Below are 57,671 nucleotides of genomic sequence, written 5' to 3' on the forward strand. Positions count from 1 at the left end.
GCCTCGCGCGGTGCCACGGTCGAGTCGATCACGGTGACCCTGCAGGACCGCAAGGAGTATACCGCCAAGCTCGTCGGCCGTGATCCGACCAGCGACCTCGCGGTGCTCAAGATCACCTCGCCCACCCCGCTGCCGTTCGTCCGTCTCGGTGACTCGAGCCGCGCGCGCGTCGGCGACTGGGTGGTCGCGATCGGCCAGCCGTTCGGCCTCGGCGGCACCGTGACCGCGGGGATCGTCTCGGCGGTGCACCGCGCCACCGGCGGCGGCCCGTTCGACACGTTCATCCAGACCGACGCCGCGATCAACCAGGGCAACTCGGGCGGTCCAATGTTCAACCTCAACGGCGAGGTGATCGGCATCAACAGCCAGATCTACTCGCAGTCGGGTGGCAATATCGGCATCGGCTTCGCCATCCCGACGACCGAGGCCAAGCCGATCATCGACACGCTGGTGAAGGGCCAGGCGATCAAGCGCGGCTATCTCGGCGTCAGCATCCAGGCGGTCAACGCCGACATGGCCTCGGCGCTGGGTCTGCCGAAGGACTCGGGCGAGATCGTCGGGCGGGTCGAGCCGGGCGGCCCCGGCGCGAAGGCGGGTCTGCGCGCGGGTGACGTCGTCACCGCGATCAACGGCCAGGCGGTGACGCCGGAGAAGACGCTCTCCTACCTCGTCGCCAACGCCGCGCCGGGTTCGACGATCAAGCTCGACGTGATCCGCGACGGCAAGCGCCAGTCGCTCAACGCCACCGTGGGCACGCGCCCGTCCGAGGACCAGATGGCCGCGCTGACCGGGGGCGGCGGCGACGACGACGACAGCTTCGGCGGCGGCGACGACGACGGCCAGCAGGCCGCGCCCGCGTCGAGCTCGCTCGGCATCACGGTGCAGCCGCTGACGCCGCAGATCGCGCGCTCGATCGGCGTCGACTCGACCGTCCAGGGCGTGGTGGTCGCGGCGACCGACCCGTCGAGCGACGCGGCGCAGAAGCTGCGCCGCGGCGACGTGATCTCCTCGGTCAACTCGCAGCCGGTGCGCAGCGCCGCGGACGTGGCGCGTGTCGTCGCGGCGGCGAAGGCGGCGGGGCGGCCGCAGGTGCTGCTCAACGTCACCCGCGGTCGCCAGGTCGGTGGCTTCGTGGCGGTGAAGATCAAGTAAGGCCGCGACAGCCTGGTCGGTCCGGAAGGGTCGCCGCCGCCGAGGGGTGCGGCGGCCCTTCTCGTGTCGGCGGTCGAGGATGGCTGAGTGGCATGACCGCGCTCGTGCCGCCGCCCTGTGTCGGACACGGACGCGAGGCTCGCCGCAGCCATCCATCGCGCGCATCTTCATCGCACCGCCTCCTCCCCGCCGTCATTCCCGCGAAGGCGGGGATCCAGACGCGCTGACCTCTCGGCGCCATCGCGGACGTCAGTGTTTCCGGATCCTCGCCGCCGCGGCGATGACGAAGTAGGAGGCGTGCCGAACACGATGTGGCGACGGGCGCTCGCGTGCGATCGCGACAATCCAATCAGGTCGGCACGGTCGCTCGAGGCGGGGCAGCGCGGCAACGCGCCCCGTGACGCCGCCCCCGCCGCATCCTATGACATCGGTGAGCAGACCAGCGGCAGGAGCGACGACCTTGGCGGACGGCATCTTCATCGGCGCGAACGCGGGCGGCGCGCACCCGCAGTGGCTCCAGCTCGCGCGTGCCAACCGCCACGGGCTGATCGCGGGCGCGACCGGCACCGGCAAGACCGTCACGCTCCAGGGGATCGTCGAGGGCTTCTCGCGCGCCGGGGTCGCCTGCTTCGTCGCCGACGTGAAGGGCGATCTCTCCGGGCTCGCCATGCCCGGCGCCGCGACCGCGAAGACCCACGCCGCCTTCGCCGCGCGCGCCGCCGAGATCGGGCTGACCGACTGGTCCTATGCCGCCTGTCCGGTGCAGTTCTGGGACCTGTTCGGCGAGCAGGGCCATCCCGTGCGCACCACGGTGAGCGAGATGGGGCCGCTGCTGCTCGCGCGGCTGATGGGGCTCAACGAGGTACAGGAGGGCGTGCTGACGATCGCCTTCCAGCTCGCCGACGAGGAGCATCTGCTGCTGCTCGACCTCGACGACCTTCAGGCGGTCCTGGCGCACTGCGCCGAGCGCGCGCAGGAACTCACCGCGCGCTGGGGCAATGTCTCCAAACAGTCGGTCGGCGCGATCCAGCGCTCGCTGCTCCAGCTGCGCAGCCAGGGCGCGACGCACTTCTTCGGCGAGCCCGCGCTCGACCTGGGCGACCTGCTCGGCCACGACGACCAGGGCCACGGCCTCGTCAACGTGCTCGCCGCCGACAAGCTGATGGCGGCGCCGCGGCTCTACTCCACCTTCCTGCTGTGGTTGCTGAGCGAGTTGTTCGAGCAGCTGCCCGAAGTGGGCGATCTCGACAAACCCATATTGTGCTTCTTCTTCGACGAGGCGCATCTGCTGTTCGACGACGCGCCCGACGCGCTGCTCGACAAGATCGAGCAGGTGGTGCGGCTGATCCGGTCCAAGGGCGTGGGCGTCTATTTCATCACGCAGAACCCGATCGACATCCCCGACAAGGTCGCGGGCCAGCTCGGCAATCGCGTGCAGCACAAGCTCAACGCCTTCACCCCGCGCGACCAGAAAGCGGTACAGGCGGCGGCGCAGACCTTCCGCGCCAATCAGGGGGTCGACGTCGCGGCGGCGATCACCGAGCTCAAGACCGGTGAGGCGCTGGTGTCGCTGCTCCAGGCCGACGGCTCGCCCAGCCCGGTCGAGCGAACGCTGGTGCGGCCGCCGGCGAGCCGCGTCGGGCCGGTGACGCCCGAGGAGCGCAAGGTGCTGCTCGCCACCGACGCGGTCGGCGACCGCTACGACACGCTGGTGAACCGCGAGTCGGCCGAGGAGCTGCTCGCCGCCAAGACGCAGGAGGCCGCCGCCGCGCGCGCCGCCGCTACCGCGCAGGACGAGGCGAGCAAGGCCGCCGCGCTGCAGGCCAAGGAGGAGGCGCGGCAGGCGCGCGAGCGGGTCGCGGCGCAGCGCGAGGCCGAGCGCGCCCAGCGCGCCGAAGAGCGCGAGCGCGCCAACGATCCGTGGAGCCGCGCGATGACCTCGGCGACTCGTTCTGCCTCCTCGGCGCTGGGGCGGACGGTCGCGAACGAGGTGACGAAGGCGGTGCTGGGCGGCGGGCGACGCGGCGGCGATGCGTCGGGCGGGCTGCTCGGCTCGGTGGTGCGCGGGGTCCTGGGGGGATTGCTGCGGCGGTGACCGGGGGGTGATCTGGTGTCGCTCCGCCGCGCCTCACCAGACAGCCGCGCCCCCGGCGGACGCCGGGGTCCAGTTGGGACCCCTCAGTGGCTCGCGCGAGAGCCTTCCCGACTGGGCCCCGGCGTCCGCCGTGGGGTGCAAGAGGTGAGGGCGTCGCGCCAGCCCCCTCGCCCGCGCGCGCCATCGGCGCTACACGCCCGCGATGACGACCTACACCGCCATCACCCACGCCGACCTCGTCGCCGCCGTCCGCGCGCTGGCCGACTCGCTCGCCGCCGCCGACTGGGCGCCGGCGCATCTCATCGGCATCGGACGCGGCGGGCTGATCCCTGCGGTTTACCTTAGCCACGCCACCGGGCTGCCGATGCTGGCGGTCGATTATTCCTCCCAGTCGGAGGCGCTCGCCGTCGACGCGATCGAGCGGCTGGCGGCGCGAACCCGCGCGGGCGAGCCGCTGCTGTTCGTCGACGACATCAACGACTCGGGCCGCACCATCGGCCACCTGCGCGCCATGCTCGCGCGGGCCGGCGCGGCGGAGGGCAGCGTCCGCTTCGCCACGCTCATCGACAATATCGGCTCGGCGCAGCGGGTCGACTATGCCCCGCGCGTGATCGATCGCGCCGTGACCAAGGACTGGTTCGTCTTTCCCTGGGAGGCGATGGCCCCCGACAGCGCGATCGCCGCGGACGCCGCGGAGCGGCCCGAGCGGATCGCCTGAGAAGCGGGAGAAGGTCGACCTCCTCGCCGGGAGGGGACCAGCCACAGTCTGGTGGAGGGGCTCGCAACCGGCGCTGCGTTCGCGGGAAGCCCCCTCCACGACTCGCTTCGCGAGCGGTACCCCCCTCCCCCCCGCGCGGAGAGGATCGGGAACCCTACTTCTTGATCAACCCGATCTCGACCAGCCGCTCGTGCAGATAACCGTTGGCAGTGATCGGCGTCGGGTAGCGGTCGGGGTTCGCCGCACTGATCGTCTGCGGCAGCGTCTCGATTAGGAAGTCGGGCGCGGGGTGCAGGAAGAAGGGCATCGAGTAGCGCGAGTGGCCACGCCGCTCGGGCGGCGGGTTGACGACGCGGTGCGTGGTCGAGGGCAGCACGTGGTTGGTCAGCCGCTGCAGCATGTCACCGACGTTGACCACCATCGCCCCCGCCGGCGGCTTGATCGCGAGCCACCGCCCGCTGTCGCGCTCGAGCAGCTCCAGCCCCGCCTCCTCGGCGCCGAGCAGGAGCGTGATCAGGTTGATGTCCTCGTGCGCGCCCGCGCGCACGCCCTCGGCGTCGGCCGGGATCGGCGGGTAGTGGAGCAGGCGCAGCACCGAGTTGCCGTCCCGCACCGCCGGGTCGAACCAGTTCGGTGCGAGCCCGAGATGGCGCGCGATCGCCGACAGCAGCCGGTCGCCGGCGCGATCGAACGCCTCGAACAGCGCGAGGAACGTCTCCTTGAACCCCTCGGGGCGCGCCGGCCAGACGTTGGCGGGCATGTCCGCGGCGTAGCGATGCCCCGCCGGCAGCTCGCGCCCGACGTGCCAGAATTCCTTGAGGTCGACGTGGCGGGCGTCCTTGGCGATCTCGGTCTTGAACGGCGTGTAGCCGCGCGCGCCGCCCGCGCCGGGGACGTGATAGCCGCGCTTCTCCTCCTCCGGCAGCGCGAACAGCGCCGCGGTCTCGGCCCAGGCGCGCTCGATCAGATCCTGCGGTACGCCGTGGTCGGCGACGATGGCGAAGCCGAACCGCTCGAACGAGCCGCCCAGCGCGGCGGCGAAGCCGTCTGGGTCGCGGTCCTGGTCGGCGAGGCTGAGCGTGGGCACCGCGGCGGCGGGGGTATCGAGCATGACGTCGGTCCAATCGGTTGATCGCCGGGCAATAAACCTTCCTGATCCGGCTTGCTACCCGCGCGCGGCGAGGTGACAGGGCGACGACCGCCACCTAAGCCCCGCGCCATGCCGACGCCCCCCGCCCCGCCCCCCGCGTCTCCCGTCGCCGCGCCGCCGATCCCGCTGCCCGAGTTCGTCGCGCTGATCGCGGCGCTGATGGCGCTGACCGCACTGGGGATCGACTCGATGCTGCCCGCGCTGCCGACGATCGGCGCGGCGCTCGGCGCGCCCGGTGCGAACGAGCGGCAATATGTCATCGGCGCCTTCCTGATCGCGTTCGGCGCGGGGCAGCTGCTCCACGGCCCGCTCGCCGATCGCTTCGGCCGGCGGCGCTCGCTGCTCGCCGCGCTGGCGGTCTATGCGGTGGCGAACGCGCTGTGCGCGCTGGCGGGCAGCTTCGCGCTGCTGCTCGCCGCGCGCGTGGTCGCCGGGCTGGCGATCGCGGCCGCGCGGGTGACGACGGTGGCGATCGTGCGCGACTGTTTCGAAGGGCGCGCGATGGCGCGGGTGATGTCGATGACCTTCATCGTCTTCATGATCGTCCCCGTGCTGGCGCCCGGCTTCGGCACGATCGTGCTGCTGTTCGGCGGCTGGCGCGACATCTTCTGGGCGGTGGGCGGCGCCACCCTGCTGGTGCTCGCCTGGTTCGCGCTCCGCATGCCCGAGACGCTCCACGCCGAGGACCGCCACCCCTTCTCGCTGGCACGGCTCGCGGCGGGGTGGAAGCTGACGCTCAGCGACCGCTGGTCGCTCGGCTACACGCTCGCCGCGACCGCGCTGATGGGGGCGTTATACGGCTACATCAACTCGATCCAGCAGGTGATGGCGGACGTGTTCGGGCGGCCACGGCTGCTGCTGCTGATCTTCGCCACCACCGCGGGGACGATGGCGGTGGCCAATCTCGCCAACGCGCGGCTGGTGATGCGAGTCGGCACGCGCCGGCTCGGCCACGCCGCGGTGGTGACGCTGATCCTGGTCGCCGGGCTGCACCTGCTGCTGGCGCTGAGCGGGCACGAGACGCTGGTCGGCTTCGCGGTGTTGCAGGCGGTGGCGATGGGCTGTTTCGGCCTCTCGAGCTCGAATTTCTCGGCGATGGCGATGGAGAAGATGGGGCATATCGCCGGCACGGCCTCGAGCGTGCAGGGCTTCACCAGCGTGACGGTGGGCGCCGCGATCGGCGCCATGATCGGCCAGCATTTCGACGGCACGACGGTGCCGCTCAACGCCGGCTTCCTGTGCGCCGGCGTCGCCGCGCTGGCGATCGTGCTGGTGACCGAGCGCGGGCGCCTCTTCGCGGCGCGCTGACGGAACCGCGCGCCCTCGCCTGCCGTTCGTTCGGGCAACGTAGATGAGGAGATCGGCATGGGCGGGCAGCATATCCACGGTCAGGGTCCCGGCGACGACGGCTATGACGAGGACGGCTACGACGAGAGCCAGCGCGCCGAGATCCTCGAGGCGACGCGCGACGGCCCGAGCGACGGCACGATCATCACCGATCTCGACCCGGACGTCGGCGAGGACGACGAGAGCGAGAACGAGGACGAGCTCGAGATGGTCGACGGCGAGGTCGCCGAACAGGACGGCGACGCCGAGCAGGACGAGGCCGATGTCGACGAGGACGAGGTGCAGGACGAGTTCGACGACGGCAGCGTCGACGATGACGAGCTCGACGACCGCGACGACATCGCGCTGAACCCGTGATCGCGCGGCGCGGCGCGCGTGCCGGCGCGCGTTACGCCAGCCTGATCGCCGCGCCATTGCTCGGCACCGCGTGCGGTTCACCGCAGCAGCATGCCGGCGACGCCACGATCGTGCGCGCGGCGGCGCAGGCACAGGCGAGCGTAGCCGCCTATGAGCGGACCAGCGCCATCCGCCGCGGCGCCGTCTCCCCTGGCGGGGCGTGCGGCGCGGGGCTGCGGAAGGTGTCGCTGCCCGGACGCCGTCTTGAGGGGCGTGCGCTCTTCGAGGCCCCTGCCGACGAGGGTCGCTGCGCCGCGTACCGCTGAGAGTGGCGGCTTGACCGGGGCCGGTGTGGCGCCCAGGCTCGACGGCGATGCTACCGCTCCTCCTCGCGCTCCAGTCCGCCGTGCCCGTCGCGACGCCGCCCGAGCGGATCTCGATCCTCGTCCCGGTCGCGGACCAACGCTGCAGCCGCGGGCGGGGCGAGGGCGAGGTGGTGGTCTGCGCCGAGGCGCCCCAGGATCCATCGCTGCCGCTGCCTGCCGCGGCGCCACCGGCCGGCCCCACCGCGGTCAACCCCGACCGCTCGGGACTCGGCGCGCTGCGCGCAGAGGCCACCCCGTGCGGCGCGACGCAACGGGGCTGCACCACGGGGGTCAATCTGTTCGGGCTCGGCACCGCCCTGGTGCGCGGCGTGCAGAAGCTGGTCGCGCCGGGCAGCTGCTGCGAGGAAGCGGGCGAGGCGACGGATCCGGGCCGGCTGGTGCGCGACGTCGCCGGCGCCTTCCGCGGCAAGCCGCCGAAGCGCGAGGCCGTCGCGATCGACCTCGACGAACCCGATATGGCGGGGCGCGTGCGACCCTAGCGTCCGATCCCCGGGCGCTCTCCGGAGAACGCCGGAGCCCAGAGCCACACGGGTGACGTACGCGGCTCTAGGCCCCCGCACGCGCAGGAGCACGCCGGTGCGAGGGAGGCCACCCGCTGGTGGGCGCGCCGCGCCGCTCAGTCGAGCAGGTGCATCCACATCGGCTCGCCGTGGAGGCTCTGCGAGCCGCGCAACCGCTCGAGCGCCGCGGCGACGCAGCGCTCGGGCCCCTCGTGCGTGACGATCGCGACCAGCACGCTGCCGTCGGCCAGCGCGCCGCGCTGGATGAGGCTCTCGATCGACACGCCGGCGTCGCGCATCGCCGCGGCGATCTCGGCGAGCACGCCGACGCGGTCCGCCACCGCGAAGCGGAGATAGGCGCGGCCGCGGCGCTCGCCGCTGGGCGCGGCCGCCGCCTCGGTCAGCGCCGCGGCCGGCATGGCGAACGGTGGGCCGAACTCGCCGCGCGCGATGTCGATCAGGTCGGCCACCACCGCGCTGGCGGTCGGCCCCTCGCCCGCGCCGGCGCCCTGGAACAGCAGCCGACCGACGAAATTGCCTTCCGCCACCACCGCGTTGGTGGCGCCGGTGACATGCGCGAGCGGGTGATCGAAGCGCACCAGATGCGCGTGGACGCGCTGGAACAGTCCCGCGCCGTCGGCCTCGGCGACACCGACGAGCCGGACGCGATAGCCCAGCGCGGCGGCCTCGGCGATATCGGCGGCGAGCAGGTGGCGGATCCCGCTCGCGGCGACCTGCGCGAAGGCCGGCGCGGTGCCGAAGGCGAGGCTGGCGAGGATCGAGAGCTTGTGCGCGGCGTCGACGCCGTCAATGTCGAACGACGGGTCGGCCTCGGCATAGCCCAGCGCCTGCGCCTCGGCGAGCACGTCGGCGAAGTCGCGCCCCTCGGCCTCCATCTTGGAGAGGATGAAATTGCACGTGCCGTTGAGGATGCCGTAGACGCGCGCGATCGCGTTGGCGGCGGCGCCCTCGCGCAGTCCCTTGATCACCGGGATGCCGCCGGCGACCGCGGCCTCGAACTTGAGCGCGGCACCGCTTGCCTCGGCGGCCCCGGCCAGCTCGAGCCCGTGGTGCGCGAGCATCGCCTTGTTGGCGGTGACGACGTGGCGACCCGCCGACAGCGCGCGGCGCGCGAGCGTCAGCGCCGGGCCGTCGGCACCGCCGATCAGCTCGACGACGACGTCGGCCTCCGCCTCGGCGAGCGCCGCGGTGTCGTCGACCCAGGCGAAGCGCGAGAGATCGACGCCGCGGTCCTTGCTGCGGTCGCGCGCGGAGACCGCGACCACCTCGATCGGCCGGCCGGCGCGGCGCTCGATCAGCTCGCGGTTGGCGTCGAGCACGCGGATCACTCCGCCGCCGACCGTCCCCAGCCCCGCCAATGTCACTCGCAGCGCCTGCGCCATCCGTCGTGCCTCCTGTTCGTCGCCGCGTGCTAAGCGGTCGGATGACGGCTGTCGAGCAGCGCCGATCGCCGCGGACGATTGCAGTTAACGCAACTCAGATTGGAAATATTGCACTTGCGTCATGTCGTGGTGCGATGCACAAAAGCCGTGCCTTTCAGGCATCCTCTCCTAAAAACTTTCCGGCCGGGCTCTGCCCGGCCTTTTTTTTGGCCGTCGTCGCGGCTAGGGTCCGAGTCGCCGCACTTCTTCGACAAACATAAAACGCGCGGGCAGGATGGATAGGATGCAGCCGGTCGGACCGGCATGCGAGCGGAGGGAGCGGCGCAGGGCCGCTCCCTCCCCAGATGGGCGATCTTCGGACGGCGCCCTCCGTCTCCGCGGTACCAGCAGGCAAGCTCACGGCCTCTGTCATCGCCCGCCACGCTGTGCCACGGTCGCGGGATGAACCAACCTCCCGCTGATCTCGGTCGTGCCGCTCCCGCCACTACCGAACTGACCCTGCGCGGCATCCTGCTCGGCGGCGTCATCACGCTGCTGTTCACCGCGGCCAACGTGTACCTGGGGCTCAAGATCGGGCTGACCTTCGCCACCTCGATCCCCGCCGCGGTGATATCGATGGCGGTGCTGCGGGCCTTCCGCGGGGCCTCGATCCTCGAGAACAACATCGTCCAGACGGTCGCGTCCGCCGCGGGGACGCTGGCGGCGATCATCTTCGTGCTGCCCGGGCTGGTGATGATCGGCTATTGGCAGGGCTTCCCCTTCCTCACCACCGCGGCGATCACCGCCACCGGCGGCATCCTCGGCGTGATGTTCTCGGTGCCGCTGCGCCGCGCCCTCGTGGTCGACACGCCGCTGCCCTATCCCGAGGGACGCGCCGCCGCGGAGGTGCTCAAGGTCGGCGAGGAGAGCCGCAGCGGCAGCAGCGAGAGCGCGCGCGGGCTCACCGCCATCCTCGGCAGCACGCTCGCCTCCGCCGCGTTCGCGATCCTCACGCAGACGCGGCTGATCGCGGCCGAGGCGGCGACCTTCTTCCGCGTCGGCCCGGGCGCGACCGGGGTCACCGGCGGCCTGTCCTTCGCGCTGCTCGGCGCGGGGCATCTGATCGGCCTGTCGGCGGGCATGGCGATCCTGCTCGGAGTCGCGGTCGGCTGGTGGCTGGTGCTGCCGATCCTCACCGCGATGGCGCCGCAGGCGGGCGACGTCGCCGCCTGGGCCAACGGCGTGTTCCGCACCGACGTGCGCTTCTTCGGTGCGGGGGTGATCGGCGTGGCTGCGATCTGGACGCTCATCCGGATCGCCGCGCCCGTCGCGGCGGGGCTGCGCGCCTCGCTCGGCGCCTCGCGCGGTTCGGGCATGGCGGTGGAGGAGCAGGATCTGCCGTTCTGGGTCGTCGCCGCGGGGACGCTGGCGACCCTGGTGCCGATCGCGCTGCTGCTCCACTCGGTGATCGGCGGAGGGCCGCTGGCGGGCAGCGAGTGGCTGCTGATCGTCGGCAGCCTGCTGTTCGTGCTGGTGGTCGGGCTCGTGATCGCGGCGGTGTGCGGCTATATGGCGGGGCTGATCGGCGCGTCGAACTCGCCCGTCTCCGGGATCGGCATCCTCTCGGTGCTGGCCGCGGCGGCGATGCTGGCGGGCTGGTTCGGGCGCGGCGGCGCGCCGGACGAGACCGCGGCGCTGGTCGCCTACGCGCTGATCGTCACCGGCATCGTCTTCGGCATCGCCACCATCTCGAACGACAATCTGCAGGACCTCAAGACCGGCCAGCTGGTCGGCGCGACGCCGTGGAAGCAGCAGGTCGCGCTGGTGATCGGCGTGTGCTTCGGCTCGCTCGTGGTGCCGCCAGTGATGCAGCTGCTCTACACCTCGTTCGGCTTCGCCGGCATGCCGGGCGCTGGGCCCAACGCGCTGGCGGCGCCGCAGGCGGCGCTGATCTCCGCGCTGGCGCAGGGGGTGCTGGGCGGCGACCTCAACTGGACGATGATCGGCTGGGGTGCGGCGGCGGGCGGCGTGTTCGTGCTGCTCGACGAGGCGCTGGGGCGCATGGGCCGGCTGCGGCTGCCGCCGCTCGGGGTCGGGCTGGGCATCTACCTGCCGATGTCGGCGACGCTGACCGTGGTGATCGGCGCGCTGATCGGTCACTTCTACGACAGATGGGCGGAGCGCACCGCCGATGCCGAGGCGTCCAAGCGGCTCGGCGTGCTCACCGCGACCGGGATGATCGTGGGCGAGAGCCTGTGGAACGTGGTCTTCGCCGGGATCGTCTACGAGAGCGGCACCGACTCGCCGCTCGCACTGGTGAGCGGGCACGAGCAGACCGCGCTGATCGCTGGGACGCTGCTGTTCGCGGCGGTGATTTGGGGCCTGTACCGGCGGACGCGGCGGTTGGCGCTGGCGTAGTGGCTTCCCCGTCACCCCGGCCTCGAGCCGGGGTCCATCGCGCCGCTGACTACGGGCGTCGCTCGCGTGGCGGCATGGTTCCCGGCTTGCGGCCGGGACGACGGAGGGGAGCGGGAGGCGTGTTCCGCCCCGCCCCGCCCCTCACATCTTGTCGAGCAGCTCGCTGATCGAGACGAAGGCGAAGCCGACCGAACTGTCGGCGATGCCGTAGGGCATGAACAATTTGTCGCCGTGCTTCATCGCGCCGCAGGTGTAGACCACGTTGGGCACATAGCCCTCGCGGTCCTGGTCCGCCGCGGCGAGGATCGGCGAGCGCGTGCGGCCGATCACGCGCGCGGGATTGTCCTTGTCCAGCAGCGCCGCCCCGATCGAGTATTTGCGCATTGCGCCGACGCCGTGGGTCAGCAGCAGCCAGCCCTCGTCGATCTCGATCGGCGGCCCGCAATTGCCGATCTGGACGAACTCCCAGGGGAAGACCGGCTTCAGGATCAGCTCGCCCTCGTCCCAGTGGGTGAGGTCGTCGGTCTTGAGCAGATAGAGGTTCTCGCCGTCCTGCCGCCCGATCGAGAGATATTGGCCGCCGACCTTGCGCGGGAACAGCGCGATGCCCTTGTTGCGCGCCGCGCTGCCCGTCATCGGCACGAGGTCGAAGGCGCGGAAGTCGCGCGTGCGCAGCAGCTCGGACTGGATCGTCGCGCCATTGTAGGCGGTGTAGGTGCCGAGCCACTCGACGCTGCCGTCATCGTGCTCGAAATGCACGAGGCGGAGATCCTCCAGTCCCTTCGACTGCGCGTCGGTGATCGGGAAGATCACCGTGCCCGAGAGCGTGCTGTCGCGGTGCCGATGGACGGTCACCGGTCCGGTCGGCGGCGCCTCCTCGTCGGTGCCGATCGCGTCGGTTGCGGTGGCGAAGGGCGGCTCGGGGGCGAGCTTGAGCTCGTTGTCCGAGGTAATGATGCCCTCGCGAAAGGCGACCGAGGAGATATGGCCCTCGCCGACCGCGCGCAGGCTCATCAGGATACGCTGCGCGCCGTCCTCCATCCCGCTCTGGTCGGGATGCGGCACCGCGCTGGGATTCATCAGCGCGGCGGCGGCGTAGCTGTACTCGTGGCAGAAATAGGCGCCGATCAGCTGGCGCTTCTCGTCGCTGATGCGGCTGCCGTCGAGCCCGTGCGCCGCCGCGATCTCGTCGTAGCGGGTCATGAACACGCGGCGCGTCTGCCAGTGGCGTGCCTCGAAGTCCTTCAGCACGAGATCGAGCTGGTCGCGCGCCTCTTGCGGCGACATGTCGAGCACTTCGCTGATCAGCCGCTGCGAGCGGCTGACGCCGTTGGCGTTGGCGATCCAGCCGATGTGGAAGGGCCGCACCACGACGCGCGACGGGTCGGCATGCAGACGCAGCCGGTGGTTGAACAGCTCCAAGGACCAGCCTCGTCTTAGTGAACGACGGTACGCGCGCGACGCCGCTCAGGCGACGTCGCGCTGCGTCCCTGCCACTTTTCCGGCGCGGATTGAAAGCCCCGAAATCGCGCACGAGGCCATTTGCAGCGCCAGGATCGACTCGGCGCCCTGGTTACGATTGAGCCCGGTCGGCATCAGCCCGTCGAAACAGCCGCCGTCGCGGTGCGTCGCCAATGGCAGATCGAGGTCGTTGACGCCGAGATACCAGTCGTACGCGCGCTTCGCCTCGTCGTACCAGCGCGAATCCCCCGTGGCATCGAACGCCGCGGCGCAGGCGTCGATCGTTGCCTGCGCCTCGAGCGGCTGCTGGTCGAACGGCAGCGGGTCGGCGTAGACGCGACCGAAACTCTCCGAACCGACCGCGCGGAAATGCCCTTCCGGCGCGGTCTGCTTAGCGACGATCCACTCGAGCGTGTCGATGCCGCAGGCGACGAGATCGGGGCGCTGGAGCGCGATCCCGGCGCGGAGCATCGCCTCCGGCAGGCGAGCGTTGTCATAGGCGAGCACGATCTCGAACCAGCCCCACTCAGGCCGGCGCGCCGCGTCGAGCAGCTTGAGGTGCTCGTCGGGGAAGCGGCGCAGGATCTGCGTCGCCAGATCGTGGCGCGGCGACGCCTCCAGCATCGCCGCCGCCCCGAGCATCGCGAACGCCTGGGCGCGCGGGCTCTCCAGCTCGAGCGCGAGCGTCGCCGTGGAGTCGAACATCGCGCGGGCCCAGTCGCGATGCTTGGCCTCGTGCGCGTCGCGCGCGGTGACGCCGAGCGCCCAGAGCGTCCGGCCGTTCGAGTCCTCGGAGCCGACGTCCTCGCACCAGGTGCGGTCGAAGTTCATGAAGTTGCGGAAGCGGCGCGCCTCGGGATTCCAGGCATATTGCACGAACGAGGCGTAGACGGTCATCCACTTGTCGCGCGTCGCCGCGTCGAGGTCGGGGACGGCGCTCATCAGCATCAGTGCGCGCGCGTTGTCGTCGATGCAATAGCCGTGACGGCGGTCGGGCACCGAGTAGATCGAGTGCTGCAACATGCCGGTCGAGTCACTCATCCGCTCGACGGCGGCGATCTCGGGAGGCAACACCTTTGTGTCGGTGTCGCCACCGCCGCGGAGGCGGCGCGGCTGGGCCGCGATACTGGTCGCGATCTCGTCCATTGCTTGCTCCACTACACGAGGCCAGATCATCGTTCGGCCACGCGCATAGGCACGCGAGGACAGACGTCCGAGGTTGCGGGCGCTGCCCAGGAGATTGTTGATCTCGCGCGCGAAGGCGGCGGAGTCGCGGAAATCGACCAGCACCCCGTGCCCGTCCGCCAGGATCTCGGTGGCGTGGACATAGGGCGTCGAGATCACCGCCTTGCCGACGCCGACGGCGTAGCTGAGCGTGCCGCTCGTGATCTGAGCCGGGTTGAGATACGGCGTGGCGTAGATGTCCGCCGCCTGGAGGTAGTCGATCAGATCGTCGTGGTCGACGAACGCGTCGATGAAGGCGACATTGTCGCCGACGCCGAGCTCGGCGGCGCGCGCCTTGAGCGAGTCACGATACTTCTCGCCCTCGTGCGCGACCAGGTTGGGGTGGGTCGCACCCAGCACGATGTACATCGCGTCGGGGTTCTTCTCGACCACCGCGGGCATCGCCTCGACGATCGTCTCGATCCCCTTGCCCGGCGCGAGCAGGCCGAAGGTCAGGATCACGCGCTTGCCGTCCCAGCCGAAGCGCGCCTTGAACGCGTCGGGCTCGGCGAACGGCCGGTCGGGCACGCCGTGCGGGATCGTGACGATGGATTTGGGGCTGGCACCGTACACGCGCTCGAGGATCTCGCGGCCGCGCTCGGCCATCACGACCACCTTGGAGGCGCGACGCAGCAGCCCCTCCAGCACGGTGCGCTCGGACGCGCTCGGCTTCTCCAGCACGGTGTGGAGCGTCACGATCAGCGGGATGGTGAGCCGATCGAGCAGCGCGAAGATGTGGCCGCCGGCCTCGCCGCCGAAGATGCCGTACTCGTGCTGGAGCCACAGCACCTGGGCCCCGCTTGCCTCGATCCGGCGCGCGGTCGCGACATAGGCGGAGCGGTCGTGCTGCGGGATGGCCGCGGTGACTGCCTCGGGATAGTCGTAGCGGCCCGGATGATCGTCCATCGCGTAGACGTCGACCTGAACGTCGGGGAAGCGGGCGCGCAGCGCCTGGTAGGTGTCGGTCGTGAACGTCGCGATCCCGCACTGTCGCGGCAGGAAGTTACCGATCAGCGCGATGTGATTGACGTCTTGCGGAACGGCCGACTGGTTCATCCTCATACCTTCGCTGGTGCAGCACGGACACCACGTGACGCCGTGCCTGTCTTCTGAACCAGCCATGACGCGATTGGTTGCAGATTTGCTGCACCGCGGGATACCCGACGCGGTTAATCAGGATCAGCCTCTCCCGCGATAGGGGGCGACTCCCTGGTCGGGCAGCCACAGATCGGCGGGCGGCGCGGATGACTGCCAAAAGACGTCGATCGGCATGCCGCCGCGCGGGTACCAATAGCCGCCGATGCGCAGCCAGCGCGGGCGCATCTCCTCGTACAGCCGCTGCCCGATGCCGACGGTGCAATCCTCGTGAAAAGCGGCGTGGTTGCGGAACGCGCCGAGGAACAGCTTGAGCGACTTGGACTCGACGATCGTCTCACCGGGCACGTAGTCGAGCACCAGGTGCGCGAAATCGGGCTGCCCCGTCACCGGGCAGAGCGAGGTGAACTCGGGCTGGGTGAAGCGCACCAGATAGGTCTGGCCGGGGCGCGGGTTGGGGACATAGTCGAGCACCGCTTCCTGCGGCGAGGCGGGGAGCGGGCTGTTCTGGCCAAGGTGCATCGGGGTCATGCGCGCGCACATAGGCGCGCGCGACGCGGAATGCGACCTGTTGCCGCACCGTGCGCGCGGCGTATGAGAGTGACATGGATCCACTCGTCTCCGCCGAATGGCTCGCTGGCCAGCTCGGCTCACCCGACCTGCGCGTGCTCGACGCCAGCTACGACGCGCTGCTGCCTGGCGAGCCGCCGCGCGACCACGCCGCCGAGTATCGCGCCGGCCATGTGCCGGGCGCGCTCTACATGGACCTCTCCGGCTTCTCCGACACGGCGAGCGACCTGCCCTCGACCATGCCGGGCGCCACGCAGTTCGCCGACCGCGCCGCCCGGCTCGGGATCGATCGCGCCACGCGCATCGTGCTCTACGACGACGCGCCCCACCATACCGCGGCGCGCGCCTGGGTGATGCTGCGCGCCTTCGGCTACGATGGGGTCGCGCTGCTCGACGGCGGGTTGGCGGCGTGGAAGCGGGCGGGTCTCCCGCTCGAGCAGGGCGACGGCGCGGTACCGCCGCGCCCGGTCGACGCCGGCGCGAGCACGACGGGGCTGCGCGACCTCGCCGCTATGCGCACGATCCAGCGCGACGCGAGCGCACAGATCATCGACGCGCGCTCGGCGGCGCGCTTCACCGGCGCGGAGCCCGACCCGCGCGCCGGCGTCGCCCCCGGCCATATGCCCGGCGCGCGCAACCTGCCCTATAAGGGGCTATTCGACGCGGACGGTCGGTGGAAGCGCGACGAGGCGCTCGCCGACGCCTTCCTTGAGGCGGGCGTCGATCTCGACCGTCCGATGGTGATGACCTGCGGCTCCGGCATCACCGCCAGCGTGCTCGCCTTCGGCGCGCACCTGCTCGGGCGCGACGCCGCGGTCTATGACGGCAGCTGGACCGAGTGGGGCGCGGACCCGAGCACGCCCAAGGCGACGGGGGCGGCATGAGCGAAGAATCGGTCAAGCCCGCCACGCGCGTCGTCCAGGCCGGGCGCCGCGACGAGTGGACCGCCGGGGTCGTCAACACGCCGGTGTGGCGGGCCTCCACCATCCTCTACGACGACGTCGCGCACCTGCGCGCGACCGGCGCGCGCGACACGCACCACCGCCTCTTCTACGGCCGCCGCGGCACGCCGACGCAGTGGAGCCTCGCCGACGCGCTCACCGAGCTCGAGCCCGGGGCCGAGGCGACCTTCCTCTATCCGTCGGGCGTCGCGGCGATCGCGGCCTGCCTGCTGACCCTGTTGTCGCCCGGTGACGAGCTGCTGCTGGTCGACAGCGCCTATGACCCGACCCGCTCGCTCGCCGACAAGCTGCTCGCGCGGATGGGGATCACCACCCGCTACTATGATCCGCTGATCGGCGCCGGCATCGCCGGGCTGATCGGCGAGCGCACCCGCGTGATCTTCATGGAGAGCCCGGGCAGCCTCACCTTCGAGGTGCAGGACGTGCCCGCGATCGTCGCCGCCGCCACGGCGCGCGGGGTAGCGACGGTGATCGACAACACCTGGGCGACGCCGCTGCTGTTCCCGGTGATCGGGCTCGGGGTTGATTACTCGGTGCTCGCCTGCACAAAATATGTCGGCGGTCATTCCGACGTGATGATGGGCTCGGTCACCGCGGCACCGGGGCGCTTCGCGGCGCTGCGCGACACGAGCTTCCAGCTCGGCCAGGTGATCAGCGCCGATGACGCCTTCCTCGGCAGCCGCGGGCTGCGCACGATGGCGGTGCGACTGGCGCAGCACGAGCGCAACGCGCTGGCGGTGGCGCGCTGGCTGGAGGCGCGGCCCGAGGTGGCGCGCGTGCTCCACCCGGCGCTGCCGTCGTGCCCGGGGCACGAGCTGTGGCAGCGCGACTTCGCGGGCGCTTCGGGGCTGTTCTCGTTCGTGCTAGCCGGTGGCAGCGACGCGGCGCGCGCGGCGCTGATCGACTCGCTCGACCATTTCGGCATCGGCTACAGCTGGGGCGGGTTCGAGAGCCTCGCGGTGCCGATCGATCCGCAGCGCCACCGCAGCGCGACGGAGTGCGCGTTCGAGGGGCCGCTGGTGCGACTGCAGATCGGGCTGGAGGATCCGGACGACCTGATCGCCGACCTGGAGCGCGGGCTGGCGGCGTGGCGCGCGGTGATGGAAGGGTAGCAATTAGGCGCGGCTACTCGGCCAGGCCGCCGACAACCCTCATCCCGGCCTTGAGCCGGGATCCATGGTGCCGCTCACACGCCGGCAGCGACGCTCGCGGCACGATGGATGCCGGGTCAGGCCCGGGATGACGGAGTTAGGTCGAACCTCCTGACCATCCCGGTGCTCCTGCGCACGCAGGAGCCCAGAGCCACGCGCGTCAGTCCTGCGGCCCTGGGCTCCGGCGTTCGCCGGAGCACGGCTCCGCGGCTGAGATGAGCGCCTGTCCCCGCCCCTTACTGCTGCGGCGTCGGCGTGGCAGGCGCCGGCGTCGCCGGCGCGCTCGCGGCGGCACCCGCGCTCGCGCGCGCGTCCTGGCCGTCGCCCTGCGGCGCGGCGATGATGTCGCGCGTGGTCTGGCCCTTGTCGACGACGTTGGTCTGAGGGTCGCCCGCCTCCGAGCGGATGCCCGCGGGCGCCGCGCCGGTGCCACCGGCCTGGTCGACCACGCCCGCCTCGGCCGCACTGCGCTGCGCCGGGCCGCCGAACAGCGCGTCGAGCGCCTGCGCCTGCGGGTTGTTGCCCTGGGTGCGCGCGGCGCCCGGTTGCGGTGGGACCAGCGCGAAGTCGGGCGGGATGATCAGCGGCGCCTGGCGCGCCACCGCGAACTCGTCGGGGCGGGCGCGGTCGTAGCCGCGCTTGCCGCAGCCGGCGAGCAGGGCGAGCATCGCCATACCGGACACCGCGACGACAGACTTACGCATGGACATTCTCCGAAGGATCGGGGCGCTTCTCGCGGATCAGGAGCGCGCGCACCAGCAGAATCAGCACGCCGATCGTAATCGCGGCGTCGGCGACGTTGAAGACCAGGAAGGGCCGCCACTCGCCGAAATGGAGGTCGGCGAAGTCGACCACATAGCCCAGCCGCACGCGATCGAGGATGTTGCCGAGCGCGCCGCCCAGCACCAGCCCCAGCGCGGCCTGCTCGCCGGTCTTCTCCTCGCGGAACATCCACACCGCCACCGCCACCGCGATCGCGCCGGTGAAGGCGACGAGCAGCCAGCGCATCGTGTCGGTCTCGGCGCGCAGCATGCCGAGCGACACGCCCTCGTTCTTGGTGAAGCGCAGGTCGAAGATCGGCAGGATCTCGCGATAGGCGCCGAGGAAGTCGATCGCGAGCGGGCCGGTGACGACCCATTTCACGAGCTGGTCGACGACGAATACGATCAGCGCGATCGCGAGCCCGAGGCGCGGCAGCGAGCGGCTCACGCGCCCTCCCCCACCACGGTCGCGCAGCGGTCGCAGAGCGAGTCGTCCACCGTCACCTCGGGGAGGTGCCGCCAGCAGCGACCGCATTTGTGAAAGTCGGTCCGGATCACGTCGACGCTTCCGCCCGCCGTCACCTTGGCCACGATGAACGCCTCGGCGAGCTGCGCGGCGTCGAGCGGCAGGTCGGGCACGCTCACCTCCGCCTCCAGGCTGGAACGCACCGTCTTCTCGCGGCGCAGCGGCTCGATCGCCTCGGTGACGCGGACGCGCAGCGCGCGCACCGCCTGCCAGCGCGCCGAGAGGTCCTCGGCGGCGGGATCGGGCAGCAGCGGCCACTCGAGGAAGTGGACCGAGCTCGCCTCGTCGGGGAAGCGCGCCTGCCACACCTCCTCGGCGGTGAAGACCAGCACCGGCGCGGCGTAGCGCACCAGAGCGTGGAACAGCACGTCGAGGACGGTGCGATAGCTGCGGCGCTTCACGTCGGCGGCGGCGTCGCAGTAGAGCGAGTCCTTGCGCACGTCGAAGAAGAAGGCCGACAGGTCCTCGTTGGCGAAATCGGCGAGCAGGCGGACGTAGCGGTTGAACTCGAAGCCGCGCGCCGCCTCCCGCAGCTCCATGTCGAGCGCGTGGAGCAGGTGGAGCACGTAGCGCTCCAGCTCGGGCATCTCGGCCACGGGCACGCGCTCCTCCTCGGCGAAGCCGTCGAGCGCGCCGAGCAGGTAGCGGAAGGTGTTGCGCAGCTTGCGGTACGAGTCCGAGGCGGTGGCGAGCACCTCCTTGCCGATGCGGATGTCGTCGAAATAGTCGGTCGACACCGCCCACAGCCGCAGGATGTCCGCGCCCGACTCGCCGATCACCTTGAGCGGGTCGACGACGTTGCCGAGGCTCTTCGACATCTTGCGCCCCTGGCCGTCGAGCGCGAAGCCGTGGGTGAGCACCGCGTCATAGGGCGCGCGCCCGCGCGTGCCGCAGCTCTCCAGCAGCGACGACTGGAACCAGCCGCGATGCTGGTCGGAGCCCTCGATGTAGAGGTTGGCACGCGTGCCCTCTCCGTAACGCGCCTCGACGACGAAGGCGTGGGTCGAGCCCGAGTCGAACCACACGTCGAGGATGTCGTTGACCGGCTCATAGTCGCCGAGGTCGTGCGCCTCGCCGAGCAGCGCCTGGTGGTCGGCGGTGAACCAGGCGTCGGCGCCGCCGTCGCGGAAGGCCGCGACGATCCGCGCGTTGACCGCCGGGTCGTTGAGATACTGGCCGGTGGCGCGGTTCACGTAGAGCGCGATCGGCACGCCCCAGGCGCGCTGGCGGCTGATCACCCAGTCGGGGCGGCCCTCCACCATCGAGCGGATGCGGTTCTCCGCGCGCGGCGGCACCCACTGGGTCCGCGCGATCGCGTCGAGCGCGAGCTGGCGGAGGGTGGCGCCGTTGCCGCGCTCGGCCTCGCCCGCCGCACTCGCCCCGGCATCGGCGGAGTCACCCGCCGCCGCGCCGTTCGCCACGTCCATCGGGATGAACCACTGCGGGGTCGCGCGGAAGATCACCTTCGCCTTGGAGCGCCACGAGTGCGGGTAGCTGTGCTGGAAATCGTCGCTCGCGCCGAGCAGCGCGCCCGCCGCGCGCAGGTCGGTGCAGATCGGCCCCTCGCTGGCGACGAACTTCTTGTTGATCACGCTGCCCTGCCCACCGAGCCAGGCCCAGTCGGCGCGGTAGAAGCCCGCGGCGTCGACCGCGAACACCGGCTCGATGCCGTTGGCCTTGCACAGCAGGAAGTCGTCCTCGCCGTGGTCGGGCGCCATGTGGACCAGCCCGGTGCCCGCGTCGGTGGTGACGAACTCGCCCTCGAGGAACGGCCGCGGCGTCGCGAAGAAGCCGCCGAGGTGATGCATCGGGTGGCGGGCAGTGGCGCCCTCCAGCACGGGGCCTTTGATGAGCGCGACGATCGTGCCCATCGGGATGCCGGTGCGCTTGGTGAAGGCGGGCATCAGCGGCTCGGCGACGAGATAGCGCCGGCCCTCGTGCTCGAACTGGAGATAGTCGATCGCCGAACCGTAGGCGAGCGCCTGGTTGACCGGGATCGTCCACGGCGTGGTCGTCCAGATCACCGCCAGCGTGCCCGCGAGCCCCGGATATTCGGGGCAGTCGATCACCTCGAAGCCGACGTCGATCTGGGTCGAGACGACGTCCTCATACTCGACCTCGGCCTCGGCGAGCGCGGTCTTCTCCACCGGGCTCCACATCACCGGCTTGGCGCCGCGATAGAGCTGGCCGCTCTCGGCGAATTTGAGCAGCTCGCCCGCGATCACCGCCTCGGCCTCGTAGCGCATGGTGAGATAGGGATGGTCCCAGTCGCCCATCACGCCGAGCCGCTGGAACTGCTCCTTCTGGATCTGCACCCAATTGTCGGCATAGGCGCGGCACTCGGCGCGGAACTGCGCGACCGGCACCTGGTCCTTGTCGAGCTTCTTGGCGCGGTACGCCTCCTCGACCTTCCACTCGATCGGCAGGCCGTGGCAGTCCCAGCCGGGCACGTAGGGCGCGTCATAGCCCATCAGCGAGCGGCTGCGGACGATCACGTCCTTCAGCACCTTGTTCATCGCGTGGCCCATGTGGATGTCGCCGTTGGCGTAGGGCGGGCCGTCGTGGAGGATCCAGCGCTCGCGCCCCTGGCGCTGCTCGCGCAGTCGGTCGTACAGCCCGATCCGCTTCCAGCGGTCGAGGATCGCGGGCTCCTTCTGCGCGAGCCCCGCCTTCATCGGGAAGTCGGTCTTCGGCAGGAAGACGGTGTTGCGCCAGTCGCGCGGCGTGTCGGGTGCGTCGGCCATGTGGGGCATGGCCTTAGCGCCGCGTCAGCGCGCCAGCAACGCCCGCGCTCTCGCGCAGTCCGAGTCCATCTGCGCCACCAGCGCGTCGAGCGTATCGAACTTCGCCTCCGGGCGGATGTAGTCGACCAGCTCGACCTCGAGCGGCTGACCGTAGAGATCGCCGTAGAAGTCGAAGAAGAAGGGCTCGAGCAGCTCCTTGGGCGGGTCGAAGCTGGGGCGGATGCCGAGATTGGCGGCGCCGTCGAGCACGCGCCCGTCCGCCAGCCGCCCGCGCACCGCGTAGATGCCGTAGGCGGGGCGCAGATACTTGCCCATGTCGAGGTTGGCGGTGGGATAGCCGATGGTGCGGCCGAGCTTGTCGCCGTGCTGCACCACCCCCTCGATCGCGAACGGCCGGGTGAGCAGCCGCGCCGCGCCGCGCGGGTCGCCCGCGCCGAGCGCGGCGCGGACGCGCGTCGAGGAGACCGGCTCGCCGTCGAGCATCACCGCGCCGACGGTGTCGACCGAGAAGCCGTGCGCCGCGCCCGCGGCCCGCAGCGTGGCGATGTCGCCGCTCTTGCGGTGGCCGAAGGTGAAGTCCTCGCCGGTGACGACGCCGCCGACGCGCAGCGCGCCGACCAGCCGCTCCGCCACGAACGCGTCGGCGTGGAGCCCGGCGAGCGCCTCGTCGAAGTGGAACACCACCATCGCGTCGGCGCCAGCGGCGGCGAAGAGGCGCGCGCGCTGGTCGAGCGTGGTGAGCCGGAACGGCGGCGTGTCGGGGCGGAAGTAGCGCACTGGGTGCGGGTCGAAGGTGGCGACCAGCGCGGGGCGCCCTTCCGCGCGCGCGCGCTCGACCGCGCGGCCGACGACCGCCTGGTGACCGAGGTGAAAACCGTCGAAATTGCCCAGCGCGACGATCCCGTCGGCCAGCCCGGCCGGCACCGCCGAGCCGCCGTCAAGCCGCTCCATGCGCGGCGCCTTAGCGGCTCGGCTCGCGCGGTGCCAGCGTCACCGTGCCAGCGTGACGAAGTCGTAGGCGGGGCGCTCGCCCTCGGCCAGGTGCGACTCGCGCGCCAGCTCGCGCCAGCCGGTGAAGGCGGGGACGACCGCATCGCCCACCGGTTCGGCATGGACCTCGGTGAGCTCGACGCGATCGGCGCGATCGAGCAGCAGCGCGAAGATCTCGGCGCCGCCGATCACCGCGACGCGCGCGTCCGGATCGCCCGCGCCGGCGAGTGCCAGCGCCGCGTCGGGCGTGTGCGCCACCTCGGCGCCGGCGGCCTGCCACGCCGGGTCGCGGGTGAGCACGACATGGCGGCGCCCGGGCAGCGGAGCGGGAAAGCCCTCGAACGTCTTGCGCCCCATCACCATCGCCTGCCCCATGGTGAGCGCCTTGAACCGCCTGAGATCGGCGGGCAGGTGCCAGGGCAGCCGCCCGTCGACGCCGATGACGCCGTTGTCGGCGCGCGCGAGAACGAAGGTGATCATGCGCGGCGTGGTAGCGGTCGGCGACGAAGCGGGCCAGTGGTACGCCGGCTTCGCCCAAGTGACGCGCCGAGGCTCCGTTCACCCACCGGCGTCATCCTGAACTCGTTTCAGGATGACGCCGGCGAGCAGGCGTCGCCATCCTCGCACCGGCGGCACCGTGGATGTCGAACCAAGTTCAGGATGACGCCAGTCGGGTCGCACCTTACCTCACCGCCCGATCAGCTCCCGCACCTTGGCGATGCCGAAGCGCAGCGCCTGTTTGGCGTCGACGTGCGGCATCGCCGGCACCTCGGCCGGGTCGACCAGGGCGTGCAGGATCGCCGGCCCCGGCACCGCGAGGAACTCGGCCACGGTCGCGTCCAGCGCGGCGGCGTCGCGCGCGGTGAAGCCCTGCGCGCCGCACGCGCGCGCGAAGGCGGCGAAGTCGAGGTTGGGAAAGCCGGTGCCCTTGGCCGCGGGCAGCCCCGCCCCCTCCATCTCGAGGTGGACCAGCCCCCAGCCGGAATTGTCGTACACCACCACCTTCACCGCCAGCTCGTGCTCGACCGCGGTCATGAACTCGCCCAGCAGCATCGTCAGGCCGCCGTCGCCGACGTGGAGGATCACCTGCCGGTGGCGGTCGAGCAGCTGCGCGCCGTTGGCGATCCCCATGCCGGTGCCGACCGCGGCGTTGTTGAACGAGCCGGTGATCCGCTGCCGCCCGGTCTGGCGCAGCCAGTTGGCCGCCCAGAGGGTCACCTCGCCGGTGTCGGTGACGAGGATCGCGTCGGTGGCGGCGCGGTCGCTCACCGCGCGCGCCACCGCCTGCGGGTGGATCGTGTCGCCCGAGCGCGCCGGGTCGGCGCGCTCGTCGAGCATCCGGTCCCAGGCGGCGCGGTGCTCCTGCGCGCGGTCGAGGAAGGCGGTGTCGGTGCGCTGCGGCAGCCGCTCGAGCAGCGCGCGGATCGTCGGCCGCACCGAGCCGACCACGCCGAGCTTCACCGGCGCGCGCCGCCCGATCGTCAGCGCGCGCTCGTCGACCTGGATGACGTTGCCGTGCTTGGGCAGGAAGTCGACGTACGGGTAATCGGTGCCGAGCATCACCAGCAGCTCGGCCTGCTGCACCGCGTCGGTGCCCGCGGTCCCGCCGATCAGCCCGACGCCGCCGATCCAATAGGGCTCGTCATAGGCCATGATCTCCTTGCCGCGATAGGTGTGCAGCAGCGGCGCCTGGAGCCGCTGGGCGAGCTGGCGCAGCTCCTCGGCGGCGCCGCGGCAGCCCGCGCCGCAGAAGATCGCGACGCTCTTCGCCTCCGCGATCAGCGCCGCGGCGGCGGCGACGTCGGGCTCGGCGGGAGCGACCTCGGGCAGCGGGCGCAGCGTGGCGAGGCTCGGCACCGCGCCGGGCGCGCTCGCCGCGAACACGTCGGGCGGGATGTTGAGGTGCGCCACCCCGCGCGCGCCGTACGCCTCGGCGATCGCCTGGTGGAACACCGCGTGCGCCTGCTCCGCCGCCGCGACCGTCTGGGTGTAGGCCGCGACGTCGCGGAACAGCAGGTCGGGCGAGTCTTCCTGGAGATAGTCGGTGCCGCGGTGCGCGCCGGGCACGCCGCCGGTGATGGCGAGCACCGGGGCATGGTCCTTGCGTGCCTCGTACAGGCCGGCGACGAGGTGGTTGCCCCCCGGCCCGGTGGTGCCGCAGCAGACCGCGAGCTGGCCGGTCAGCTTGGCCTGCCCCGCCGCCGCGAGCGCGGCGCCCTCCTCGTGACGGACGCCGATCCACTCGAGCCGGCCGTCCTGCTCGATCGCGTGCGTGAAGGGGTTGAGCGCGTCGCCCACGATCCCGAACACGTGGCGCACGCCGACCTGGGCGAGCGTGTCGACGAGCAGTTCGGCGACGTTGGGCATGCGGCATCTCCGGCAGGGTAAAGCCGCCTAACGTTCTGAGATCGCGGGAGTGCCCGGCCTCCGCCAGCACGTGTTCCCGCGCATGCGGGAACCCAGAGCCGCGAGCGCGCCGGGACGTTACCCTGGGCTCCTGCGTGCGCAGGAGCACGGCGTCGTTCCGTCGCTCAGCGCCGCCGCGAGCCCGGCCGCGGCACCAGCGTGTCGAGCGCGTCGGCGTTGTCGCGCCCCCAGGCGTAGAGCAGCTCCACCGGCACCACGAAGCGCTCGCCCAGCGAGGTCAGGCGGTACTCCACCGCGGGCGGCACCACCGTCTCCACGTGGCGCGTGATCAGCCCACTCGCCTCCATCTCGCGCAGCGTCTGGGTCAGCATCTTCTTCGAGATGCCGGGAAGGCTGCGCTGGAGCACGCCGGTGCGCGCCGCGCCGCCGTGGCGCGCGTGGAGCGTGTGCAGCACCATGCTGGTCCATTTCGTCGCGAACAGCTCGAGCACGCGGCGGGGTGCGCAATCCTCGCGCCATTCCTCATCGGGGCTGCCGGCGTGCATGGTCACCTCCTGGTGCCTAGGGCACGTTCGGGTGCCGTCTAGAAGCTGCCGCACCGGCTGCCTAGCTCCCTGGCAACGCTCGACGAACGAAAGGATCTGACGTGGCGAAGACGGCATTGGTGGTGGGCGCGAGCGGGATCGTCGGCGGCGCCACCGCGGCGCTGCTGGTGGAGCAGGGCTGGACGGTACACGGACTCGCGCGCCGTGCGGTCGCGCTGCCGGGCGTGACCGCGGTCGCGGCCGACCTGCGCGACGCCGCCGCGACTCGTGAGGCGATCGGCGCGCTCGCGCCCGACGCGGTGTTCATCACCACCTGGCTGCGCCAGGACAGCGAGGCGGAGAACATCCGGGTCAACTCGGCGATGGTGCGCCACCTGCTCGACGCGCTCCCCGCGCCGACGGCGCCGCGCCACGTCGCGCTCGTCACCGGCTTGAAGCACTACCTCGGGCCGTTCGAGGCCTATGGCAAAGGCACGCTGCCGCAGACGCCGTTCCGCGAGGAGCAGGGCCGGCTCGACGTCGAGAACTTCTATTACGCGCAGGAGGACGAGCTGTTCGCCGCGGCGGCGCGCGACGGCTTCAGCTGGAGCGTCCATCGCCCCCATACCGTGATCGGCATGGCGGTCGGCAACGCCATGAACATGGGGACCACGCTGGCGGTCTACGCGACCTTGTGCCGCGCGCTCGGCCGCCCCTTCACCTTCCCCGGCTCGGCGGCGCAATGGTCCGGGCTGACCGACATGACCGACGCCGGCCTGCTCGCGCGGCACCTGCTGTGGGCGGCGGAGACCGAGGCCGCGCGCGACGAGGCGTTCAATGTGGTCAACGGCGACGTCTTCCGCTGGCAGTGGATGTGGGAGCGGATCGCGGGCTGGTTCGGCGTCGAAGCGGCGCCGTTCGACGGCACCGTCCGCCCGCTGGAGCAGCAGATGGCGGAGGACGCGCCGCTGTGGCGCGAGCTCGCGCTGCGCGAGGGACTCGCCGAGCCCGAGCTCGAGCGGCTCGCCTCGCCGTGGCACACCGACGCCGATCTCGGCCGCCCGATCGAGGTGGTGACCGACATGGGCAAGAGCCGGCGGCTCGGCTTCACCGCCTATCAGCCCACCGACGACGCCTTCTTCGCGCTGTTCGAGCGGCTGCGTGCCGAGCGGCTGATCCCCTGAGCCGCGCGGGGTCGATGGGAAAAATGCTAACCTATGTGCAACGTTAGCGCGGGTCAGCACGTTCGACCGGCAGCGTGACAGTCCCGTTCCACGCCGAACGAAATGGCGAAGGGAAAGCGATGGACTCGCGTGACTGCGACGTGCTGATCCTGGGTGCCGGCACCGCCGGGCTGAAGGCGTACAAGGCTGCCACCGCGCGCGGTGCCGACACGCTGATCGTCGAGCGCGGTCCCGGCGGCTCGACCTGCACGCGGGTCGGCTGCATGCCGTCCAAGCTGCTGATCGCGGCGGGCCGGGCCGCGCACCAGGCGCGCGGTGCCGCGGCGTTCGGCGTCGACGCCGGGGCGGTGACGGTCGACGCGACCCGCGTGTGGCAGCGGGTGCGTGCCGAGCGCGACCGCTTCGTCCAGGCCGTGCTCGACGATTACCACGCTATCCCGGCCGAGCGCGTGGTCCACGGCACCGCGCGCTTCTGCGCAGCGGACGCGGTGATCGTCGGCGACACGCGCGTGACCGCGCGGCGCGGGATCGTGATCGCGACCGGCGGCCACCCGATCGTGCCCGAGCTGCTCGCCCCGGTGCGCGATCTCGTTCGCACGCATGAGACGATCTTCGATCTCGACACGCTGCCGCGCGCGCTCGCGGTGATCGGCGCCGGCCCGCTCGGGCTCGAGCTGGGCCAGGCGTTCGCGCGGCTCGGCGTGGACGTCACTGTGATCGACGGCGGCCAGCATGTCGGCGGGCTCAAGGACCCCGCGGTCAACCGGGCCGCCGTCGCCGCACTCGGGCGTGAGATGACGCTCGCGCTCGGCGTCGAGGCCGCGGCGTCGGCGACGGACGACGGCCGCGTCCGGCTGACCTGGGAAGGCGGCGAGGCGACCGTCGATCAGGTCCTCGCTGCCACCGGCCGCCCGCCGAGCCTCGCCGAGCTGGCACTGGAGACCACCGGGCTCGCGCTCGACGAGCACGGCACGCCGGAGTTCGACTCGCGCTCGCACCGCTGCGGCGACAGTGCGATCTTCGTCGCCGGCGACGCGGGCGCGTGGCGACCGGTGCTCCACGAGGCGGCGCGCGGCGGTCGGATCGCGGGCGACGTCGCCGCGGGCGGCAAGCCGCCGCGCCGGCTGCCTGCCTTCGCGATCGCCTTCACCGAGCCCAATCTGGTGTCGGTGGGACGCGACTTCGACTCGTTGCCGGAGCAGGCGCGGATCGGCGCGGCCAAGGTCTGCGACAACGGCCGTGCCACCGTCGACGGCGAGGACCAGGGGCTGGTTCGGCTCTACGGCGACGCCGACGGACGGCTGATCGGCGCTGCGATCGCCGCACCGGGCGGCGAGCATCTCGGCCACCTCGTGGCGCTGGCGATCGACCGCGGCACCGACGTGGCCACCTTCGCCGACCAGGCCTGGTATCACCCGACCGTCGAGGAACTGCTCCAGGCGGCGGCGCGCGATCTGCTCGGCGCGGCCGACTAGAGGCTTATTCATCCGAGCCGAACCGCGCCCCCGCGCGCGCGCGCGCAGAGCGGCTGGCGATGACGTCGGTGATCCTGAGATTCGCGTTCGCCGGAGCATCCCGACGGTTCAGATGGCGTCGATCCGGCGCTACACGGTGAGCCGGCTGGCGCGCACCATGTCCTCGATCCAGCCGACCAGCAGCCGCCGATAGGCGCGCTGGTGGCGCTCCTCGCGCATCGCGTGCGTGGCGCCCTGGATGACGCGATGGCTGAACGAGTTCGCGCGCCGGAACGCCGCCTGGATCGCGGCGATCGCGGCCGGCGGGATACGGTCGTCGCGTTCGGAAGCGACCACCAGCACGTCGCCGGGAAAGTCAGCGCAGGCGGAGAGCGCCCGGTCCTGCTCGGGTGCGGGCGGGTGCTCGCGATAGGCACGCACCGCCGCCTTATCCAGCTTGGCCTTGGGAACGTCCCAGTCGGCGTCGGGATAGAGCGCGGGCACGCGCATCGCCAGCCAGCGCACCGGCCGCTCGCGAGTCAGCAGCATCGCGAGATAGCCCCCGTAGCTGGTGCCGATCACGCCGATCGCGGTCGGATCGATCCCCGGCTGCGCGGCGAGATAATCATAGGCGGCGATCACGTCGTCGAGTCCGTCCTGCCGCGTCACCCGCTCCTTGTCGGCATCGCTCTCGGCGTGTCCGCGCAGGTCGAAGGTGAAGCAGACGCAACCGAGCCGCGCCAGTTCCTCGGCGTCGCCGAGATCGTCCTCCTGGTCGCCGCCCCAGCCGTGGACGAAGAGGAAGCCCGGCACGGGCACCTCGGGGCGCAGCAGCGTGCCGGCGACTCGCTGCCGGTCGACCGCGAGTGCGACGGGATCCTCCTCCACCTCGCCCAGTTCGCTCACGCGTAGCGCACCGCATATTTGGTCATGGCGCCGACCCTGGGATCGGTGCCGCGGTAGTAGGTGATCGCGCCGCTCGGCGGCGTGACAAGGTCGTAGACCTCCACGGTGGAGCAGCACACCCGGTCGGTGTCGGGCTCGGCGCGGAATGCCTCGAAGGCGGCGATCTCCGCGCCGCTCGCGCCGCCGACCCGCCACGACTGCTCGAGCACGCCGGTACGCCGCTCACCGTCGGGCGCGACGCCCTCGATCACGTCGTAGTTGCGGCGCGTCAGGATCAGCCCTGGATAGGACGCGTGCGCCGCCGCGTCGAACCGCGCCGCGCACGCCACCGCGCGCGCGAGATGCGCGGGCAGGTCGAGCCGGCGCAGCGCCTTCAGCCCGCCGCGCACCACGGTGAGGTCGGAGCCGCCGTACACCTCGCGCCCGTGATGGTCGCGGGTCAGGTTCTGGCTGCCCCAGTAGCTGATGGTGGCGCCGCCGAGCTCGACCACGCCGACGCTGTAGGTCACCACGTCGGTGAGGTTCTGCTCGAGCACGATGCCGCACCGTGCCAGCTCGTCGTCATCCTCCAGCGCCAGCGCGGCGTCGAGCGCGGCAGCGTCGCGCACCACTTCCTGGCCGAGCCCCGCCTTGCCGCAGACGTCCTTGATCCGCACCGGCCCGTCGTGCAGCAGCCGCCGCCCTGCCTCGGCCGCGTCGGCGCGCGAGAAAGCGGTATAGCCCGGCAGCGCCGCGTCGCCGAGCCGATGCGCCATCTCATCCGTCCAGTCGCGCGGACGTGCGGCGTGCGCGCCGACCAGCCCATGCGAGATCGCCTTCGTGCCGACGAAGAAGGCCGGCACCACCCCGCCCAGGATATCGCCGCGATCGAAGATGCCCGCCGCGGTCGCGTCGTCCTCGAGCAGCGCGTCACCGGGGACGAGCAGCGCGGTGGTGGAGGCGGCGGCGGCGGCGTCCATCGGCGGCAGCAGCGGCTGGTCGAGCAGTGCGGCGATTCGCCGCAGCAGGACCGCGCGCGAGGCGCGGTCGTGCACGTTGCCTGCGGGCCGCGCGTGGTCGACCAGCGCGGCGACGCCGCTGGTCTGCCACGGTAGCGCGCCGGGGGTGAAGGGAGACACGGTCGCGGGGCGGAAGACGGAAGCGCTCGGCATGATCTTCACCTCAGGCAAGTTCGCCCCGCTAACGAGCGCCCCCGCACCGAGTTCATCGGCTATTCAGTTTATTTCATAACGAGTTGCTTCCGACCATCGCGGACCGTCACGTCACACTGCCACGTCCGCCTTGATCGCCCCGTGCGGATCGTAATCCTCCACGGCGAAGTCGCCGATCGCATAGCCGTCGATCGTGTCGGGCCGGCGCGTGAGTCGCATCCGCGGCACGCCGCGGGGCGTGCGGCGCAGCTGCTCGCGCGCCTGCTCCAAGTGGTTGAGGTAGAGGTGCACGTCGCCGCCAACCCAGACCAGCTCGCCGGGCGTGAGCTCGGCCTGCTGCGCCAGCATCAGCTGCAGCGCCACCGCGCCGATGAAATTGAACGGCGCGCCGAGCAGCAGGTCGACCGAGCGCTGGTACAGCAGGCAGTTGAGCCGTCCGCCCGAGGTGACGTGATATTGGTACACCATGTGACAGGGCGGCAGCGCCATCGCTCCCAGCTCGGGCACGTTCCAGGCATGGAACAGCATGCGCCGGCTCGCCGGATTTTCGCGCAGCGTGCGGACGAGCTCGGCGATCTGGTCGTACTCGCGCCCGTCGGCACCCAGCCAGCGCCGCCACTGTTTGCCATAGACCGGGCCGAGCTCGCCCCAGTGCGCGGCGAAATGGTCGTCGGCGACGATGCGGCGCTCGAACTCCTCCTGCGCGATCGGCTCGCCGGTAGCCCGGCGGTAAGCGTCGAGCGGCCAGTCGGTCCAGATGCGGACATTGTCGCGCAGCAGCGGCTGGATGTTGGTGCCGCCGGTGAGAAACCACAGCATCTCCCTCACCGCGGTCTTCCAATAGACCCGCTTGGTGGTGAGGATCGGCGCGGCGCCGTCGGCGAGGTCGAAGCGCAGCATCGCGCCGAAGAGCGAGCGCGTGCCGACTCCGGTGCGGTCGAGCCGCTCGTCGCCGCGCTCGAGCACCTGCGCCATCAGGTCGAGATAGGGCTGTTCTTGGTGCGGCATGCCAGGGTGGTAGCGGATGCGCGGGCGGGCGTCATCCCGTGCCGCGATCCTCTCGTCTTCCCGCCCATCCCGACCAACGCCGGGGTGGAGGGTGGTAGCTGGCCTATCGACGACGGCCCGGTACGGCCTTCGCCTACCCGGTCCTCGCCTCGTCGTTGATGCGGCAGGCGCGGATCGCGGCCGGGTCCGGTCGCGGGCCCGCGGCGCGGAAGGTGGAGAGATAGCCTCCGGCCGAGCGCATCTCGCGGAAGTCGACCTGGGCATAGCCGACCGCGGCGAACTCGCATTTGAGCAGCGCCGGCGGCGTGCCGTGATCGCGCGTCGGGCGGTTGGCGTCGACCACCACCACCAGCCCGCCGCGCCGCAGCGACGGCCGCATGCGCCACAGGAACTCGTACGGCTGCTCGATCTCATGGTACATGTGCACCATCAGGATACGGTCGAAGCTGTTCTCGGGCAGACGCGGGTCTGCGGGCAGGCCGAGCCGCACGCTGACATTCTCGAGCCGCTCGCGGGTGACGCGCTCCGCCAGCGCGTCGCGCACCGCCGGCACGATGTCCTCCGCCAGCACGCGCCCCTCGGCGCCGACGCGGCTCGCGAGGCGCGTGGTGTAATAGCCCTCGCCGGCGCCGAGGTCGGCGACCGACATGCCCTTGCGGATCTCGGCGAGGTCCATCACGCGGCTGGCCTCGTTGAGCCGATCGCGCGCCTCCTCGGTGGACCAGCGCGCCGACACGATCGTCGCCACCGGCCGGTCGGCCTCCGGAAACGGCCCCGGCTGCTTCGGCTCGTGCTTGATCAGCGGCTGCGTCCCGTCGCACGCCGCCAGCAGCAGCGTCGCGGCGAGCAGCGCCGAGCGGGCGAGCGCGCGCGCCACTTAGTCGACGTCCTCCACCGCGACCTTCTCGCCGGTCACGCGCTGCGACAGAGCCGCGGCCATGAAGGTGTCGAGGTCACCGTCGAGCACGTCGCCCGGCGAGGTCGAGGTCGCACCGGTGCGCAGGTCCTTCACCAGCTGGTAGGGCTGGAGCACGTAGGAGCGGATCTGGTGGCCCCAGCCGATGTCGGTCTTGGTGGCGTTGACCGCGTTGGCCTCCTCCTCGCGCTTGCGCAGCTCGTGCTCGTAGAGGCGAGCGCGCAGCTGGTTATAGGCCTCGGCGCGGTTCTTGTGCTGGCTGCGCTGGTTCTGACACGCCACCACGATCCCGGTGGGCAAATGAGTGATGCGCACCGCCGAGTCGGTCGTGTTGATGTGCTGGCCGCCCGCGCCCGAGGCGCGATAGGTGTCGATGCGCAGCTCGCTGTCGTTGATCTCGATCTGGATCGAGTCGTCGATCACCGGATAGACCCACACGCTCGAGAAGCTGGTGTGGCGACGCGCCGAGCTGTCATAGGGGCTGATCCGCACCAGCCGGTGCACGCCCGACTCCACCTTAGCGTAGCCATAGGCGTTCTCGCCCTTCACCAGCAGCGTCGCGGACTTGATCCCGGCCTGCTCGCCGGCGTGATAGTCGACCAGCTCCACCTTGTAGCCGTGGCGCTCGGCCCAGCGCGTGTACATGCGCTGGAGCATCTCCGCCCAGTCCTGGCTCTCGGTGCCGCCCGCGCCGGCGTTGATCTCGAGATAGGTGTCGTTGGCGTCGGCCTCGCCCGAGAGCAGCGCCTTGACCTTGTCGGCCTGGGCGCGCTCGGCGAGCTGCGCGAGCGCGCCGGTGCCCTCGTCCGCCATCTCGGCGTCGCCCTCGGCCTCGGCCATGTCGATCAGCTCGACCGTGTCCGCCAGCTCGCGCTCGATCGCGCGGGTCGCTCCGATCGCCTCGTCGAGGCGGCGACGCTCGCGCATCACGTCCTGCGCTTCCTTGGGATTGTTCCAGAGCGACTGATCCTCGACGCGCGCGTTGAGCTCGTCGAGCCGGCGCAGCGCGCGGTCCCAGTCGAGCGACTGGCGCAGCAGCGCCAGCGCCGCGTTGATGGTGTCGACATGAGCCTGCGCTTCGGCGCGCATAGGGTATCTCCAGCGGTCACGTCATCCAGCAGGCGCCGGAATCTCGCGCGGCACGGGGTTCGCATCACGGCCGGAGATCCCGGCCGACGCTGGGATGACGAAGAATGTTCAGCCCGACGACTTAGTAGATGCCACCCTGCCTCTGCAAGAAGTCGCTGTCGCTCGCGGGCGCGCCGCTCGTCCCGGCGCTGGGCGCCGCGCTGGGGGCCGCGGCGGGGGCGGCGCGACGCGCGCGGCGCGCCTCGCTCTGCGGCTTGAACGCCTCCCAGATGACCGCGGGCTTGGGATCGTCGCCGGTCGGGAAGGTGCCGTAGACCGGCCGCCCGGAGGCGCGATCGATCCGCACCATCCGGATGCCCGCGGGCGCGCGGAACGGCAGCACCGGCAGACCCTCATAGGCCTTCTGCGCCCACTCCTTGAACACCGGCACCGCGACCGTGCCGCCCTGCGCATACCCGCCCAAGCTGCGCGGCGTGTCGAAGCCGAGATACAGGCCGGCGATCATCTGCGGCGTGCCGCCGATGAACCACACGTCGGTGGGGCCGTTGTTGGTGCCGGTCTTGCCGAACATCGGGCGATTGAGGTCGCGCAGCGCGGTGGCGGTGCCGCGCTGGATCACGCCCTCGGTGATAAGCACCATCTGATAGGCGCTCATCGCGTCGAGCACCTGGTGGCCGCGGGTCGGCAGGCGCGGCATGGCGCGGCCGTTCCAGTCGGGCATGTTGCAGCCATCGCAGGCGTGCCAGTTCTCGGGCCAGATCACCTGGCCGCGGCGGTCCTGGACGAAGTCGATCAGCGTCGGGTCGTGCCAGCGGCCCCAGTTGGCGAGCACGCCATAGGCGTTGACCATCTTCTCGACCGTCGTCTCGCCGGCACCAAGGGCGTAGCTGAGATAGGGGGCGTAATCGCCGATCTGCATCGCCTTGATCAGCTTGACGACCTTGCCCATGCCGGTCTGCGCGGCGGTGCGCACCGTCATCAGGTTGCGCGACTGCTCGATGCCCCAGCGCATCGTGTGCGGCCCGGCCCCGCGCGAGTTGCCGAAGTTGCGGAAGCATTTGTTGCCCAACGCGGCGCCCTGATAGACGCAGAACGGACCGTCGACGATGATCGAGGCGGGCGTCATGCCGTTCTCCAGCGCGGCGGAATAGACGATCGGTTTGATCGTCGAGCCGGGCTGGCGCATCGCCTGGGTGGCGCGGTTGAACGATTGGACGCTCGAGTCGAAGCCGCCCTGCATCGCCAGGATCCGCCCCGTCATCGGCTCCTGCACGACGAAGCCGCCCGAGATCTTCGGCACCGATCGCAGCGCGAAGCTGCGCCCGGCCGGCGCCACCGCGATGATGTCGCCCGGTTCGATCGCGTTGAACGCCGGGCCGCCGACGTTGCGCACCGGCATCTGCGCCGCGTCGCGCGGCAGCTCGCCGGTGGTGCCGTCGGCGAAGCCGATCCGCCATGCCGCGCCGTCGCGCGCGATCGCGATCGCGGCGCGCCAGTCGCTATAGTCGAGCGAGATGTTGGTGTTGAGCAGCGCGCCGTACCATTTGTCGCCGTCCACCTCGACGTGACGCAGCGGCCCGGACCAGCCGCGCCCGCTGTCGAAGCGCAGCAGTCCGTTGCGCAGTGCCTCGGCGGCGAAAGCCTGGACGCGCTTGTCGAGCGAGGTGCGCACCCATAGGCCGCCGGCATAGACGCTGTGCGGCCCGTCCTGCGCGCTCTCGCCGAACTTGTCGATCAGCTCGCGCCGCACTTCCTCGACGAAATAGCCGCCGACGCGCTCGAACTTGGGCGTCCGCCGCGTGATCGCGCCGATCGGCTCGGCCGCGGCGACCCGCGCCTGCTCCTGCGTGACGAAGCCGTTGCGCACCATCTCGCGCAGCACGTAGTTGCGTCGCTCCATCGCGCGGTCGGTGGCGCGGAACGGATCGTAGTTGGAGGGCCCCTTCGGCAGGATGGCGAGATAGGCCATCTGCCCCAGCGTCAGCTCGCCCAGCTCCTTGTCGAAATAAGCGTGCGCCGCGGCCTCGACGCCGTAGGCGTTGCGGCCGAGGAAGATCTGGTTGAGATACAGTTCGATGATCTGCTGCTTGGTCAGCGTCTCCTCGATCTTGTACGCCAGCAGCGCCTCGCGGATCTTGCGCGTGGGAGAATATTCGTTGCCGATCAGCAGGTTCTTCGCGACCTGCTGGGTGATGGTGGAGCCACCCTTGGCGCGCTGGCCGCTGCCGAACTTGCGCGCGTAATCCACCACCGCGCCGGCCAGGCCGGGGAAGTCGACGCCGTGATGCTCGAAGAAGGTGCGATCCTCCGCGGCGAGGAACGCCTTCACGAGCAGCGGCGGATATTCGTTGTAGGCCAGCTCGACGCGACGCTCGCGCGCGTAGGAATAGACCGGCGCGCCGTCGGCGCCGCGCACGTTGGTCGGCAGCGGCGGCTCATACGCCTTGAGCTTCTCGACCGAGGGCAGGTCACGCGCGAACACCAGCCAGAACACGCCGAAGGCGACGACCAGCAGCGCGGCCAGATAGGTCGCCCAGCGCACCAGCCGGCGCTGCCACAGCCCGCGCCAGCCGCGCGCGGTCGCCTCGCCCGGCCCAGCGGAGGAGTCACGCACATCGAAGGGATCGGAAGCCATCGCGCACGGCGTTTAGCAGGTTCGCGGCGCGGGGGAAGCCGCGTACCGCGCGCGGCAACGCGCGGGGTCAGCGCACCGCCAGCCGGCGCGCGAAATACACCTCGACCGCCCGGCGCACCGTCTCCGCGATCCTCTCGCGGCCTGCCTTGCTGTCCAGGAAGGCGGCGTCGGCGGGTGTCGAGATATAGCCCGTCTCGAACAGCACCGAGGGCATGTCGGGTGCCTTGAGCACCATCAGCGAGGCGGTGCGATGGAAATTGGTCTTCACCGGCATCAGCGGCTTGGCCTCGCGCCCGAGCAGGCGGGCGAAGCCGGCCGAGGCGTTCATCGTCTCGCGCTGGGTGAGATCGATCAGGATCGATGTGACATCGGCGTCGCGGCCGAGTTGGACGCCCGCGATCACGTCCGACTTGTTCTCGCGCGCCGCGAGCAGCGCCGCCTCTTTGTCCGAGGCGATGTCGGAGAGCGTGTAGGCGGTCGCGCCGGTGGGGGCGCCGGCCCCGACGCTGTCGCAATGGACCGAGATGAACAGGTCGGCGCGCAGCCGGCGCGCGATCCCGAAGCGTTCGCGCAAGGGGATGTAGCGGTCGTCGTCGCGCGTCAGCGCGACGCGCGCGCGGCCGCCCTCGACCAGCGCGTCGCGGATCGCCTTCGCGATCCTGAGCGTCACGTCCTTCTCGCGCAGCGCGGCCTGCGGGTTGATCGCACCCGGGTCGTTGCCGCCGTGACCCGCGTCGATCACCACCAGCGGACGCCCCTCGGCGCCCGACACCCTGGGCAGGCGGAGACCGCGCGCGGGCGGCGGGACCGGCACCGAGACCTTGTAGCCGTCGCGGTGCGCGTCGCGCTCGGCGCGTGACTTCCATGGCAGGAAGTCGAGCGACGGTGCGTCCTGGTCGGCCTCGCGCGGCGACGCCGCAGCGATCGGCACCAGCGCCAGCAGCGCCGCCAACGCCAGCGCCGTGCCGCTACGCGCTGCCAGCCTTCCCGTGCGGTACGTTCGCGGTCTCATCCCCGCCCCCTATCGCGCCGACCCTCACGCGTTGGTTAACGGACCCGGCGGTGCAAGGAAATAGCAGCGTGAATCGTGCCAGTTGATGCGGCGGGTCGGCGATGCTACCGAGACCATGACCGGAATGTTGCGCGATCCACGCGCGACGCAGCTCCGGCGCCACTGCCCGCCCGGCGCGACGCCGGCCCCGGGTCATCAGGTTGACGCTCGCAATGCCGCACCCCGCCCGACCGCTGCCCCGCCCGGCCTCTGCCGGCGGCCGCGCGGTCGCGGGTTGCCCCGCCAGCACCTCGCGCGGGGCGGCGCGGCACGCGACAGCAGCACCCATCACCATCCGCGCGGCCGGCCCTCACGGGCGGCCGGCAGCGCCCTATCGTCGCGCCGCCGCCCTGATCGGGCGTTGCGGCGCGTGGAGACCATTCAATGACCATGCGTATGCTGATCGACGCACGCCACCGGGAGGAGACCCGGGTCGCCGTCGTCAAGGGTAACCGGATCGAAGAGTTCGATTTCGAGAGCGCCGAGCGCAAGCAGCTCAAGGGCAACATCTATCTCGCCAAGGTGACGCGCGTCGAGCCGTCGCTCCAGGCGGCGTTCGTCGATTACGGCGGCAACCGCCACGGCTTCCTCGCCTTCAGCGAGATCCACCCCGATTACTATCAGATCCCCAAGGAGGATCGCGACGCGCTGCTGCGCGAGGAGGCCGAGCACGCCGCCGAGGAGGCCGCGCTGCGCGCCGAGCAGGACGCGTTCGAAGACGCCGAGTTCGACGGCGACGAGGACGAGCTCGACGGCGACGATCACGCGGGCGACGACCAGGACGACGCCGCCGACGAGACGGCCGAGGACGACGCCGGCGCCGAGCCGCGTGCGTCGCGGCGCCGGCGTGGCCGCGCGAGCGTCAACGACGATCAGGTCGAGGCGTTGCGCCAGCGTCGCATGTCGCTGCGCCGCCGCTACAAGATCCAGGACGTGATCCATCGCCGCCAGGTGCTGCTGGTCCAGGTCGTCAAGGAGGAGCGCGGCAACAAGGGCGCCGCGCTCACCAGCTACCTCAGCCTCGCCGGCCGCTACTGCGTGCTGATGCCCAACACGTCGCACGGCGGTGGGATCAGCCGCAAGATCTCGAACGCGGGCGATCGCAAGCGACTGAAGTCGATCATGGCGGAGCTCGCGCTGCCGTCCTCGATGGGGTGCATCGTCCGCACCGCCGGGCTCCAGCGCAGCAAGACCGAGATCAAGCGCGACTTCGACTATCTCGCGCGGCTGTGGGACGAGATCCGCGAGAAGACGCTGTCGAGCAGCGCGCCCGCGCTGATCTACGGCGACAGCGACCTGATGAAGCGCGCGATCCGCGACATCTACAACAAGGACATCGACGAGGTGATCGTCGAGGGCAGCGACGGCTATCGCCAGGCCAAGGAGTTCATGCGGCTGCTGATGCCGAGCCATGCCAAGAAGGTGAAGCATTACAGCGACCCGGTGCCGCTGTTCCAGCGCGCCGGCGTGGAGGAGCAGCTCGCCGCCATGTACCACCCGGTGGTGCAGCTGAAGTCGGGCGGGTACCTCGTCATCAACCCGACCGAGGCGTTGGTCTCGATCGACATCAACTCGGGCCGCTCGACGCGCGAGCACAACATCGAGCAGACCGCCACCGCGACCAACCTCGAGGCGGCGCATGAGATCGCGCGCCAGCTGCGGCTGCGCGACATGGCCGGCCTGGTCGTCATCGACTTCATCGACATGGACAACGGCTCCAATGTCCGGAAGGTCGAGAAGGCGATGAAGGAGGCGCTCAAGAACGATCGCGCGCGCATCCAGGTCGGCCGGATCTCCAGCTTCGGGCTGATGGAGATGAGCCGCCAGCGGCTGCGCACCGGCGTGCTCGAGGCGTCCACCCGCCCCTGCCCGCATTGCGAGGGCACCGGTTTCGTCCGCACCGCCTCGTCGTCCGGCATCTCGGCGCTGCGGCTGATCGAGGACGAGGCGGCGCGCGGGCGCGGCTCGCTGCTGACGCTGCGCTGCAGCCAGGAAGCGGCCTTCTACGTGCTCAACCGCAAGCGCGCCGACATCGCCGAGATCGAGGACCGCTACGGCGTCCAGGTCGAGATCATCCCCGACGAGGAGCAGGAAGGCGCGCGCATGTCGGTCGAGGCCAATGGCCCGCCGCCCGCGCACCCGCCCAAGTTCGACCGTCCGATCGTGGAGGTCGAGGACGACCTGATCGAGGACGAGGTCGAGGAGGAGTTCGAGGACGAGGAGGTCGAGGAGACCGCCGACACGCCGCGCGAGCGCGCCGACGCGGGCGACGACGAGGGCGGCCGCGGCAATCGCCGCCGTCGCCGCCGCCGCGGTCGCCGCGGTCGCACGCGCCCCGAGGGCGAGAACGAGGGTGACGTCGAGGCCGGTGAGGCCGAGGGCGAGGACGAGGAGGAGCTCGTCGACGCCGCTGACCCGGTCGAGGACGAGGAGGCCGTGGAGGCCGATGCCGAGGCGCCGGCCGAGACGGGCGAGCGCGAGGGCGGTCGCCGCCGTCGCCGCGGCCGTCGCAACCGTCGCCGCGACGGTGACCGGGGCGAGGAAGCCGCCGCGACGGCCGAGGCGTTGGCCGACCAGGCGGCGGAGCCTGAGGCCGAGGCGGAACCCGAGGCGATCGCCGCACCTGAGCCCGAGCCGGCGCCGGTTCCCAAGACCCGCCGTCGCCCGCGCGCGCGCGCCGCGACCGCGGCGGTGACCGAGCCCGAGGTCCAGACCGAGGAGCCCGAGGCCGAGACGCCTGCCCCGGCGCCCGCGGCGGAGGAGGCGCCCGCCAAGCCCAAGCGCACGCGCCGCAAGAAGGCGGTCGAGCCGATCGCCGAGGCGGCCGACGCCGGCCCGGTCAACGACGGTCTGCCCGCCCCCGAGCGGGGCGAGCCCGAGGCGGTCGAGGCCGAGGCGCCGGCCAAGCCGAAGCGCACGCGCCGCAAGAAGGCCGATGCCGCGCCCGTCGCGGAGGCGCCGGTCGCCGCCGAGCCGGAGGCGGTTGCGACGGCGGAGCCCGACGCCGAGGCGGAAGCCGCGCCCGCCGAGGGCGAGGCGACGCCGCGCCGCGGCTGGTGGCAGCGCACCTTCGGCGCGTGACGTCGTGCGCCGGGCTTCAGCCGCGGTTCAGTGGAACCGCGGCAGGACGCCCGGCGCATGCCCTCACCGATGTCACCCGCCGCGCCGACGCTCCCGGACGATCGTGAGGAGAGCGGCGCCGTGATTTCTCCCAGCGCCATCCGCCGTGTTCCTGTGAACGCACGAACCCAGGGCAACGAGCGACCCCGCTCCCTGCCCCGCGCTCACGTCCGCGCACAATGGGGTAAGGCCAACGCGCTCCTATTCACCGTCATCCCGGCCTTGAGCCGGGATCCATCCCTCCGCGCAGGACAACCGAGCGAAGCGTGTGCGGCGCCATGGATGCCGGGTCAGGCCCGGCATGACGAAGGAGGCGGGCGCCGCTCCAGCTCCACCCACCCGCGCCTGTCGCCGTCTCCCCGCTGGCACCGCCTCGTCGCCGCCGCGGCGACCGCGGTCCTCCTCCTCGCGCAGCCGGTGCAGGCCCAGTCGATCCTGCGCGATGCCGAGACCGAGGCGCTGCTGCGCGACATGTCGGCGCCGCTCGTCACCGCCGCCGGGCTGCGCCCGCGCGACGTGCAGATCGCGCTGATCAACGACGACTCGATCAACGCCTTCGTCGTCGGTGGGCAGACGGTCTACGTTCACTCGGGACTGATCCAGGCCGCCGACACCGCCAACCAGGTACAGGGCGTCATCGCGCACGAGCTCGGCCACATCGCCGACGGGCATGTCGTCAACGCCGGCGAGGGTCAGCGCCCCGCGATGGGCATCTACCTGCTCTCGATGGTGCTCGGCCTCGCCGCGATGGCGGCGGGCGGCGGCGAGGCGGGCGCCGGCATCCTCTCCGCCGGGCAGCAGGCGGCGATGGGCAAGTATCTCGCCTTCAGCCGCGTGCAGGAGGCCACCGCCGACGCCTCGGCGGTGCGCTATCTCAACACCGCCGGGATCACCGGGCGCGGCATGCTGGAGTTCTTCAAGAAGCTCCAGCAGCAGGAATTCCGCTACGGCACCAAGAACATCGATCCGTTCATGCAGTCGCACCCGCTCTCGGGCACGCGGATCCAGACGATGACCGCCGACCTGCAGGGCTCGCCGGCCTGGCGAAAGCCGCTCGACCCGGCGATGGAGGAGCGCTTCAAGCGCATCCGCGCCAAGCTCGACGGCTATCTGCTGCCCCCGGCGCAGGCGCTCCAGAAATATCCCGACAGCGACCAGACCGCCTACGCGCATTACGCCCGCGCCTATGCCTATCACCGCGCCGGCTATCCCGACAAAGCCGATGCCGAGGCCGAGGCGCTCGTCGCCAAGGAACCCAACGACCCGTATTTCCAGGAGATCATGGGGCAGATCCTGCTCGAGGCGGGCAAGCCAAAGCAGGCGATCGAGCCGCTGCGCCGCGCCACCGAGGGCTCGCGCTCGGACCCGCTGGTCGCGACCACCTACGGCCACGCGCTGATCGCGACCGAGGACCCGAAGAACTACGACGAGGCCAAGCGCATCCTGAAGACGGCGGTGGGCCGCGACGACGAGAACCCGTTCGCCTGGTTCCAGCTCGGCACCGTCTACGAGCTCACCGGCGACGAGCCGCGCGCCGCACTCGCCAGCGCCGAGCGCGCCAGCATGATGGGCGACGACCGCACCGCCGCCGACCGCGCGCGCTACGCCATGGCCGGGCTGCCCAAGAACACGCCCGACTGGATCCGCGCGCAGGATATCGCCATGACGTCGCAGAACGGCCTCGACAAGAACAGGAAGAAGCGACGGTGAACAGGCTGTGGCTGCTCGGCATGGTGCTGCTGGGCGCACTCTTCGGCGCGGGCGGTATGTGGCTCGCGAACCGCGTCGCCCCTGCCCCGCTCGCTGACGGCGACCGACTTCGCATCGAGCGCGTGGTGCGCGACTATGTCCTCGCCAACCCCGAGATCATCCCCCAGGCGATCGAGCGCTTGCAGGCCAAGGACGCGTCGCGCGCGATCGCGGCGTCGCGCGCCGCGATCGAGGAGCCCTATGCCGGCGCCTGGATCGGCAATCCCAGAGGCGACGTCACGCTGGTCGAATATTACGACTACAATTGCGGCTTCTGCCGCGCCAGCCTGGCGACGATCGAGCAGCTCGTCGCCGAGGACAAGAACCTGCGGGTGGTGTTCAAGGAGCTGCCCGTGCTCGCCGACAGCAGCCGGCTGGCGGCGCGCGCGGCGCTGGCGGCGGCGGTGCAGGGCCGCTTCAAGCCGTTCCACGACGCGCTCTACGCCGCCGGGCCGGTGAGCGAGGCGACCATCGCCACCGCGGCGAAGGCGACGGGGGTCGATCTCGCCAAGCTCCCCGCCGACGCCGACGCGACGATCCGCGCCAACCTGGAGCTGGCGCAGAAGCTCGGCATCACAGGCACGCCGAGCTGGGTGGTCGGCGACCAGCTGCTCTCGGGCGCGCTGCCGATCGAGCGGCTGAAGGAAGCGATCGCGAAGGCACGGGTGTCCTAGGCCTCCTCCTATCGGAGCGCCGTCTTGACCGGTCGGGTCATCGTCATCGTACCTGCCGCCCGCACGCGCCCACCGTGGTGCCCGCGAAGGCCGGGATGGCGGCCGTGGGAGACGGCTGGCAGATCCACGAGTGCGGCTGACCAGCCGTACGCCTCCTCTTCCGCGCGCGCGCACATCCCGAAACGCCGCGTTTCCGCGCTTGCCGCCCCCTCCCCCGCCTCCTAACTGACGGGCGAAGCAGGGAGACGACATGCCGGAACCGATCCTGACCGTCGCCGGCGTGTCCAAGACCTACAAGAACGGTCCTGCCGCGCTCAAGACCGTCGACCTCGAGGTCAACCGCGGCGAGATCGTCGCGCTGCTCGGCCCCAACGGCGCCGGCAAGACCACGCTGATCAGCATCATCTGCGGCATCGTCACGCCCTCCTCCGGCAGCGTCACGGTCGCCGGGCACGACGTGATGCGCGACTATAAGGCTGCGCGCCGCGCGATCGGGCTGGTGCCGCAGGAGCTCGCCACCGACCAGTTCGAGAGCGTGCTCGCCACCGTCACCTTCTCGCGCCGCCTGTTCGGCCGCTCGGGCCACTCCGACTATATCGAGCAGGTGCTCCGCGATCTCTCGCTGTGGGAGAAGCGCGACGCCAAGATCAAGGACCTGTCGGGCGGGATGAAGCGCCGGGTCTTGATTGCCAAGGCGCTGGCGCACGAGCCCGAGATCCTGTTCCTCGACGAGCCGACCGCCGGCGTCGACGTCGCGCTGCGGCGCGACATGTGGAAGCTGGTGCATCGCCTGCGCGAGCAGGGCGCGACGATCATCCTCACCACCCATTACATCGAGGAGGCCGAGGAGATGGCCGATCGCGTCGGGGTGATCTCGCGCGGCGAGCTGCTGCTGGTCGAGGAGAAGGACGCGCTCATGGCCAAGCTCGGCAAGCGCCAGATGGACCTCACCCTGGTCGAACCGCTCGCCGCGGTGCCTGCGGCGCTGGCGCGCTGGTCGCCGACGCTGGAGCACGACGGGCGCACGCTGCGCTACGTCTTCGACGCCAAGGCGGAGAGCACCGGCATCCCCGAGCTGCTCGCCGCGGTGGCAGAGCAGCATATCGCCTTCAAGGACCTGGAGACGCGCAAGTCGAGCCTCGAGGACATCTTCGTCGACCTGGTGGGGCAGCGCGCATGAACCTGCATGGCATCTGGGCGATCTACCGCTTCGAGATGGCGCGCTTCGGGCGCACGATCTGGACCAGCCTCGCCACGCCGGTGATCACCACCACTCTGTACTTCATCGTCTTCGGCTCGGCGATCGGGTCGCAGATGAAGAACATCGGCGACGTGCCCTACGGCGCCTTCATCGTGCCCGGGCTGATGCTGCTCACGATCTTCTCGGAGAGCGTCTTCAACGCCAGCCTTGGCATCTACATGCCCAAGTTCACCGGCACGATCTACGAGCTGCTCTCCGCCCCGCTGTCGGCGGTGGAGACGGTGATCGGCTATGTCGGCGCCGCCGCGACCAAGTCGCTGGTCATCGGCCTCGTCATCTTCGCCACCGCGCATCTGTTCGTCGACCTGCATGTGGCGCATCCGCTGCTCATGCTCCTGTACCTGGTGCTGGTGGCGGCGAGCTTCTCGCTCTTCGGCTTCTGCCTCGGCATCTGGGCCAACGGCTTCGAGCAGCTCCAGATCATCCCGCTGCTGGTGATCACGCCGCTGACCTTCCTCGGCGGCGCCTTCTACTCATTGACGGTACTGCCCGAGCCATGGCGCACGGTCACGCTGTTCAATCCTATCGCCTATCTGATCAACGGCTTCCGCTGGACCTTCTTCGGTATCAGCGACGTCGACGTGCTCGCCTGCGTGGCGGTGACCGCGGGTTTCGGTGCGCTCTGCCTCGCGGCGGTAGTGACGATCTTCCACACCGGCTGGCGGCTGAAGAGCTGAGCGGGAGCGGGCCCGCGGTGCGCCTGCGGGCGCCGGAGCCCAGTGCCACGATCGCGACCCTCGCATCGCTGGCCCCCTGCGTTCGCAGGAACATCGGGCTCCTCACCGCACCCGACCCGACAGCAGTGGCCGCACCACCAGCGCGTTGAGATCGATCGCGACGTGAAGCAGCATCGCCGCCGCGAGCGAGCCGCTCAGCAGATACGCGAGCGTCAGCACTGCCCCGACCAGCGCGGTCGCGGCCATGCCGATCCATCCTTGGTAGCGATGCGCCGCCCCGAACAGGGCGCACGAGAGCGCGAAGGCGGCGACGCCCGGCACGCCGCAGCTCACCAGCAGCAAGGGTAGCAACAGCCGGAAGAACAACTCTTCGGTCACCCCAGCAGTCACCGAGAGCAGCGTGCCCCAGCCCAGCTCCCCGCGCGTCGTCGGCAGCACCGACTCGACGTCGCCCAGCGTCACCGATCGTCCGCGCCAGCGCTCGACCAGACCGGCGATCACCCCGCCCACGGCCAGCCCGCCGAGCGTCGACCAGGCCAGCAGGTCGAGCGGCATCGTCCCGCCCGCCAGATCGATCGCGGCCGCGCGAGCGGGAGCGAACTCGGCTGGCAGCTGCGCCAGCGCATGGAGCCGCCCCAGCGCGACGAGCGCCACCAGCGTCACCACCGCGAAGTGGAGCGTCGGGCGCAGTGCCCGCAGCAGGAAGCGGCGCCGCCGCGCGTCGCCGCCGGGACGGTAGAGCCAGCGATAGTGGCGTGTGCCACCGCGCAGGAACAGCGCGAGGCTCGCCAGCCCCACCGCCAGCCAGAGCGGCGCGGCGAGCATCGCGTCAGCGCTCGAGGCGGTGCTCGCCTCTGACCCAGCGCACCGTGCCCGACGAGGCGCGCATCACCACGCTCTCGGTCGTCATCTTGTCGCGCCGCCGCTTCACGCCCTCCAGCAGCGATCCGTCAGTCACCCCCGTCGCGGCGAAGATACAGTCGCCCTTGGCGAGTTCCTTGAGATCATATTGGCGGTCGAGATCCTCGATCCCCCATTTGCGCGCGCGCGCGCGTTCGTCGTCGTTGCGGAACAGCAGTCGACCCTTGAACTGGCCGCCGACGCACCGCAGCGCGGCGCAGGCGAGCACGCCCTCGGGTGCGCCGCCCGAGCCCATGTACACGTCGATCGTCGTGTCCGGATCGCTGGTCGCGATCACCCCGGCGACATCGCCGTCACCGATCAGCACGACGCCGCAGCCGAGCGCGCGCAACTCGGCGATCAGCGCCTCGTGCCGCGGCCGGTCGAGCACGCAGGCGACGATGTCCTGCGGTCGCACGCCCTTCGCCGCGGCGATCGCCTCGACGTTCTGGGTCGGCGTGCGATCCAGGTCGATTACCCCCGCCGGGAGGCCGGGACCGACGGCCAGCTTGTCCATGTACACGTCGGGCGCGTTGAGCAGACCGCCTGCCTCGGCGATGGCGAGCACCGCGAGGCTGTTCGGCCCCGACTTGGCGCAGATCGTCGTGCCCTCGAGCGGGTCGAGCGCGATGTCGATCGCCGGGCCGTTGCCGGTGCCGACCTTCTCCCCGATGTAGAGCATCGGCGCCTCGTCGCGCTCGCCCTCGCCGATCACGACGGTACCGTCCATGTCGAGCTCGTTGAGCGCGGCGCGCATCGCCTCCACCGCCGCGGCATCCGCCGCCTTTTCGTCGCCGCGGCCGGTCAGCTGCGAGGCCGCGATCGCCGCCGCCTCGGTGACCCGCACCATCTCGAGCACGAGGACACGGTCGAGTACCTTGCTGGCCTGGGGCATGAGTCACCTTCGCTGCGACGTGATGCCACTTTCGATACGGCGCCTGCATGACGCTGTCGAGGCAGAATGTTTTACATGTTCAACAGCGATGCGCGATGCGAGATGTGCGGGTACGAGGTCCGCCTACAGCGTGATCGCGGCCTTCATCCCCACGACGCCGACGTCGTCGGCCCCGCGTACGCCGCCGGGCTGATGGACCCATTGCAGATTGGGTCGCAGCTCGAGCCAGTCGGCGGGGTGAAGACTATAATAGACCTCGGCGGCATATTCGGCGTCGCGCACCGGCGTTCCGGGAACCAACGAGTCCGCGCGCGCGGCACGGCCATTCACGTTGGTGCGTGCCAGCGCCAGCCCGAGCACGTCGCCCGGCAACGCCGGCACCAGCCCCTTGTAGAAGAGGCCGAGCGCGATCTGGTTGTCGGTGACCGTCGTCTTCCGGTCCGCCTGTGTCACGTTGAGGAACATGCTGAGGCCGGTCAGTGCCTTGCCCTCCTTCGACGTGCCGGTGAGCTGCTGCTGCAGCGACAGGTACACGCCGTACCGGCTCGATCGGCGCAGCGGATCGGTGCCGGTGAGAACGATCGGGCGCCGGCCCCGGTCGAGTAACACGTCGTCGGCATCGGCGGTCGCGAGCCAGCCGCCGACCTTGTACGAGCCGACCTTGCCGTCGTCACCGCCGCGGGTGAAGCCGGCCTCCAGTGGGATCAGCACGCCGGTCGCGCCCTGGAAGTGGCCGATGAAAAAGGCCCTCTCCAGGTTGCGCGGGTTGATCTCGTAGACGGCGCCCTGGACGTAGTGGCGGTCGTCCACGGCGACGCGGACTCGCGCCCCCCATTGGCTCACCGGCCAATTGTACCAATAGTCGCCGGCGAGATTGCCGGGCTGCGCACCGCAGAAGCTCAGATTCATGAAGTGACACGAGAACGCGGCGAAGTCCTCGCCGGGGTTGGTGCGCCCGAGCTTCACTTCGGTGCGCTCGCCGAGCTTCTGCTCCCACCACAATTGCGTCACACGCACAGTCTGGCCGCGGCCGTAGACTTCCTGCACCTGCTGCAACGTGCCGAGCCCCGCGTCGGTGGTGAGGTCGTAGCCGCGTCGCCAGGTCACGGTCGCCTGCACGGCGCCGCCGCTCAGCCCGGCCAGTTTCTCGAGATCGAGCAGCGCGCCGACGTCGAATTGCCCCGTCTCGCGGAACAGCTGCCGCTCACCGCCCGCGACATTGTAGCCGCTCTCCGAGGCGTAGCGCGCGGTGAGGCCGATCCCGCGACGACCGAGCCGGGTACGGATCTCCTGCCAGTCGCCGATCAGGCCTGGCGGCGGCGCACTCTGCGTGTCGCCGACCAGCGAGGACGGCGAGGTATCACGCGGGCGCCGGCCGAGCGGCGCGCGCGGGCGCCGCTGCGTGTCGCCCGACTGGGTAGCGGTTGCCGGGTCGGGCGTGGCGGCGTCGGCTGCGGGCGGCGCGGTGGGCGTCGGGTCGGCCGGCGGCGAGGCCCCCACGTCCACCTGCTGCGCGCACGCCCTCCCCGCCGCGAACAGTGCCGCCGCGGCGAGCGCGACGCTGGTCATCTTCCTCATCTCGCCCCCGGCGAATGGCCCATCGTTACGCCGCGACAACGAGCGCCGGCGCGATTGGTTCGCGCGACTGTCATGGATCAGCCTGTCACTGCCATGGCCGAGGTGGCTCCGTCGGAACGCCCCGGCAACGAGGCCTTGGCAGAGCTCCCGCGCACGCGGGAGCTCTCGGCGCTGCCGGCGCTTCTCCCGCGCGACGCTGAGTCAGCGCATGCGCGGGAACACTCCTCGGCGGAGTGGCTCGCTCACGGCCGCCCGCTCACCTCACGCGGCGCCGTGGCAGTGCTTGTACTTGCGCCCCGAGCCGCACGGGCACGGCGCGTTGCGGCTTACCTGCCCTTCCCAGCTCGCCGGGTCGGCGCCCAGGTCGGCGGCGGTCGGCTGCGGGATCTGCAGCGGCGGCAGCTGAGTCGTCACCAGCCCGAGCGAGCCCGCGTCGATGTCGTTCGAATTGTCCTCCCCGGTGAACGGGTCGAAGTGCGTGGTGATGAAGTCCGGCAGCTCGGGCAGCGGCGGCGGCTCCTGCATGCGGAACTGCGCGTGCGCGATCGTCTTGGTGACGTCCTCGCGGATCGCGTCGAGCATGCGCTGGAAGAGGTTGAACGCCTCCTGCTTATACTCGTTGATCGGCGTCTTCTGCGCGTAGGCACGCAGGTGAACCACCTGCCGCAGCGCGTCGAGCGTCGACAGATGCTCCTTCCAGTGATGGTCGAGGTTCTGCAGCAGGATCGACTTCTCGACCTGGGTCCAGGTCTCGGGCTCGAGGTCGGCCGACTTGCTCGCCACCGCGGCATCCGCCTCGGCCTGGACGCGCTCGGTGACGATCTCGGGGTCGATCGCGTCCTCCTTGAGCCACTCGTCGATCGGCGGCTCGAGGTTGAGGATATCGGCGAGCCGCGCCTTCATCCCCTCGATGTCCCACTGCTCGGGATAGGAGTTGGGTGGGCAGGCCTCGCCGACGATCGCGTTGACCGTCTCGGCGCGCATGTCGCTCACCACCTCGCCGACGGTCTCGGCGTCCATGATGTCGGCGCGCTGCTCGTAGATCACCTTGCGCTGGTCGTTCATCACGTCGTCATATTCGACGACCTGCTTGCGAATGTCGTAGTTGCGCGCCTCGACCTTCTTCTGCGCGGTCTCGATCGCCTTGGTCAGCCACTTGCTGCCGATCGCCTCGCCGTCGGCGATGTTGCTGCGCATCATCTTGGCGAACAGCGTGTCCGGCCCGAAGATGCGGAGCAGGTCGTCGTCCAGCGAGAGGTAGAAGCGGCTCAGGCCGGGATCGCCCTGGCGCCCCGAGCGGCCGCGCAGCTGGTTGTCGATGCGACGGCTCTCGTGCCGCTCGGTGGCGAGCACGAACAGCCCGCCCGCCTCGAGTACCTTCTGCTTCTCCACCGCGATCTCGGCGCGGATCTGCTCGATCGCCGCCTCGCGCTCGGGCCCCTCGGGCATGCCCGCCAGCTCGTCCTCGACGCGCATCTCGAGGTTGCCGCCCAGCTGGATGTCGGTACCGCGACCCGCCATGTTGGTGGCGATCGTCACGGCGCCGAGCCGCCCCGCCTGCGCCACGATATGCGCCTCGCGCTCGTGGTAGCGCGCGTTGAGGACCGAGTGGTCGACCCCTTCCTGGCGCAGGAACTCGCTCAGCAGCTCGGACTTCTCGATCGAGACGGTGCCGACCAGCACCGGCTGGCCGATCTCCGAATGCTCGCGGATCTTCTTGGCGATCGCCCGGAACTTGTCCTGCGTGTCCTTGTAAAACTCGTCTTCCTCGTCGACGCGGTGCACCGGCTTGTTGGTCGGGATGGTGACGACGTTCATCTTGTAGATGTCGTAGAACTCGGCCGCCTCGGTCGCGGCGGTGCCGGTCATGCCCGCCAGCTTGGGGTACATGCGGAAATAGTTCTGGAAGGTGATCGAGGCCATGGTCTGGTTCTCGGGCTCGATCTGCACGCCCTCCTTGGCCTCGACCGCCTGGTGCAGGCCGTCCGACCAGCGGCGGCCGTCCATCATGCGCCCGGTGAACTCGTCGATGATGACGACCTTGCCGTCCTTGACGATGTAGTCGGTGTCGCGCTTGAACATGACGTTCGCGCGCAGCGCCTGGTTGAGGTGGTGCACCACCTGCGTGTTCTCGAAGTCGTACAGGTTGGCGCCCTGGAGCAGCCCGGCGGCCTCGAGCATGCGCTCGGCGCGCTCGGTGCCGTCCTCGGTGAGTACGATCGTCTTCTGCTTCTCGTCCTTCTCGTAGTCGTCGGGCGAGAGCTGCTTCACGATCGCGTCGACGCTGATGTACAGCTCGGACTTGTCGTCGGTCGGTCCCGAGATGATCAGCGGCGTGCGCGCCTCGTCGATCAGCACCGAGTCGACCTCGTCGACGATCGCCATCGCGAACGGCCGCTGCACCATCTGCTGGCGCTCGTACTTCATGTTGTCGCGGAGGTAGTCGAAGCCGAACTCGTTGTTCGTGCCGTAGGTGATGTCCGCGGCATAGGCGGCGCGGCGCTCCTCGTCGGTGAGGTTGGGCACGATCACGCCCGTGGTCAGCCCGAGGAAGCGGTAGACGCGGCCCATCCAGTCGGCGTCGCGGCTGGCGAGATAGTCGTTGACGGTGATGACGTGGACGCCGTCGCCCGGCAGCGCGTTGAGATAGGTGGCGAGCGTCGCCACCAGCGTCTTGCCCTCGCCGGTACGCATCTCCGCGATCTCGCCGCGGTGGAGCACGATGCCGCCGATCATCTGCACGTCATAGTGGCGCTGGCCGAGCACGCGCTTGGCCGCCTCGCGCACCGTGGCGAACGCCTCGGGCAGCAGCTGGTCGAGCGTCTCGCCGTTGGCGAGCCGCTCGCGGAAGCGGACGGTCTGCTGCGCCAGCGTGTCGTCGTCCATCGCCTGCAGCGTCGGCTCGAACGACGCGATCTTGGCGAGGATGGGGTTGAGCGACTTGACGTAGCGGTCGTTGGACGAACCGAAGAGGGTCTTGGCAATGCCGCCGAACATGGGCTTGATCCTGTATGGGAGCGCGCCGCGGCGCCGTTCCCGGGCGCGCACGCTGATCTGATAGGGGGAGAGCGGGAGCGGCGCGGCGCTAGACGCGCCGGCGGCCCGCGAAGATCGGCTCGCGCGGCGCGACCGCGAGCGCGGCGATGCGCGGCGCGGCCGCGGTCGCGATCAGCGCGGCGGGCGCCTGCCCCGGGCGCACCGCGGCGCGGCGCGTGGCGGAGACGAACGCGGCAGCGCGCGCCTGCTGCGCCACAGCCTGTGCCGGCTGCGCCTGACGCGCGCTCACTCCCACGCCAGTCAGCGCGGACAGCAGGGCCGAGAGGAGCAGCAACAGGTTCACGCAGCGGGACATAAGACGAGACGCCCCGCCCGTCCACCGGCGCTTGGTCGAGTAAACCATCAATTTGCCCAGGATCGCTCCCCGGATCGGAGGGCATGGTGAGCCGTTGGCACCGACAGCTCCCACCTCTGCCCTTTGCCTGGCCTCACGCCATGCCTAAGAGGGCGCCATGTCGACGTCCACCTCCCCGCTCGCCACTCCCTTCCCCGACATGGCGAGCGTCGCCGGCGTGACGCTCCGCGTCGCGCGCGCGCACTACAAGACGTGGGACCGTACCGACCTCACGCTCGCGGAGTTCGCCCCGGGCACCACCGTCGCCGGCGTGCTCACCCGCTCCAAATGCCCCTCGCCCGAGGTGGAATGGTGCCGCGCCGCGCTGGTGCTCGGCCAAGCCCGGGCGCTGGTGGTGAACGCGGGCAACTCGAACGCCTTCACCGGGCACCGCGGGCGCGCCGCGGTCGAGGCGATCGCGGCGCAGGCGGCGGCACAGCTCGGCTGTCAGCCGTCCGACGTGTTCGTCGCCTCCACCGGGGTCATCGGCGTGCCGCTGCCGATCGACAAGGCGCAGGCCGGCGTCGCCGCCGCCTTCGCCGCGCCCGAGGCGAGCTGGCGCGACGCCGCCGAGACGATCGGTACCACCGACACCTATCCCAAGGGCGCGAGCGCGACCGCGGTGGTCGACGGGCGCACCGTAACGATCGCGGCGATCATCAAGGGATCGGGCATGATCGCGCCCGACATGGCGACGATGCTCGGCTTCGTCTTCACCGACGCCGCCGTGGAGGCACCGTTCCTCCAGGCCGCGCTCGCCGCGGCGAACGCGCGCACCTTCTCGTGCATCACCGTCGACGGCGACACGTCGACCAGCGACACGGTGCTCGCCTTCGCCACCGGCGCGGCGGGTAACACGCCGCTGGCCGACGACGACAGTCCCGGTGCCGACGCCTTCCGCGCCGCGCTGGCCGACGTCTGCCGCCAGCTCGCGCTGCTGGTGGTGCGCGACGGTGAGGGCGCGACCAAGCTGATCGAGGTGACGGTCGAGGGGGCCGATAGCGACGCCTCCGCGCACCGCGTCGCGCTGTCGATCGCCAACTCGCCGCTGGTGAAGACCGCGGTCGCGGGCGAGGACGCCAACTGGGGCCGGGTGGTGATGGCGGTGGGCAAGGCAGGCGAGCCGGCCGAGCGCGACAAGCTGTCGATCCGCTTCGGCGCCACCCAGGTGGCGCACGACGGGCTCGCGGTGGAGGGCTATGACGAGGCCCCGGTCGCGGCGCATCTCAAGGGGCAGGAGGTCGAGATCGGGGTCGATCTCGGGCTCGGCGAGGGTCGCGCCACGGTGTGGACCTGCGACCTGACGCACGGCTATATCTCGATCAACGCGGATTATCGCAGCTGAGGCGGCGGGCGCGTTCCGAGACGGCACCGTCGCGATGGTCAGGGTCGGTGTGGAGATCATTTCCTGAAGGGGAAGGTCGCACGATTGGGAGCGCTCCCTCCACCCTTGTCAGCCGACCTAATGCCGGCCTCCATCGTGCCGCGAACCCTTGAGCCGTCGCTATCGCGGAGCCATCGGTCGCGGCTCGGGGCCGGGATGACGGGAGTGCCGCAGTGATCCCGTGCGCGGGGAGTGACGCGCAGGGCGCGACAACGGGCGGTCGCGGGTGGTCGGCTCGGCGACACCCTTCCGTCAGGCCCGCCGGCTGACACCTCCCTCACGAGGGGAGGACCTGCGGACGCCGGCGATTCAGTCCGCGCCGAGCGTCACCTCCCCGGCGATCCCCGCCGGCGCCGCGCCCTCGACCAGCAGCAGCACGACCCGCTCGCCGCTCCCCGCCGGCACCCGCGCCTCGATCGGGGCCGGCGCCGCGTCGCGCTTGCTCGCGATCGGGCGACCGTCGACGAACAGGTCGGCGCGGCCCGCGACCGACTCGAAGCGGATGAACCCGCCCTCGGCGCCGACGCGTCGCCACGGCCGCACCACCGCGCGCCACGCGTGCCAGTCCGCGCCCGCCTCGCCGGGCACGAGCGCGCCGGGGCGGACGAACGCCCAGCTGTTGTTGTCGCCGTCCGGCGGTGCGGCGTCCGCGGCGGGGCGCTCGCGCAGCGCGGGCGAGCGGCGCCACTCGGCCAAAGGCTGGGCGCGACGCTGCTCCGGCCAGTTGGCGGGCGGCGCGACCGCGCGCCGGTCGACCGTGGCGCGCGCGCTTCGAAGCCCCGGCGCGGTCGCGGTCAGCGTCACCGCCCCACCCCCCGCGGCCGCGCGCACGATCACCTGCGCCAGGCCGTTGAACAGGCTGCGCGAGTCACCCTGCTCGGGTTCGTGGCTGTTGGGATCGCCGTTGCCCAGGCCGATGATCTCGGCACCGCTCACGCCGAAGCGCACCGGCAGGTTGGCGGTGGGCACGTGGCGACCGCGTGAGTCGATCGCGTCAACCGTCACCGGGAGCGAGTCCTCGCCGTCGCCGAACATCACGCGCCGTGCCGGAGTGAGCCGCAGCGCCACCGGCGCGCCCGCGGTCTCGTGCGCCGCCCTCGCCACCTCGCGTCCGCCACGCCGCGCCACCGCCTCGATCCGGCCGGACGCGTAGGGCACCTGCCACTCGTTGCCCATGATCCGGTCGACCCGCTGCGTGCCGAGCGCGCGGCCGTTGAGCGACAGCGTCACCTCCTCGGCGTTGCTCATCACCAGCACGCGGACGGCCTGCCCCTCGCGCCCCGGCCAGGTCCAGTGCGGCGCGATCGAGACGACCGCGGCGTCGTCGACCCAGTGCGCGCGGTGCACGTCATGGGCGGTCTTGGGGAAGCCGCACAGGTCCATGATGCCGAAGAAGCTGGAGATCGTCGGCCAGGCATACGGCGTCGGCTCGCCGTGATAGTCGAAGCCGGTCCAGGTGAAGCCGCCCGCGACGAAGCGCCGCTCCGCGATCGCGCGCCAGGTCGCGCGGTGCGTCCCGCCCCAGCTCGCCGCCTCGTCGTCGTAGGAGGAGATGACGTGGCGCGCAGGGTCACTGGCATAGGCGCCGCGCGTCTCGAACGCGCTGGTGTCCTCCGAGCTGGTCATCGCGCGCGTCGGGAACAGCCGGTGGAACCGGTCGTAGTCGCCTTGGTAATAGTTGAACCCGGTGACGTCGACGACGCTCGACACGCTGTCGGGCTCGAAGAAGGCGCCGTTCATCGCCGCGGTCACCGGGCGGCTGTCGTCGAGCGCGCGGACCTCGTGCGCCATCCGCCGCACCATCTCGACACCGGCGGGGGTGCCCTGCATCGGCTCCTCGTTGAACACCGACCAGAGGATCACCGAGGGATGGTTGCGGTCGCGCCGCACCAGCCAGCGCAGCTGCGCCATATAGTCTGGCGCGGGGTTAAACTGGCGGTTCTCGTCCATGACGAGGAAGCCGAGCTCGTCGCAGAGGTCGAGGAACTCCGCGGCGGGGGCATTGTGCGAGCAGCGGATCGCGTTGCAGCCGATCGCCTTCAGCCGCTCGAGCCGCCAGCGGTGAAGCGAGTCGGGCAACGCGACGCCGACCCCGGCGTGGTCCTGGTGCAGGCAGACGCCCTTCAGCTTCACCGGGCGATCGTTGAGGAAGAAGCCCTGTTCGGCGTCGAAGCGCGCGGTGCGGAAGCCGACCCGGGTGCGGCGCTCGTCGGCGATGCCGTCACCGGTGACGCGCGTGACGACGGTGTAGAGCGTCGGCCGCTCGACCGACCATGACAGCGGGGTACCGATCGACAGCGTCAGCCGCGCTACCGCCTCGTCCAGCGCGGTGACGGTCGCCCCGGTCTCGCCGCGCGCGACCTCGCGCCCATCGGGATCGAGCAGCCGCACCTCGACCCGCACCGCGCGATCGTCGCGCGCGACGCTGGTGAGCGTCACCGCCACCGGCACCTGCCACGCACCATCCGCACCGCGGCGCGGATCGCAGTGGACCCCGTCGCTCGCGATCGAGACGGGCGGCCGGCGCACCAGCCAAGCGTGGCGGTAGAGGCCGGCGCCCTCGTACCACCAGCCCTCCATCGCCTCCGCGTCGACCCGGACCGCGACGGTGTTGAGCTCGTCGCCGAAGCGCGCGAACGGGGTCAGGTCGACGTAGACGCTCGTGTAGCCCGACCAGTGGTGCGCCACGACGCTGCCGTTGACCCAGACCGTGGCGTTGGTGGCGATGCCGTCGAGGTGAAGCTCGATCCGCTGCCCGCGGTCGTGCGCGTCGAGCGCGAAGTGGCGGCGGTACCAGCCGATCCCGCGCGGGCGATAACCCTGCGCGACGTTGGCGCTCTCGACGAACGGCTGCGCCGAGGCCCAGTCGTGCGGCAGGCGGACCCGCTGCCAGTCGCTGTCGTCATAGTCGATCGCCGCCGCGCCTTGCGCGTTGCCGGCCTTGACGCTGAGATAGGTGGCATTGTGCGTGTCGAGCCGCGGCGGCGCGATATCGCCCTCGTGGAAGAGCCAGCCGCGCTCGAGCCGCACCCGCGTGGGATCGCCGACGAAGGCCCGCGGCGGCAGCGCGTCGACGGGCGCGGGCATCGGCAGACCGTCGCCCGGGTCGCGGTCGCGCGGGCGCGCGGTGGCGAGCGGCGCGCCCGCGACCGTCGCGAGCGCGGCGGTACCGCGCAGCAGGTCACGCCGCCGCATCAGAGATCGGACAGTTCGGCCACGAAGTCGTAGGCGTCGCCGCGGTAGTAAGAGCGAGTGAACTCCACCGCGCGCCCGTCGCGCAGGAATCCGCGCCGCTCGATCAGCAGGCCGGCATGCCCCGATTCGACGCCGAGCATCCGCGCGTGCTCGCCCCCGAACGGCACCGCGCGCAGCCGCTGCAGCGCGCGCGCCGGCCGGCTGCCCGCCGCCTGGAGCGCGGTGTAGAGCGAGTCCCCCACCGCCTCGGCCGAGGGCAGGCAGTAGCCCGCGATCGTCGAGAGCTCGAGTGCCATCGGCTCGTCGTCGGCGCTGCGCAGCCGGTGGAAGCGGTACACCGCCGCGCCCGGCGACAGGCCGAGCGCCATCGACTCCTCCGGGCTCACCGTGCCCGCCGCGCGCAGGATCCACTGGCTCGACGCGGTCTTGCCGCGCGCCGCCATGTCCTCGGTGAAGGACGAGAGTTTGGAGAAGCTCTTCTCAACCCGCCCCGCGACGAAGGTGCCCGCGCCGCGGCGCCGAGTGAGCAATCCCTCCTCGACCAGGCCGCCGATCGCCTTGCGCACCGTGATGCGCGACACGTCATATTCCACCGCGAGGTCGCGCTCGGCCGGGATCGCGTCGCCCTGCTGGAGCTTGCCGCCGCCGATGCCGTCGCGAATGACCTGTTGTAGCTGGAGGTAGAGTGGCGCCGCATTGCCCCGCCGGAACTTTCCGATCTCCTCGGCGAACCCCATTCTCTTCTCCCCCTGCCGGCCGATCGTCGCCGGATCACCGTAGCGTACCGGAACAGGTCCAGCGCCACAATCGCCGGCGTCCCAACGATAGAACCACTTGGCGCCGGCCCGACCGCGCCGTCGGTCGACGCGGGCTGCTCGATAAAATCTAGCGTCCGTCGACACTTACTGAAACGTGTTTGCCACGTAACCAAAGTGCAATTTTTTGTCGCATGATTGGTATACTTTGGTTATACAATGTTGAAATCGCAGGAGCGGGGTCAACCCGACGCGCGGTCGCGGGGCGAACACGGCTTTTCACATCGGGCGAGCGGTCAGGGCCGGCTCGTTCAAAGGGGAGAACATGACGATGCGTATGCGGCAATTGGTCCTACTCTCGACCGCGCTGACCGGCCTCGCCGGCACCGCGCAGGCGCAGCAGACCCCGCCCTCGACGACCCCGCCGAGCGAGGCCGCTCCGCCGGTCGACACATCGGGTGACGCCACCGGCGAGGACGTCGTCGTCACCGGCTATGCGCGCAGTCTCCGCCAGGCGATCGAGGTGAAGCGCAGTGCCAACGCGGTGGTGGACGCGATCTCGGCCGAGGACATCGGCAAGTTCCCCGATCGCAACGTCGCCGAGTCGCTCGCCCACATCCCCGGCGTGTCGATCGACCGCCGCTTCGGCGAGGGCGAGAAGGTCGCGATCCTCGGCACCGACCCGGCGCTCAACCGCATGCTGCTCGACGGCCACGCGCTCGCCTCGGCCGACTGGGGCGGCAACGACAACGACCCGTCCAGCCGTACCTTCAACTATTCGCTGCTCGCGCCCGAGCTGGTCGACCGGCTCGAGGTCTACAAGTCGCCGGAGGCACGGC

Annotated in this window: 45 protein-coding genes (2 of these 45 cut by a window edge); 19 read left to right on the forward strand and 26 right to left on the reverse strand. The window is 71.1% G+C overall.

Annotated features, from left to right (window positions below; all coding sequences use genetic code 11):
* From FHY05_RS00830 to FHY05_RS00840, 3 genes are all read left to right on the forward strand, one after another.
* On the forward strand, positions 1–1,152 hold the 3' portion of the coding sequence (locus FHY05_RS00830) for a Do family serine endopeptidase (RefSeq protein WP_221190930.1). The gene continues 396 nt to the left of window position 1, outside the view; only the last 1,152 of its 1,548 coding nucleotides appear in the window; its start codon lies beyond the left edge, outside the window; its stop codon occupies positions 1,150–1,152.
* Between the two features lie 421 nt (positions 1,153–1,573).
* Entirely contained in the window at positions 1,574–3,247 is a 1,674-nt protein-coding gene (locus tag FHY05_RS00835) for a helicase HerA-like domain-containing protein (RefSeq protein WP_183942536.1), read from the forward strand.
* A gap of 202 nt (positions 3,248–3,449) precedes the next feature.
* Positions 3,450–3,965, forward strand: coding sequence for a phosphoribosyltransferase (locus tag FHY05_RS00840; RefSeq protein ID WP_183942537.1), 516 nt, complete (start codon positions 3,450–3,452; stop codon positions 3,963–3,965).
* A 154-nt stretch (positions 3,966–4,119) separates the two neighbouring features.
* Here FHY05_RS00840 and FHY05_RS00845 read toward each other — a convergent pair whose 3' ends face one another.
* Positions 4,120–5,076, reverse strand: a complete 957-nt coding sequence (locus tag FHY05_RS00845; RefSeq protein ID WP_183942538.1) for an isopenicillin N synthase family oxygenase — start codon at positions 5,074–5,076, stop codon at positions 4,120–4,122.
* A gap of 108 nt (positions 5,077–5,184) precedes the next feature.
* Here FHY05_RS00845 and FHY05_RS00850 point away from each other — a divergent pair, with 108 nt between their 5' ends.
* The 4 genes from FHY05_RS00850 to FHY05_RS00865 are packed head-to-tail and all read left to right on the forward strand — an operon-like array spanning position 5,185 to position 7,663.
* The gene (locus tag FHY05_RS00850) at positions 5,185–6,423 is read left to right on the forward strand and encodes a multidrug effflux MFS transporter (protein WP_183942539.1); all 1,239 of its coding nucleotides are present in this window, start codon (positions 5,185–5,187) and stop codon (positions 6,421–6,423) included.
* Positions 6,424–6,480: 57 nt separating this feature from the next.
* Positions 6,481–6,819 (forward strand): DNA primase, encoded by a 339-nt coding sequence (locus tag FHY05_RS00855; RefSeq protein WP_183942540.1) that lies wholly within the window; start codon positions 6,481–6,483, stop codon positions 6,817–6,819.
* Positions 6,816–7,124, forward strand: coding sequence for a hypothetical protein (locus tag FHY05_RS00860; RefSeq protein ID WP_183942541.1), 309 nt, complete (start codon positions 6,816–6,818; stop codon positions 7,122–7,124). The genes FHY05_RS00855 and FHY05_RS00860 overlap by 4 nt, the downstream gene beginning before the upstream one ends.
* A gap of 47 nt (positions 7,125–7,171) precedes the next feature.
* Positions 7,172–7,663, forward strand: a complete 492-nt coding sequence (locus FHY05_RS00865; RefSeq protein ID WP_183942542.1) for a hypothetical protein — start codon at positions 7,172–7,174, stop codon at positions 7,661–7,663.
* A gap of 137 nt (positions 7,664–7,800) precedes the next feature.
* On the opposite strand, the gene FHY05_RS00870 is transcribed toward FHY05_RS00865, so the two are convergent.
* The gene (locus FHY05_RS00870) at positions 7,801–9,087 is read right to left on the reverse strand and encodes a homoserine dehydrogenase (RefSeq protein ID WP_183942543.1); all 1,287 of its coding nucleotides are present in this window, start codon (positions 9,085–9,087) and stop codon (positions 7,801–7,803) included.
* A 441-nt stretch (positions 9,088–9,528) separates the two neighbouring features.
* On the opposite strand from FHY05_RS00870, the gene FHY05_RS00875 reads away from it, so the two are divergent.
* A complete protein-coding gene (locus FHY05_RS00875; RefSeq protein ID WP_183942544.1) occupies positions 9,529–11,484 on the forward strand; it encodes an OPT family oligopeptide transporter in 1,956 nt (651 codons plus the stop codon).
* A 141-nt stretch (positions 11,485–11,625) separates the two neighbouring features.
* On the opposite strand, the gene FHY05_RS00880 is transcribed toward FHY05_RS00875, so the two are convergent.
* The 3 genes from FHY05_RS00880 to queF all read right to left on the reverse strand — a co-directional run bounded on the left by FHY05_RS00880 (position 11,626) and on the right by queF (position 15,795).
* The gene (locus FHY05_RS00880; RefSeq protein ID WP_183942545.1) at positions 11,626–12,906 is read right to left on the reverse strand and encodes a glycoside hydrolase family 130 protein; all 1,281 of its coding nucleotides are present in this window, start codon (positions 12,904–12,906) and stop codon (positions 11,626–11,628) included.
* Between the two features lie 45 nt (positions 12,907–12,951).
* Complete coding sequence (locus FHY05_RS00885) at positions 12,952–15,225, reverse strand: glycosyltransferase family 4 protein (protein WP_183942546.1); 2,274 nt, start codon at positions 15,223–15,225, stop codon at positions 12,952–12,954.
* Positions 15,226–15,348: 123 nt separating this feature from the next.
* The gene (gene queF, locus FHY05_RS00890) at positions 15,349–15,795 is read right to left on the reverse strand and encodes a preQ(1) synthase (protein WP_183942547.1); all 447 of its coding nucleotides are present in this window, start codon (positions 15,793–15,795) and stop codon (positions 15,349–15,351) included.
* Positions 15,796–15,869: 74 nt separating this feature from the next.
* On the opposite strand from queF, the gene FHY05_RS00895 reads away from it, so the two are divergent.
* Both FHY05_RS00895 and metC read left to right on the forward strand, forming a co-directional pair.
* Entirely contained in the window at positions 15,870–16,718 is an 849-nt protein-coding gene (locus FHY05_RS00895) for a sulfurtransferase (RefSeq protein ID WP_183942548.1), read from the forward strand.
* Positions 16,715–17,908: a cystathionine beta-lyase gene (gene metC, locus FHY05_RS00900; RefSeq protein WP_183942549.1), complete on the forward strand. Its 1,194-nt coding sequence runs from the start codon at positions 16,715–16,717 to the stop codon at positions 17,906–17,908. The genes FHY05_RS00895 and metC overlap by 4 nt, the downstream gene beginning before the upstream one ends.
* Positions 17,909–18,183: 275 nt before the next feature.
* Here metC and FHY05_RS00905 read toward each other — a convergent pair whose 3' ends face one another.
* From FHY05_RS00905 to FHY05_RS00935, 7 genes are all read right to left on the reverse strand, one after another.
* The gene (locus tag FHY05_RS00905) at positions 18,184–18,651 is read right to left on the reverse strand and encodes a DUF3035 domain-containing protein (RefSeq protein ID WP_183942550.1); all 468 of its coding nucleotides are present in this window, start codon (positions 18,649–18,651) and stop codon (positions 18,184–18,186) included.
* Positions 18,644–19,156 carry a signal peptidase II gene (gene lspA / locus FHY05_RS00910; RefSeq protein ID WP_311732333.1) on the reverse strand — a complete coding sequence of 171 codons (513 nt, stop codon included), beginning with the start codon at positions 19,154–19,156 and terminating at the stop codon, positions 18,644–18,646. Before lspA ends, FHY05_RS00905 begins: the two co-directional genes overlap by 8 nt.
* Complete coding sequence (gene ileS, locus FHY05_RS00915; RefSeq protein ID WP_183942552.1) at positions 19,153–21,978, reverse strand: isoleucine--tRNA ligase; 2,826 nt, start codon at positions 21,976–21,978, stop codon at positions 19,153–19,155. The genes lspA and ileS overlap by 4 nt, the downstream gene beginning before the upstream one ends.
* Positions 21,979–22,002: 24 nt before the next feature.
* Positions 22,003–22,929: a bifunctional riboflavin kinase/FAD synthetase gene (locus FHY05_RS00920; protein ID WP_183942553.1), complete on the reverse strand. Its 927-nt coding sequence runs from the start codon at positions 22,927–22,929 to the stop codon at positions 22,003–22,005.
* A 39-nt stretch (positions 22,930–22,968) separates the two neighbouring features.
* Positions 22,969–23,448 carry a dihydrofolate reductase gene (locus FHY05_RS00925; RefSeq protein ID WP_183942554.1) on the reverse strand — a complete coding sequence of 160 codons (480 nt, stop codon included), beginning with the start codon at positions 23,446–23,448 and terminating at the stop codon, positions 22,969–22,971.
* Between the two features lie 207 nt (positions 23,449–23,655).
* Positions 23,656–25,335, reverse strand: a complete 1,680-nt coding sequence (locus FHY05_RS00930; RefSeq protein ID WP_183942555.1) for a thiamine pyrophosphate-binding protein — start codon at positions 25,333–25,335, stop codon at positions 23,656–23,658.
* Between the two features lie 164 nt (positions 25,336–25,499).
* Positions 25,500–25,880: a helix-turn-helix domain-containing protein gene (locus FHY05_RS00935; RefSeq protein ID WP_183942556.1), complete on the reverse strand. Its 381-nt coding sequence runs from the start codon at positions 25,878–25,880 to the stop codon at positions 25,500–25,502.
* Positions 25,881–25,981: 101 nt separating this feature from the next.
* Here FHY05_RS00935 and FHY05_RS00940 point away from each other — a divergent pair, with 101 nt between their 5' ends.
* Both FHY05_RS00940 and FHY05_RS00945 read left to right on the forward strand, forming a co-directional pair.
* Positions 25,982–27,043 carry an SDR family oxidoreductase gene (locus tag FHY05_RS00940; protein WP_183942557.1) on the forward strand — a complete coding sequence of 354 codons (1,062 nt, stop codon included), beginning with the start codon at positions 25,982–25,984 and terminating at the stop codon, positions 27,041–27,043.
* A 119-nt stretch (positions 27,044–27,162) separates the two neighbouring features.
* A complete protein-coding gene (locus tag FHY05_RS00945; RefSeq protein WP_183942558.1) occupies positions 27,163–28,518 on the forward strand; it encodes a dihydrolipoyl dehydrogenase in 1,356 nt (451 codons plus the stop codon).
* 129 nt (positions 28,519–28,647) lie between these two features.
* Here FHY05_RS00945 and FHY05_RS00950 read toward each other — a convergent pair whose 3' ends face one another.
* The 7 genes from FHY05_RS00950 to FHY05_RS00980 form a co-directional block, all read right to left on the reverse strand.
* Complete coding sequence (locus FHY05_RS00950) at positions 28,648–29,403, reverse strand: alpha/beta fold hydrolase (RefSeq protein ID WP_311732334.1); 756 nt, start codon at positions 29,401–29,403, stop codon at positions 28,648–28,650.
* Positions 29,400–30,554 (reverse strand): DUF3182 family protein, encoded by a 1,155-nt coding sequence (locus FHY05_RS00955; protein ID WP_183942559.1) that lies wholly within the window; start codon positions 30,552–30,554, stop codon positions 29,400–29,402. The genes FHY05_RS00950 and FHY05_RS00955 overlap by 4 nt, the downstream gene beginning before the upstream one ends.
* 111 nt (positions 30,555–30,665) lie before the next feature.
* A complete protein-coding gene (gene thyA, locus FHY05_RS00960) occupies positions 30,666–31,562 on the reverse strand; it encodes a thymidylate synthase (RefSeq protein ID WP_183942560.1) in 897 nt (298 codons plus the stop codon).
* Positions 31,563–31,695: 133 nt separating this feature from the next.
* The gene (locus FHY05_RS00965) at positions 31,696–32,439 is read right to left on the reverse strand and encodes a methyltransferase domain-containing protein (RefSeq protein WP_183942561.1); all 744 of its coding nucleotides are present in this window, start codon (positions 32,437–32,439) and stop codon (positions 31,696–31,698) included.
* Positions 32,440–33,567, reverse strand: coding sequence for a peptide chain release factor 2 (gene prfB / locus FHY05_RS00970; RefSeq protein WP_183942562.1), 1,128 nt, complete (start codon positions 33,565–33,567; stop codon positions 32,440–32,442).
* A gap of 121 nt (positions 33,568–33,688) precedes the next feature.
* Entirely contained in the window at positions 33,689–36,202 is a 2,514-nt protein-coding gene (locus tag FHY05_RS00975) for a transglycosylase domain-containing protein (RefSeq protein ID WP_183942563.1), read from the reverse strand.
* Positions 36,203–36,269: 67 nt separating this feature from the next.
* Complete coding sequence (locus FHY05_RS00980; RefSeq protein ID WP_183942564.1) at positions 36,270–37,214, reverse strand: N-acetylmuramoyl-L-alanine amidase; 945 nt, start codon at positions 37,212–37,214, stop codon at positions 36,270–36,272.
* A 423-nt stretch (positions 37,215–37,637) separates the two neighbouring features.
* Between FHY05_RS00980 and FHY05_RS00985 the strand changes: the two genes are divergently transcribed.
* The 5 genes from FHY05_RS00985 (at position 37,638) to FHY05_RS01005 (ending at position 44,734) form a co-directional block, all read left to right on the forward strand.
* Positions 37,638–40,334 carry a ribonuclease E/G gene (locus tag FHY05_RS00985; RefSeq protein ID WP_409321522.1) on the forward strand — a complete coding sequence of 899 codons (2,697 nt, stop codon included), beginning with the start codon at positions 37,638–37,640 and terminating at the stop codon, positions 40,332–40,334.
* 321 nt (positions 40,335–40,655) lie between these two features.
* Positions 40,656–42,083 (forward strand): M48 family metalloprotease, encoded by a 1,428-nt coding sequence (locus FHY05_RS00990; protein WP_183942565.1) that lies wholly within the window; start codon positions 40,656–40,658, stop codon positions 42,081–42,083.
* The gene (locus FHY05_RS00995; protein ID WP_311732335.1) at positions 42,080–42,796 is read left to right on the forward strand and encodes a DsbA family protein; all 717 of its coding nucleotides are present in this window, start codon (positions 42,080–42,082) and stop codon (positions 42,794–42,796) included. Before FHY05_RS00990 ends, FHY05_RS00995 begins: the two co-directional genes overlap by 4 nt.
* Before the next feature lie 250 nt (positions 42,797–43,046).
* A complete protein-coding gene (locus tag FHY05_RS01000; protein WP_183942566.1) occupies positions 43,047–43,976 on the forward strand; it encodes an ABC transporter ATP-binding protein in 930 nt (309 codons plus the stop codon).
* Positions 43,973–44,734 (forward strand): ABC transporter permease, encoded by a 762-nt coding sequence (locus FHY05_RS01005; protein ID WP_183942567.1) that lies wholly within the window; start codon positions 43,973–43,975, stop codon positions 44,732–44,734. Before FHY05_RS01000 ends, FHY05_RS01005 begins: the two co-directional genes overlap by 4 nt.
* A gap of 102 nt (positions 44,735–44,836) precedes the next feature.
* Here the strand turns inward: FHY05_RS01005 and FHY05_RS01010 are convergent, their stop codons facing one another.
* From FHY05_RS01010 to FHY05_RS01030, 5 genes are all read right to left on the reverse strand, one after another.
* Positions 44,837–45,559, reverse strand: coding sequence for a CPBP family intramembrane glutamic endopeptidase (locus FHY05_RS01010; RefSeq protein ID WP_183942568.1), 723 nt, complete (start codon positions 45,557–45,559; stop codon positions 44,837–44,839).
* Between the two features lie 4 nt (positions 45,560–45,563).
* Complete coding sequence (glpX, locus tag FHY05_RS01015) at positions 45,564–46,529, reverse strand: class II fructose-bisphosphatase (protein ID WP_183942569.1); 966 nt, start codon at positions 46,527–46,529, stop codon at positions 45,564–45,566.
* A gap of 123 nt (positions 46,530–46,652) precedes the next feature.
* Entirely contained in the window at positions 46,653–48,098 is a 1,446-nt protein-coding gene (locus FHY05_RS01020; protein ID WP_260181074.1) for a carbohydrate porin, read from the reverse strand.
* 270 nt (positions 48,099–48,368) lie between these two features.
* Entirely contained in the window at positions 48,369–51,104 is a 2,736-nt protein-coding gene (gene secA / locus FHY05_RS01025; protein WP_183942571.1) for a preprotein translocase subunit SecA, read from the reverse strand.
* A gap of 88 nt (positions 51,105–51,192) precedes the next feature.
* Positions 51,193–51,447, reverse strand: a complete 255-nt coding sequence (locus FHY05_RS01030) for a hypothetical protein (RefSeq protein ID WP_183942572.1) — start codon at positions 51,445–51,447, stop codon at positions 51,193–51,195.
* A 169-nt stretch (positions 51,448–51,616) separates the two neighbouring features.
* Between FHY05_RS01030 and argJ the strand changes: the two genes are divergently transcribed.
* Complete coding sequence (gene argJ, locus FHY05_RS01035) at positions 51,617–52,843, forward strand: bifunctional glutamate N-acetyltransferase/amino-acid acetyltransferase ArgJ (protein ID WP_183942573.1); 1,227 nt, start codon at positions 51,617–51,619, stop codon at positions 52,841–52,843.
* 348 nt (positions 52,844–53,191) lie between these two features.
* Here the strand turns inward: argJ and galA are convergent, their stop codons facing one another.
* Together galA and FHY05_RS01045 are read right to left on the reverse strand one after the other, a co-directional pair.
* Complete coding sequence (gene galA, locus FHY05_RS01040; RefSeq protein WP_183942574.1) at positions 53,192–56,077, reverse strand: beta-galactosidase GalA; 2,886 nt, start codon at positions 56,075–56,077, stop codon at positions 53,192–53,194.
* Positions 56,077–56,814, reverse strand: coding sequence for a GntR family transcriptional regulator (locus tag FHY05_RS01045; RefSeq protein ID WP_183921065.1), 738 nt, complete (start codon positions 56,812–56,814; stop codon positions 56,077–56,079). The genes galA and FHY05_RS01045 overlap by 1 nt, the downstream gene beginning before the upstream one ends.
* A gap of 343 nt (positions 56,815–57,157) precedes the next feature.
* On the opposite strand from FHY05_RS01045, the gene FHY05_RS01050 reads away from it, so the two are divergent.
* On the forward strand, positions 57,158–57,671 hold the 5' end (the start) of the coding sequence (locus tag FHY05_RS01050) for a TonB-dependent receptor (RefSeq protein ID WP_260181075.1). The gene runs 2,294 nt beyond the window's last position; 514 of the gene's 2,808 nt are visible here — the first part of the coding sequence; it begins with the start codon at positions 57,158–57,160; its stop codon lies off the right edge, out of view.

The sequence above is a fragment of the Sphingomonas sp. BK580 genome, from assembly GCF_014194975.1.
GTDB lineage: Bacteria > Pseudomonadota > Alphaproteobacteria > Sphingomonadales > Sphingomonadaceae > Sphingomonas.

Coding starts and splice junctions, on each gene's coding strand:
- FHY05_RS01005 (WP_183942567.1), top strand. CDS start 43,973: ATGAACCTGCATGGCATCTGGGCGATCTACCGCTTCGAGATGGCGCGC.
- FHY05_RS00935 (WP_183942556.1), bottom strand. CDS start 25,880: ATGCACGCCGGCAGCCCCGATGAGGAATGGCGCGAGGATTGCGCACCC.
- FHY05_RS00895 (WP_183942548.1), top strand. CDS start 15,870: ATGGATCCACTCGTCTCCGCCGAATGGCTCGCTGGCCAGCTCGGCTCA.
- FHY05_RS00840 (WP_183942537.1), top strand. CDS start 3,450: ATGACGACCTACACCGCCATCACCCACGCCGACCTCGTCGCCGCCGTC.
- FHY05_RS00975 (WP_183942563.1), bottom strand. CDS start 36,202: ATGGCTTCCGATCCCTTCGATGTGCGTGACTCCTCCGCTGGGCCGGGC.
- FHY05_RS00855 (WP_183942540.1), top strand. CDS start 6,481: ATGGGCGGGCAGCATATCCACGGTCAGGGTCCCGGCGACGACGGCTAT.
- FHY05_RS01045 (WP_183921065.1), bottom strand. CDS start 56,814: ATGGGGTTCGCCGAGGAGATCGGAAAGTTCCGGCGGGGCAATGCGGCG.
- glpX (WP_183942569.1), bottom strand. CDS start 46,529: ATGCCCCAGGCCAGCAAGGTACTCGACCGTGTCCTCGTGCTCGAGATG.
- metC (WP_183942549.1), top strand. CDS start 16,715: ATGAGCGAAGAATCGGTCAAGCCCGCCACGCGCGTCGTCCAGGCCGGG.
- FHY05_RS00945 (WP_183942558.1), top strand. CDS start 27,163: ATGGACTCGCGTGACTGCGACGTGCTGATCCTGGGTGCCGGCACCGCC.
- FHY05_RS00835 (WP_183942536.1), top strand. CDS start 1,574: ATGACATCGGTGAGCAGACCAGCGGCAGGAGCGACGACCTTGGCGGAC.
- FHY05_RS00920 (WP_183942553.1), bottom strand. CDS start 22,929: ATGGAGCGGCTTGACGGCGGCTCGGCGGTGCCGGCCGGGCTGGCCGAC.
- FHY05_RS00925 (WP_183942554.1), bottom strand. CDS start 23,448: ATGATCACCTTCGTTCTCGCGCGCGCCGACAACGGCGTCATCGGCGTC.
- FHY05_RS01020 (WP_260181074.1), bottom strand. CDS start 48,098: ATGACCAGCGTCGCGCTCGCCGCGGCGGCACTGTTCGCGGCGGGGAGG.
- FHY05_RS00990 (WP_183942565.1), top strand. CDS start 40,656: ATGCCGGGTCAGGCCCGGCATGACGAAGGAGGCGGGCGCCGCTCCAGC.
- FHY05_RS00850 (WP_183942539.1), top strand. CDS start 5,185: ATGCCGACGCCCCCCGCCCCGCCCCCCGCGTCTCCCGTCGCCGCGCCG.
- argJ (WP_183942573.1), top strand. CDS start 51,617: ATGTCGACGTCCACCTCCCCGCTCGCCACTCCCTTCCCCGACATGGCG.
- FHY05_RS00980 (WP_183942564.1), bottom strand. CDS start 37,214: ATGAGACCGCGAACGTACCGCACGGGAAGGCTGGCAGCGCGTAGCGGC.
- ileS (WP_183942552.1), bottom strand. CDS start 21,978: ATGGCCGACGCACCCGACACGCCGCGCGACTGGCGCAACACCGTCTTC.
- secA (WP_183942571.1), bottom strand. CDS start 51,104: ATGTTCGGCGGCATTGCCAAGACCCTCTTCGGTTCGTCCAACGACCGC.
- queF (WP_183942547.1), bottom strand. CDS start 15,795: ATGACCCCGATGCACCTTGGCCAGAACAGCCCGCTCCCCGCCTCGCCG.
- FHY05_RS01010 (WP_183942568.1), bottom strand. CDS start 45,559: ATGCTCGCCGCGCCGCTCTGGCTGGCGGTGGGGCTGGCGAGCCTCGCG.
- FHY05_RS00865 (WP_183942542.1), top strand. CDS start 7,172: ATGCTACCGCTCCTCCTCGCGCTCCAGTCCGCCGTGCCCGTCGCGACG.
- FHY05_RS00985 (WP_409321522.1), top strand. CDS start 37,638: ATGACCATGCGTATGCTGATCGACGCACGCCACCGGGAGGAGACCCGG.
- galA (WP_183942574.1), bottom strand. CDS start 56,077: ATGCGGCGGCGTGACCTGCTGCGCGGTACCGCCGCGCTCGCGACGGTC.
- FHY05_RS00955 (WP_183942559.1), bottom strand. CDS start 30,554: ATGCCGAGCGCTTCCGTCTTCCGCCCCGCGACCGTGTCTCCCTTCACC.
- FHY05_RS00885 (WP_183942546.1), bottom strand. CDS start 15,225: ATGAACCAGTCGGCCGTTCCGCAAGACGTCAATCACATCGCGCTGATC.
- FHY05_RS00905 (WP_183942550.1), bottom strand. CDS start 18,651: ATGCGTAAGTCTGTCGTCGCGGTGTCCGGTATGGCGATGCTCGCCCTG.
- FHY05_RS00930 (WP_183942555.1), bottom strand. CDS start 25,335: ATGCCCAACGTCGCCGAACTGCTCGTCGACACGCTCGCCCAGGTCGGC.
- FHY05_RS00845 (WP_183942538.1), bottom strand. CDS start 5,076: ATGCTCGATACCCCCGCCGCCGCGGTGCCCACGCTCAGCCTCGCCGAC.
- FHY05_RS01000 (WP_183942566.1), top strand. CDS start 43,047: ATGCCGGAACCGATCCTGACCGTCGCCGGCGTGTCCAAGACCTACAAG.
- thyA (WP_183942560.1), bottom strand. CDS start 31,562: ATGCCGCACCAAGAACAGCCCTATCTCGACCTGATGGCGCAGGTGCTC.
- prfB (WP_183942562.1), bottom strand. CDS start 33,567: ATGCGCGCCGAAGCGCAGGCTCATGTCGACACCATCAACGCGGCGCTG.
- FHY05_RS00870 (WP_183942543.1), bottom strand. CDS start 9,087: ATGGCGCAGGCGCTGCGAGTGACATTGGCGGGGCTGGGGACGGTCGGC.
- FHY05_RS00875 (WP_183942544.1), top strand. CDS start 9,529: ATGAACCAACCTCCCGCTGATCTCGGTCGTGCCGCTCCCGCCACTACC.